At 64.3% G+C, this 56,586-nt stretch carries 52 protein-coding genes and 2 pseudogenes (1 of these 54 only partly in view); 23 read left to right on the top strand and 31 right to left on the bottom strand.

Annotation, left to right across the window (positions count from 1 at the left end; translation table 11 throughout):
* The 7 genes in view from AUR_RS00255 to AUR_RS00225 are tightly spaced (at most 54 nt apart) and all read right to left on the bottom strand, a layout consistent with a single transcriptional unit that may run on beyond the window.
* On the bottom strand, positions 1–1,006 hold the 5' portion of the coding sequence (locus AUR_RS00255) for a hydantoinase B/oxoprolinase family protein (protein ID WP_062096750.1). Its footprint begins 755 nt before the window's first position; the window shows 1,006 of its 1,761 coding nt (coding positions 1–1,006); it begins with the start codon at positions 1,004–1,006; the stop codon falls past the left edge of the window.
* A 2-nt stretch (positions 1,007–1,008) separates the two neighbouring features.
* Complete coding sequence (locus AUR_RS00250) at positions 1,009–3,099, bottom strand: hydantoinase/oxoprolinase family protein (RefSeq protein ID WP_062096748.1); 2,091 nt, start codon at positions 3,097–3,099, stop codon at positions 1,009–1,011.
* A gap of 32 nt (positions 3,100–3,131) precedes the next feature.
* A complete protein-coding gene (locus AUR_RS00245; protein WP_128397013.1) occupies positions 3,132–4,031 on the bottom strand; it encodes a fumarylacetoacetate hydrolase family protein in 900 nt (299 codons plus the stop codon).
* Positions 4,032–4,033: 2 nt separating this feature from the next.
* Positions 4,034–5,329 carry an aspartate aminotransferase family protein gene (locus AUR_RS00240; protein ID WP_206616209.1) on the bottom strand — a complete coding sequence of 432 codons (1,296 nt, stop codon included), beginning with the start codon at positions 5,327–5,329 and terminating at the stop codon, positions 4,034–4,036.
* A gap of 54 nt (positions 5,330–5,383) precedes the next feature.
* Positions 5,384–6,535: a C-terminal binding protein gene (locus AUR_RS00235; RefSeq protein ID WP_225740033.1), complete on the bottom strand. Its 1,152-nt coding sequence runs from the start codon at positions 6,533–6,535 to the stop codon at positions 5,384–5,386.
* A gap of 29 nt (positions 6,536–6,564) precedes the next feature.
* Positions 6,565–8,361 carry a sigma-54-dependent Fis family transcriptional regulator gene (locus AUR_RS00230; protein ID WP_062096744.1) on the bottom strand — a complete coding sequence of 599 codons (1,797 nt, stop codon included), beginning with the start codon at positions 8,359–8,361 and terminating at the stop codon, positions 6,565–6,567.
* A gap of 28 nt (positions 8,362–8,389) precedes the next feature.
* Positions 8,390–8,614: a hypothetical protein gene (locus AUR_RS00225; RefSeq protein ID WP_021472172.1), complete on the bottom strand. Its 225-nt coding sequence runs from the start codon at positions 8,612–8,614 to the stop codon at positions 8,390–8,392.
* 135 nt (positions 8,615–8,749) lie between these two features.
* Between AUR_RS00225 and AUR_RS00220 the strand changes: the two genes are divergently transcribed.
* Entirely contained in the window at positions 8,750–9,403 is a 654-nt protein-coding gene (locus AUR_RS00220; RefSeq protein ID WP_062096742.1) for a TetR/AcrR family transcriptional regulator, read from the top strand.
* A 20-nt stretch (positions 9,404–9,423) separates the two neighbouring features.
* On the opposite strand, the gene AUR_RS00215 is transcribed toward AUR_RS00220, so the two are convergent.
* The 3 genes from AUR_RS00215 to AUR_RS00205 form a co-directional block, all read right to left on the bottom strand.
* Complete coding sequence (locus AUR_RS00215; RefSeq protein ID WP_062096740.1) at positions 9,424–9,885, bottom strand: DUF1003 domain-containing protein; 462 nt, start codon at positions 9,883–9,885, stop codon at positions 9,424–9,426.
* A 66-nt stretch (positions 9,886–9,951) separates the two neighbouring features.
* Complete coding sequence (locus AUR_RS00210; protein WP_062096738.1) at positions 9,952–12,348, bottom strand: phosphoketolase family protein; 2,397 nt, start codon at positions 12,346–12,348, stop codon at positions 9,952–9,954.
* Between the two features lie 9 nt (positions 12,349–12,357).
* Entirely contained in the window at positions 12,358–13,509 is a 1,152-nt protein-coding gene (locus tag AUR_RS00205; protein ID WP_021472168.1) for an acetate/propionate family kinase, read from the bottom strand.
* A 125-nt stretch (positions 13,510–13,634) separates the two neighbouring features.
* On the opposite strand from AUR_RS00205, the gene AUR_RS00200 reads away from it, so the two are divergent.
* From AUR_RS00200 to AUR_RS00190, 3 genes and pseudogenes are all read left to right on the top strand, one after another.
* On the top strand, positions 13,635–14,456 hold the full coding sequence (locus AUR_RS00200; protein ID WP_225740035.1) for a universal stress protein: 822 nt from the start codon (positions 13,635–13,637) through the stop codon (positions 14,454–14,456).
* Positions 14,435–17,056, top strand: a pseudogene (locus tag AUR_RS00195) (cation-translocating P-type ATPase). The gene AUR_RS00200 and the pseudogene AUR_RS00195 overlap by 22 nt, the downstream one beginning before the upstream one ends.
* Before the next feature lie 32 nt (positions 17,057–17,088).
* Positions 17,089–17,550: a universal stress protein gene (locus tag AUR_RS00190; protein ID WP_062096736.1), complete on the top strand. Its 462-nt coding sequence runs from the start codon at positions 17,089–17,091 to the stop codon at positions 17,548–17,550.
* 16 nt (positions 17,551–17,566) lie between these two features.
* Here AUR_RS00190 and pta read toward each other — a convergent pair whose 3' ends face one another.
* A complete protein-coding gene (gene pta / locus AUR_RS00185; protein ID WP_062096734.1) occupies positions 17,567–19,636 on the bottom strand; it encodes a phosphate acetyltransferase in 2,070 nt (689 codons plus the stop codon).
* A 224-nt stretch (positions 19,637–19,860) separates the two neighbouring features.
* Here pta and AUR_RS00180 point away from each other — a divergent pair, with 224 nt between their 5' ends.
* On the top strand, positions 19,861–20,283 hold the full coding sequence (locus tag AUR_RS00180) for a pyridoxamine 5'-phosphate oxidase family protein (protein WP_031216469.1): 423 nt from the start codon (positions 19,861–19,863) through the stop codon (positions 20,281–20,283).
* On the opposite strand, the gene AUR_RS00175 is transcribed toward AUR_RS00180, so the two are convergent.
* From AUR_RS00175 to AUR_RS00160, 4 genes are all read right to left on the bottom strand, one after another.
* Complete coding sequence (locus tag AUR_RS00175; protein ID WP_062096731.1) at positions 20,228–22,153, bottom strand: heavy metal translocating P-type ATPase; 1,926 nt, start codon at positions 22,151–22,153, stop codon at positions 20,228–20,230. The genes AUR_RS00180 and AUR_RS00175 overlap by 56 nt on opposite strands.
* A complete protein-coding gene (locus AUR_RS00170; RefSeq protein WP_021472161.1) occupies positions 22,146–23,213 on the bottom strand; it encodes a zinc-dependent alcohol dehydrogenase family protein in 1,068 nt (355 codons plus the stop codon). Before AUR_RS00170 ends, AUR_RS00175 begins: the two co-directional genes overlap by 8 nt.
* A gap of 24 nt (positions 23,214–23,237) precedes the next feature.
* A complete protein-coding gene (locus tag AUR_RS00165) occupies positions 23,238–23,702 on the bottom strand; it encodes a pyridoxamine 5'-phosphate oxidase family protein (RefSeq protein ID WP_062096729.1) in 465 nt (154 codons plus the stop codon).
* A gap of 86 nt (positions 23,703–23,788) precedes the next feature.
* The gene (locus tag AUR_RS00160) at positions 23,789–24,256 is read right to left on the bottom strand and encodes a pyridoxamine 5'-phosphate oxidase family protein (protein ID WP_021472158.1); all 468 of its coding nucleotides are present in this window, start codon (positions 24,254–24,256) and stop codon (positions 23,789–23,791) included.
* 154 nt (positions 24,257–24,410) lie between these two features.
* On the opposite strand from AUR_RS00160, the gene AUR_RS00155 reads away from it, so the two are divergent.
* Positions 24,411–26,123, top strand: a complete 1,713-nt coding sequence (locus tag AUR_RS00155; RefSeq protein WP_062099169.1) for a GAF domain-containing sensor histidine kinase — start codon at positions 24,411–24,413, stop codon at positions 26,121–26,123.
* A 20-nt stretch (positions 26,124–26,143) separates the two neighbouring features.
* On the opposite strand, the gene AUR_RS00150 is transcribed toward AUR_RS00155, so the two are convergent.
* Complete coding sequence (locus AUR_RS00150) at positions 26,144–26,839, bottom strand: response regulator (protein WP_021472156.1); 696 nt, start codon at positions 26,837–26,839, stop codon at positions 26,144–26,146.
* A gap of 242 nt (positions 26,840–27,081) precedes the next feature.
* On the opposite strand from AUR_RS00150, the gene AUR_RS00145 reads away from it, so the two are divergent.
* The 3 genes from AUR_RS00145 (at position 27,082) to AUR_RS00135 (ending at position 29,879) form a co-directional block, all read left to right on the top strand.
* On the top strand, positions 27,082–27,444 hold the full coding sequence (locus tag AUR_RS00145) for an SPW repeat domain-containing protein (RefSeq protein WP_031216466.1): 363 nt from the start codon (positions 27,082–27,084) through the stop codon (positions 27,442–27,444).
* Between the two features lie 75 nt (positions 27,445–27,519).
* Positions 27,520–28,905: an MBL fold metallo-hydrolase RNA specificity domain-containing protein gene (locus AUR_RS00140; RefSeq protein ID WP_062096727.1), complete on the top strand. Its 1,386-nt coding sequence runs from the start codon at positions 27,520–27,522 to the stop codon at positions 28,903–28,905.
* 110 nt (positions 28,906–29,015) lie between these two features.
* The gene (locus AUR_RS00135; RefSeq protein WP_021472153.1) at positions 29,016–29,879 is read left to right on the top strand and encodes a universal stress protein; all 864 of its coding nucleotides are present in this window, start codon (positions 29,016–29,018) and stop codon (positions 29,877–29,879) included.
* A 147-nt stretch (positions 29,880–30,026) separates the two neighbouring features.
* On the opposite strand, the gene AUR_RS00130 is transcribed toward AUR_RS00135, so the two are convergent.
* Complete coding sequence (locus tag AUR_RS00130) at positions 30,027–30,464, bottom strand: pyridoxamine 5'-phosphate oxidase family protein (protein ID WP_241650825.1); 438 nt, start codon at positions 30,462–30,464, stop codon at positions 30,027–30,029.
* Complete coding sequence (locus AUR_RS00125; RefSeq protein WP_062096725.1) at positions 30,457–31,005, bottom strand: flavodoxin family protein; 549 nt, start codon at positions 31,003–31,005, stop codon at positions 30,457–30,459. The genes AUR_RS00130 and AUR_RS00125 overlap by 8 nt, the downstream gene beginning before the upstream one ends.
* A gap of 127 nt (positions 31,006–31,132) precedes the next feature.
* Between AUR_RS00125 and AUR_RS00120 the strand changes: the two genes are divergently transcribed.
* Positions 31,133–32,110 (top strand): IS481 family transposase, encoded by a 978-nt coding sequence (locus tag AUR_RS00120; protein WP_062096667.1) that lies wholly within the window; start codon positions 31,133–31,135, stop codon positions 32,108–32,110.
* On the opposite strand, the gene AUR_RS00115 is transcribed toward AUR_RS00120, so the two are convergent.
* The 9 genes and pseudogenes from AUR_RS00115 to AUR_RS20435 all read right to left on the bottom strand — a co-directional run bounded on the left by AUR_RS00115 (position 32,107) and on the right by AUR_RS20435 (position 39,575).
* Positions 32,107–32,556: a universal stress protein gene (locus AUR_RS00115; RefSeq protein ID WP_062096722.1), complete on the bottom strand. Its 450-nt coding sequence runs from the start codon at positions 32,554–32,556 to the stop codon at positions 32,107–32,109. The genes AUR_RS00120 and AUR_RS00115 overlap by 4 nt on opposite strands.
* 75 nt (positions 32,557–32,631) lie before the next feature.
* Positions 32,632–33,915, bottom strand: a complete 1,284-nt coding sequence (locus AUR_RS00110; RefSeq protein ID WP_082694478.1) for a GAF domain-containing protein — start codon at positions 33,913–33,915, stop codon at positions 32,632–32,634.
* Between the two features lie 275 nt (positions 33,916–34,190).
* The gene (locus AUR_RS00105) at positions 34,191–34,445 is read right to left on the bottom strand and encodes an acyl carrier protein (protein ID WP_062096717.1); all 255 of its coding nucleotides are present in this window, start codon (positions 34,443–34,445) and stop codon (positions 34,191–34,193) included.
* On the bottom strand, positions 34,442–35,794 hold the full coding sequence (locus tag AUR_RS00100; protein WP_021472148.1) for a dihydrolipoamide acetyltransferase family protein: 1,353 nt from the start codon (positions 35,792–35,794) through the stop codon (positions 34,442–34,444). The genes AUR_RS00105 and AUR_RS00100 overlap by 4 nt, the downstream gene beginning before the upstream one ends.
* Positions 35,787–36,763: pseudogene (locus AUR_RS00095) on the bottom strand (alpha-ketoacid dehydrogenase subunit beta). Before AUR_RS00095 ends, AUR_RS00100 begins: the two are co-directional and overlap by 8 nt.
* Entirely contained in the window at positions 36,744–37,760 is a 1,017-nt protein-coding gene (gene pdhA / locus AUR_RS00090; RefSeq protein ID WP_225740037.1) for a pyruvate dehydrogenase (acetyl-transferring) E1 component subunit alpha, read from the bottom strand. The pseudogene AUR_RS00095 and the gene pdhA overlap by 20 nt, the downstream one beginning before the upstream one ends.
* Positions 37,757–39,067 (bottom strand): AMP-binding protein, encoded by a 1,311-nt coding sequence (locus AUR_RS00085; RefSeq protein WP_277749639.1) that lies wholly within the window; start codon positions 39,065–39,067, stop codon positions 37,757–37,759. The genes pdhA and AUR_RS00085 overlap by 4 nt, the downstream gene beginning before the upstream one ends.
* The gene (locus AUR_RS20680) at positions 39,037–39,420 is read right to left on the bottom strand and encodes an AMP-binding protein (RefSeq protein ID WP_277749638.1); all 384 of its coding nucleotides are present in this window, start codon (positions 39,418–39,420) and stop codon (positions 39,037–39,039) included. Before AUR_RS20680 ends, AUR_RS00085 begins: the two co-directional genes overlap by 31 nt.
* Positions 39,421–39,422: 2 nt before the next feature.
* The gene (locus tag AUR_RS20435) at positions 39,423–39,575 is read right to left on the bottom strand and encodes a hypothetical protein (RefSeq protein ID WP_225740038.1); all 153 of its coding nucleotides are present in this window, start codon (positions 39,573–39,575) and stop codon (positions 39,423–39,425) included.
* A 201-nt stretch (positions 39,576–39,776) separates the two neighbouring features.
* On the opposite strand from AUR_RS20435, the gene AUR_RS00080 reads away from it, so the two are divergent.
* From AUR_RS00080 to AUR_RS00050, 8 genes are all read left to right on the top strand, one after another.
* Positions 39,777–40,523, top strand: coding sequence for a glucose 1-dehydrogenase (locus AUR_RS00080; protein WP_197521594.1), 747 nt, complete (start codon positions 39,777–39,779; stop codon positions 40,521–40,523).
* 14 nt (positions 40,524–40,537) lie between these two features.
* Positions 40,538–40,927, top strand: coding sequence for a VOC family protein (locus AUR_RS00075; RefSeq protein ID WP_062096714.1), 390 nt, complete (start codon positions 40,538–40,540; stop codon positions 40,925–40,927).
* Between the two features lie 29 nt (positions 40,928–40,956).
* The gene (locus AUR_RS20770; RefSeq protein WP_321171947.1) at positions 40,957–41,745 is read left to right on the top strand and encodes a phosphoribosyltransferase; all 789 of its coding nucleotides are present in this window, start codon (positions 40,957–40,959) and stop codon (positions 41,743–41,745) included.
* Positions 41,739–42,134, top strand: coding sequence for a hypothetical protein (locus AUR_RS20765; protein ID WP_321171946.1), 396 nt, complete (start codon positions 41,739–41,741; stop codon positions 42,132–42,134). The genes AUR_RS20770 and AUR_RS20765 overlap by 7 nt, the downstream gene beginning before the upstream one ends.
* Positions 42,135–42,194: 60 nt before the next feature.
* Positions 42,195–43,505 (top strand): erythromycin esterase family protein, encoded by a 1,311-nt coding sequence (locus AUR_RS00065; protein WP_062096712.1) that lies wholly within the window; start codon positions 42,195–42,197, stop codon positions 43,503–43,505.
* 195 nt (positions 43,506–43,700) lie between these two features.
* Positions 43,701–43,964, top strand: coding sequence for a YegP family protein (locus AUR_RS00060; RefSeq protein ID WP_079941137.1), 264 nt, complete (start codon positions 43,701–43,703; stop codon positions 43,962–43,964).
* 67 nt (positions 43,965–44,031) lie between these two features.
* Complete coding sequence (locus AUR_RS00055) at positions 44,032–46,446, top strand: HAD-IC family P-type ATPase (protein WP_082694477.1); 2,415 nt, start codon at positions 44,032–44,034, stop codon at positions 46,444–46,446.
* Positions 46,447–46,468: 22 nt separating this feature from the next.
* On the top strand, positions 46,469–47,467 hold the full coding sequence (locus AUR_RS00050; protein WP_062096709.1) for a zinc-dependent alcohol dehydrogenase family protein: 999 nt from the start codon (positions 46,469–46,471) through the stop codon (positions 47,465–47,467).
* A 77-nt stretch (positions 47,468–47,544) separates the two neighbouring features.
* Here the strand turns inward: AUR_RS00050 and AUR_RS00045 are convergent, their stop codons facing one another.
* Positions 47,545–47,751: a hypothetical protein gene (locus tag AUR_RS00045; RefSeq protein WP_062096706.1), complete on the bottom strand. Its 207-nt coding sequence runs from the start codon at positions 47,749–47,751 to the stop codon at positions 47,545–47,547.
* A 188-nt stretch (positions 47,752–47,939) separates the two neighbouring features.
* On the opposite strand from AUR_RS00045, the gene AUR_RS00040 reads away from it, so the two are divergent.
* Together AUR_RS00040 and AUR_RS00035 are read left to right on the top strand one after the other, a co-directional pair.
* Positions 47,940–48,362: an Hsp20/alpha crystallin family protein gene (locus tag AUR_RS00040; RefSeq protein ID WP_021472133.1), complete on the top strand. Its 423-nt coding sequence runs from the start codon at positions 47,940–47,942 to the stop codon at positions 48,360–48,362.
* 121 nt (positions 48,363–48,483) lie between these two features.
* Positions 48,484–48,741, top strand: coding sequence for a metal-sensitive transcriptional regulator (locus AUR_RS00035; protein ID WP_021472132.1), 258 nt, complete (start codon positions 48,484–48,486; stop codon positions 48,739–48,741).
* 35 nt (positions 48,742–48,776) lie between these two features.
* On the opposite strand, the gene AUR_RS00030 is transcribed toward AUR_RS00035, so the two are convergent.
* From AUR_RS00030 to ppsA, 3 genes are read right to left on the bottom strand one after another with little or no spacing between them, the layout of a single operon-like run.
* Positions 48,777–49,802: a 6-phosphofructokinase gene (locus AUR_RS00030; RefSeq protein WP_062096704.1), complete on the bottom strand. Its 1,026-nt coding sequence runs from the start codon at positions 49,800–49,802 to the stop codon at positions 48,777–48,779.
* The gene (locus AUR_RS00025; RefSeq protein ID WP_062096702.1) at positions 49,799–52,954 is read right to left on the bottom strand and encodes an HAD-IA family hydrolase; all 3,156 of its coding nucleotides are present in this window, start codon (positions 52,952–52,954) and stop codon (positions 49,799–49,801) included. Before AUR_RS00025 ends, AUR_RS00030 begins: the two co-directional genes overlap by 4 nt.
* A 6-nt stretch (positions 52,955–52,960) precedes the next feature.
* Positions 52,961–55,369: a phosphoenolpyruvate synthase gene (gene ppsA, locus AUR_RS00020; protein WP_062096700.1), complete on the bottom strand. Its 2,409-nt coding sequence runs from the start codon at positions 55,367–55,369 to the stop codon at positions 52,961–52,963.
* Positions 55,370–55,496: 127 nt separating this feature from the next.
* On the opposite strand from ppsA, the gene AUR_RS00015 reads away from it, so the two are divergent.
* From AUR_RS00015 to AUR_RS00005, 3 genes are all read left to right on the top strand, one after another.
* Complete coding sequence (locus AUR_RS00015) at positions 55,497–55,826, top strand: DUF3040 domain-containing protein (protein ID WP_062096697.1); 330 nt, start codon at positions 55,497–55,499, stop codon at positions 55,824–55,826.
* Complete coding sequence (locus tag AUR_RS00010) at positions 55,823–56,287, top strand: flavodoxin family protein (protein ID WP_062096694.1); 465 nt, start codon at positions 55,823–55,825, stop codon at positions 56,285–56,287. The genes AUR_RS00015 and AUR_RS00010 overlap by 4 nt, the downstream gene beginning before the upstream one ends.
* Positions 56,284–56,586, top strand: a 303-nt coding sequence (locus AUR_RS00005; RefSeq protein ID WP_128397012.1) for a universal stress protein, incomplete at its 3' end; no start/stop codon positions are given. The genes AUR_RS00010 and AUR_RS00005, both read left to right, overlap by 4 nt.

Here is a 56,586-nt window from a genome sequence, read left to right as displayed (position 1 = left end):
AGGAGTAGGGGTGCTTGGGAACTCCGACGGCGCAGCCGTCGCGCAGCAGCACCTCAACGCGGCGGAAAGTTCCGGCGTTGCTCGGCAGGTTTTCCGGGATGCCGGAAAGAATGCCGGCCAGTGCCGCACCGGTTGCCGTTGCCTTGGTCAGGTTCAGGCCGTTGGGCAGGTTGTCCGGGTTGTTGCGCAGGTCGATCACGACTTTGCCCTGCTTGGGCTTGACCTCCAGGGTTGCCTGGAGCTGCACACCGCCAGGGCCTGTGCCGGGGAAAGGATCGTGGGCGGAGGTGCCGTGGAGGATGTACTCGGGCAGCTTCTCGATCGCGCTGGCGGTCAGCCGCTCGGAGTAGTCGAACCAGGCATCCACGAAGTCCACCAGGTCATCCACGCCGAACTTCTCAGCGAGTTCGTGAATGCGGCGTTCGGCAATACGCGAGGCGCCGACGGACGCCAGGTAGTCGCCGTACCACTGGTCGGGAACACGGATGCGGGAGCGGCACATGCGGATGATGTCGTCGATGTCCGTGTAGTCGCGTTGGATCCGCACGCAGGGGAAGATCAACGCGCCTTCCTCGTACACGTCCCGCGCGGTGGCGAAGAACGTGGTGGGAAGCGAGTTGCCGCAGTCGGCCTGGTGGGCCTTGGTCACGGCGGTGAAGAGGTGGCGGCCCTGGATGAAGATGGGCACCAGGATCACGTGGTCGGCTGCGTGGGAGTTACCCATGTAGGGGTCGTTGTGCAGGAACGCGTCGCCTTCGCGGATGTCCTTGTGCAGTTCAACCATGTCCTCGCCCAGCGGGCCGGCACCGAAGACGTGCACCGGCACGCCTTCGGCTGCGGCGAGCAGCTGGTTGTCCGCGGTCAGCACGGCGCAGGAGAAGTCGCGGGCCGTGTTGATGACCGAAGAGCGGGCGGAGCGGAGCAGGCCGCTGGTCATCTCGCGGACAATGCCGTCGAATGCGTTGGCAAGGACCGAGAGCTTTACGGGATCGAATTCGCGGGTCACGGTTACGCCTCCTTACGGGTGAGGTAGATGTTGGATCGTTCATCGAGCGTCGCGTCCCATTCCGGCGGTACGACGATGGTGGTGGTGGGCTGGTCGATGACGGCCGGTCCCACGATCTTGTCGCGGGGAGCGAGTGTCACGCCGCGGTAGCGCTGGGTGCTGAAGGGTTCGCCGCCAAAGACGATGTCATCCGTACGGTGGATTTCCGCGGTGCGGCTGAGTTCGCCTTCGGACTTGGTGTGCTCCGGACGCGGGATTTCCACGCGGACGCCCCAGGTGATGATCTCCACGCGGCTGTCCGGATCGTGGGTGCCGTTGCGGCGGTCGTGCTCTTCGTGGAAGGCGCGCTCGATGATGCCTGCCGCATCGCCGGAGGTGTCCGGGGCGGCGTCGAGGTAGACGCGGAGGTCCCAGGCCTGGCCGGGGTACCGGGCATCCACGAAGTAGGTGACCTTGGGCGCTTCGCCTACGCCGTCGAAGCGCTTCACAAAGAGCTCAGCCTTGGCTGTCAGATCCTCCACAGCGCGGGAGGCCGAACCGGCGTCGAAACTGCGGGTGTCGTTGTGCAGCGGGGAGAGGAACTCGGTGGCGATCGGGGCGCGGTGGGCGCCGTAGGCGGCGAGGACGCCGGCGGTTGCCGGGACAAGGACGGTGCCCGCTTCCAGGAGCCTGCCGATGATCGCGGCGACCATGGCGCCTGCGCCACCGCCGGCAACAATGAGCGCACCACGGGGGTCAACGCCCTGTTCGAGGGCAGACTGCCGGATGGCTGTGGCCATGTGGTTGGCGGAGACATCAAGGATCGCTTGGGCGGCCTGCAGCGTGTCCATCTGCAATGGACCGGCGATGCGGGTGTCGATTGCCTTGATGGCAGCTTCACGGTCGAGGGTGAAGCCACCCTCGAAACCGTCGGCGTCGAGGTAGCCCAGTGCCACGCACGCATCGGTGACGGTCGGTTCTTCACCGCCGCGGCCGTAGGCTGCGGGGCCGGGCGTGCTTCGCGCGCTTTGCGGTCCTACGCGGAGGAGGCCGCCGCCGTCGATCCATGCGATGCTGCCGCCGCCGGCGCCGATGCTGGACACAGCAACGGACGACAGGCCTGTGAGGTGGCCGACGAAGGGTTCGCCCAGCCATGCCTCGCGGGTGTGGCGAACCACGCCTTCCTCCACCAGGGAGACGTCGAAGGTGGTGCCGCCCATGTCGCAAACCACCACGGTGTCGCGGTCCGGGGCCGCCGCGGCCCCCACCAGAGGCGCCATGGACGGGCCGGAGTTCAGCAGCAGGACCGGACGGTCAAGAACATCCGCGACGTCGAGGACAGCGCCCTCGGAGGTGACCACCAGCAGATCGCCTGCAAAACCGTATTCCTGCAGGTCTGCGCGCAACTTGCCCAAATGGTCGGCCATCAACGGTTTCAGGGAGGCGTCGATCGAGGCTGCCGAGGAGCGGCGGTATTCGCGGATGGTGGGGTTGGCCTCGTTGGAGAGCGTGTAGGGAACCCCGGGAAGGATCTCGTGGATCAGTTCGGCCACGCGCTTTTCGTGGACGTCGTTGATGATCGACCACAGGAAGGAGACGGCGACGGCCTCGATCCCTTGTTCCTTGAAGGAAGCGAGGGCCTCGCGGACCTGCTCCTCGTCCAAGGGCACCAGGACGTCGCCCTCGGCGGAGATTCGTTCGGTAATTTCGAAGGTCAGGTGGCGGGGAATGTACGGCGGCGGGTAGGCAGCCTTGGAATCGAAGGCATCACGACGGCCACCTTCGCGGAGCAACAGGGTGTCTGCGAAACCGTCCGTGGTCAGCAGCGCAGTCTTGGCGACCTTGCCGGTGAGCACTGCGTTGGTGGCGTGGGTGGTGCCGTAGACAATCACGTCTGCGTTGCGGAGCACATCGTCGCCGCTCCAGCCAACGGATTCCGCCGCCCGGCGAACCGAGGCTTCGAAGCCGGTGAACACGCGGTCGTAGGTGGTCAGCGCCTTGCCGACGGCCATGTCACCGCTGTTGGAACCGACAACCACGTCGGTAAAGGTACCGCCGGTGTCGACGGCGATCCGATACCTGGCCTCGCCTGGTTGTGTTTGTACATCACTCATGGTCTTCATAACTTTCGTAGAGTTTGCAGGGGTTAGGGCTGGGGCTTGCCGACGGTGTTTCGGAGCAGTCCCACGTTCTCGATGTCGATTTCCACCGTGTCTCCCGGTTCCAGCCAGACAGGCGGGTTCCGCTTGGCACCGATGCCCTGCGGAGTTCCCGTGGCAATGACGTCGCCCGGTTCCAGGGTGAGGAAACCAGAGAGATAGGAGACGATCCGCGCGATCGGGAAGATCTGGTAGCGGGTATTGGAGCGCTGCACTTCGATGCCGTTGACGCGGGTAGCGAGGTCCAGGTTTTGCGGATCGCCCACTTCGTCCAGGGTGACCAGTGCAGGACCCCACGGGGTTGACCCGTCAATGGCCTTGCCTGCCAGCCACTGCGTGCCGCGGTATTGCAGGTCCCGGGCGGTGACATCGTTCAGCGGGGCCACTGCGGCTACGTAGCCGAGTGCTTCTTCTTCGGAAACTTCGCTGGCCCTGCGACCGATCACCACGGCGAGCTCACCTTCAAAATCGAGGTTTTCGCTGACCCTGGCGCCGCCGATGTCGTCGTCGGGCCCCACCATGGTGGACGCGAACTTGGCGAAAACGTCCGGGTACTCGGGGAACGCACGGCCGGTCTCTGCGACGTGGTCCTTGTAGTTCAGTCCGATGCACAGCACCTTGGAGGGGTCCGGTACGGGTGTGGTCAGGCGTACATCGGCCCTGGCCCCCACATGGGCTTCCGGGTCGTGGCCGGCCAGGGCGCTGACTTCGGCTGACACGGCCTCGAGCCGGTCGCCATACAGTTCCAGAAATTCCCGGACGGACGTGGTGGCTCCGTGCACTGCCTGGCCGGAACCCTGCAGGAGCAGCTCCAGGTCGTAGACGGTGTCCTCGATCAGCACACCGCCGCGGATGCCGGATTCGTGTTCATAGGAAACGATCTTCATGGCTACTTGGCACCTTCCGTCGCGGGAGCCTGCGAGGCCACAGCCAGGACGGCGGCGGCCAGGCGGTCTGCGATGTCGGCCACCACTTTCTCGTCCATAGGCGTGGACAGGGACAGCAGGTTGGCCGGGGAACCGAGCAGTCCGCGCTCGTAGGAGGCCCACCACAGGCTGTGCTGGGTGTGTTCGTCCACCTTCTCCGCGCCGGCCGGAACCGCGCGGAGGAGTGAGCCACGGCCACGGATCTCCCAACCGGCGTCGGCCACACGGGAGTTCACCGTTTCGCGGGCGGTGTCGCCCAACTGGTTCAGGCGCTTGACTTCATCCTGGGTATAGAGGCGAAGGGCAACGGCACCGGCGGCCATGCTGACCGGGTTGCCGGAGAATGTACCTCCGTGCGGCAGGCTCCCGGGACGGGTCGGGTCAACCTCCGCCATGAGCCCGGCCTTGCCGCAAACAGCACCGACCGGGAAGCCTCCGCCGATGAGCTTTCCCGTGGTCAGCAAGTCCGGAGTAACCCCGTACTCGCCGCTGAAGCCGTTGTAGCCAAGGCGGAGGCTGATGACCTCGTCGATGATCAGGACGAGGCCGTAGCGGGTAGCCAGTTCCCGGGCGGTGCGGACGAATTCCTGGTTGATCGTCAGGAGCCCGGCCCGGTTCGGCAAGAGATCCAGGATGATGGCGGCGTATGCGTCCGGAGCGGATTCAACCGCCTGACGCAGGAATTCGACGTCGTTCAGCGGCACCGCAGTGACGTCGTCGATCACCCCGCGGGTGACACCGCGCTGGTAGGAAGGACCGCCGGGAACCAGGGCAACCTCGGAGGTGCCGTGGTAACCGCCCTTGGTAACGATGACCTTTTCGCGTCCGGTGCTGGCCCTAGCAATACGGATGGCCGACATGACGGCCTCGGTACCGGAGTTCGCGAACCGCACCTGGTCCAGTTCCGGCAGGCGGCCCAGCAACAGTTCCGCCAGTTCCCATTCGTAAAGGTTGGGGATCCCCCAGCTGGCGCCGCTGGAGAGGGCCTTGGTGGCGGCCTCGGTGATGTCGGGGTGGGCGTTGCCGTGGATCAGCGACGTGAAGTTGTTGTTTGCATCGATCAGCTCGCGGCCGCGGTCATCCCACACCCGGTAGCCCTCACCCTTGATCGCGTAGGGGCTCGGAGCGCCGGTGTAATAGGTTGAGCGCCCGTAACCGCCCGGCAAGAGCGGGAAGCCCCGCGGTCCCCGGCGCAGGTGCGGGTCCTCGACCGGGTTCTGCACCTCAAGCGTTTGTTCCAGATGGTTGGTGGTTGCCAATTCAGGTTTCTCCAGTCTTTTCAGTTCACAAGTCTTTTCAGCTCACGGGACATATCAGTTCACGAGGTCAATGAGGGGCTGGCCCGTCAGCGCAAGGCGGACCCGTTCCACGGCACCGTCCTGCAGGGCCCCCGTGGACCGGTTTGAACGCCAGGCGATGTGCGGCGTGAGGATAGCGTTGGGCGCAGAACGAAGCGGGTGGTCCGCGCCGAGGGGCTCCTGGGCGAACGTGTCGATGCCGGCGCCGGCGATATGCCCCGAGGACAACGCCCCGGCCAATGCGACTTCATCGATGAGGCCACCGCGGGACACGTTGACGATCACAGTGCCTTTGCGCATCGCGGCGAGGACGTCCGTGGAGATGAGGTTCGCGGTGTCCTCATTCAGCGGCAGATGGAGGGAGACGACGTCGGAATTCCCAAGGATGGTTTCCAGTCCGGCCATGTCCACGAAGCTGTCCGTAACGAACGGATCGTACGCGCGGACCCGGGCCCCTACAGCTGCGTACATGCGGGCAACGTGCTGCCCGATGCGGCCCATGCCCAGGACACCGACTTCAAGCTCGGACAGCACGGGGGTGTCGTATCCGATGGTGCCGGCCCAGCCGAGGTTGTTGATCGCCGCGTTCCCGGCTGGCAGGCGACGAGCCAGTGCCAGGCCCATGGCGAAGGCGTGGGAGGCAACTTCTTCCGAGGCCGTACCGGGGACGATGGAGACCGGGATGCCCGCCTCGGTTGCTGCGGCAACGTCGATGTTGTCGTAGCCGATTCCGTAGCGGATGACTGCCCGGCATTTGGTCATCGAAGGGAAGTCCGAGGCAGTGAGCTTGGCGTAGGGGGTGATCATCACGATGTCGGCTTCGGGCAGGGCCTCACGGAAGGCTTCGGTGTCTGCCGCCGGCTTGAGTGTGTAACCGAACTCCGCCGCGAGCGCTTGCTCGCGGTCCAGGTCCGGGAAATGGTGGGGGGCCACAAGAATGGTTCCCTGGGCATCGCGGGTCATAGTGTGTTCGTCCTGTTCGTCGTCGTACCCTCGGTCGCTGCCGGCCACTCCTTGGGGCGGCCGGCGTCGGGTGATTTCCAGTACAACGCGGGAACAAGGCGCCGATCCGTACCAGATCGAGACACCGCCGTGGGACACGTGTCCCAGGGCCAGGCTTCCGCACGTGCAGGAGCCGGCCATCGCGAGGATGGCCGGCCGGTTCAAGCAGGGCTGGTTGTTATCCCGTCCAGGGATCAGAGGTCGAAACCGCGGCTGCGGAAGTAGTCCATGCGGCGATAGAGGGTGGAGCGTCCGATCTGCAGGGTTTCGGCGGCAAGGCTGCGGTTGCCCTTTGCTTCCTGGAGCGCCGTTCGCAGTTCGCTGAGCTCCGCATCCTCAAGGCGGGAGAGCCGGCCCTTCGTCAGGATGCGGTGGAATCCCTGTGGCAGGTCGTCAGCTGTGACCTCGGCGCCTTCGGCCCGTTCAACGGCATTGGAGACGACGGCCCGCAGTTGATCGATGTTCCGGGGCCAGTCAGCATGCGTGAGGGTGGTGATCAGCCTGCGGGACAGCCGCCTCTCCCCCAGTTCCTCGGCGATGGCGTTGGCGAGGTGGGGGATGTCTTCGCGCCTGTTGCGCAGGGGCGCCACGGAGATCTCAAGAACGTCGAAGGCCTCCGAGAGCAGGAGCGTGGCATCCGTGGGACGCGTGATGGTGAAGATCAGTTTGGTGTTGGAGTTAGCCCGCAGATGGTGTGCAACCTCCGTTGCTTCGTTCTGCGACAGTTCATCGGCGTGCTCCACGATCAGCGTGGCCGGAAGTTCGGTAGCTACCCGGTGCAGGACGTCCCTCAGGTTGGGGTTCCTCAGGTCTCCGCCGCGGGCATCGACCACCATCTGGCCGCCGCGTAATGATGCGATGGCGTTGGCCAGGCGTAGTTTTCCGCTGCCCAGCTCACCGATCAGGACCACCGAACGGTCTTGGTCCACCGCTTTCCGGGCAAGGTTGAGCGTGCGCTTGAATTCCGTACTCGTGCCGTTAAGGTGCTTCAGGAGCCTTTCAGCTGTGGGCTGCGGCGGTGCTTCCAATGTCAGGGCGCCCCTCGCGGCGCCTGCCCGTTGTTCCTTGCCGGGTGCATGCGGGCGGACCACGACTATTGCTCCCACGTTGGCCGCGGACAGGGTCACGGGAGAGATCTCCAGGGTGGACACCCCAGGGCCTTGAAGCATCACTTCGCAGTTCATGTCACGTCCGGAGGACATGACTGCCTTGGCGTAGCCGGAAATAATCGAGAAATCGTTGTCTGCCAGGGTGGCGGTGGCGGCGGCATTCTGCAGGGAATTCTTGCCGTCGACTGCTATCACAGGCCGGTTCCCCCGGCGCCGTGAGACCCTCAGATACTCACTCAGGAGCGCCCTTTCCTTGGACGAGGTCCGCACTTCGATGTCCCGCTCGATCCGCGAGGCAACACCCTCAAGCATCAGCAGCGTAGAGGACGGCTCCAGGCTGGGTACCCGGTTGGCGGGGAGGGTGAGGCCTATGACTGCCCGTACACGGTTGTGGAAAGGATCCCGCACCAAGGAGGCGAAGCACCAGTTTCCGCGCATGTCCTCCCGGAAGTGTTCCTCCGGGGCCAACCAGACACCACGGCCCTCCTCCAAAGCCAGTCCTTCACCGTTGCTGCCGCAGCTTTCCTCCAGCAGGGAATAGCCGGCCGGGAAACCATCGTCACGCAGGAAGTCCGCTTTGACCAGGACCCCGTTGGGGGCCGTGATGTTGACGTAGCCGCCCAGATCGGCTGCCACTTCATCGAGTTTTTGCAGGTGCGGGCCCGCCGCCGCGATGGTGTACTCGTCAACGCGCCCTTCGTCATAGAACCCGCGGTCGGCAAAGGCATCCACTCCCGCAGCACGGCTGCGGTACCAGGACCGGGCCACGATCGGGCGGATGCCGCTCAGGTCGGCATGGGGTTGCATGAGGAACAGTTCACGGACTCGGTTCGTCTCGTGAGGGGTCTCCAACGGCCAAGGGGTCAAAAGTTCAGCAGACATCGGGGCAGATCTCTTTCAGGTAAGCGTGTCAGGGAGCCAGTGCCGGGCCGGACTCGCCGGGACTGGTCTTCCGCGGGCGCCATTTAGGCAGTTTCGGACGGAAGACGCGCTCCGCGCTCCAGTCCTCGTTCCGGTACGCCTCATCCTCGATCGCACGTGCGCCGATATACGCGGCAACCATGCCGGAAAGCCCGCTGCCGAACATGTTGGTGGTGTTGTGAGCGGCCCCCACGCTCGAGTTTTCAGTGACCATGGTTCGCTCCACTCCGCCGCTTTCACAGTAACGGGACATGTGTCCCGCGCCACTTTCAGCTTACCTAACTAACAGACGTTAGGGAACATCTTTTGATAAGATTTTGCTAACGAACGGATGTTAGGATTGCGCACCATGAGCGATACCTCCTACGAAGTAGCCTGTAAGGCCTTCAAGACCCGCCTGGAAGAGTGGAACTGGGCAGGCCAGAAAGCCGGGCGGCAGAACATTCTGGAAGCGTTCCTGAAACTCGCCATAGCCCACGGCTTCAATTCGGTGTCCATGCGGACCATCGCCAACGCCGTCAACGTCAAACCGCCCAGCCTCTACTCGCATTTCCCCGAAGGCAGGGACGAGATTGTTGCCGAGTCTCTCCGCTGGCATTTTCATCGCTTTGGCGTAGCACTACTCGAAGCCGTGGACCCCGCAAAAACAGCGGACGAATTCTGGGATGCCATGGTCAGCCTTCACTTCACGCGGCAGGTCAGGCTCCCCGAGAGCAATCTCTGGGACCTGCTGGTGGCAACCGACAGGATGGCGAATATCCTGCCCACGGAATTGCGCGCCCAGGTCGATGACTGGCTCTCACTCCATGAGGAGATGTATGTCGCCGCAGCACGCGACATGGGATGTGAGGACGCCGGGGAGCACGTGAGGGTGGTGATGACGTTGCTCGAAGGGGCCACCCGCTGGACACCTGCCGACTGCGGAGACGCCGAACTCGAAAAGATGGCGGACCGTGCCGTGACGTTGTCGCGGGCGATTCTCGCGGTCAAGTTTCCGGACTGACTTCGCCTCCCTTCCGCTGCCTAGCCGGTTTCGCGACCCTCACGTGGTTCATCCGCGGCGTCCGGCCCAATCCCTTGCGTCCTCTCCAACAAAGTCCTCACGCCCTGCAGCATCTCAAGCTGTTGGCGATTGAGGGCCATGAGCCGTTCTATCTCGATCTTGGCTTGGACATCCGTTTCGAAATCATGCAAGGCCATCGCGGCGGCTATGGCATCCTGGCGCTTGGCTGCGATCAGGAGGATGGCCCCTTGCAGGCCGGCCAGCATGGACAGGAACAGGTTGAGCAGGATGAAGGGGTAAGGATCCCATGCCCGGGTTGCGAGCAGGAAGGTGTTGACCGCGGCCCAGGCGGCCATGAACAGGATGAACAACCCAACGAACGTCCAGCTGCCCATACCGTTCCGGAGGATGTCTGCGGCCCGTTCGCCCCGGGTCAGTCCTGCTTTATGTTCCCCATGCCACGTGATCCGGTGATCAGTCATGCGCACAGCTTAGGCTTTGTGCCTGCAGCCTGGAACGATGACGGGGGCCCTGTCCCGCCGAACGCCCTAGTTGGCCGGATCGGTCCAGGCCCAGTCCTTCACCTCCGGCATGTCCTCGAAATGCTCCCGGATGTAGGTTGTGTGCGCCCGCAGCATGGACTCGCAGTACCCCAGCAAGTCCTCCGCCCCCGCAAGGTTCCGCGGTGTGCGGCGCAGCGCTTCCATCACCAGGTGGTACCGGCTGACTTTGTTCAACACCACCATGTCGAACGGCGTGGTGGTTGTTCCTTGTTCGTTGTAGCCGCGCACATGGAAACGTTCCGGCCGGGTTCGCCCGTGGAGCAGCTGATGCAGCGCCCGTGCATAGCCGTGCCACGCCATCACCACATCCACGTCCGAGGTAAACAGGTCTTCGAACGCATCCTGTGACAAACCGTGTGGATGGACATCCGGCGGAGTCAGCGCCATGGCATCAATGACATTGACCACCCGGAGGCGAAGCTCCGGAACATGGCGCCGGATCAGCCAGGCGGCTGCCAGCGCCTCTTGCGTGGGCACGTCACCGGCGCAGGCAAGTACGACGTCGGGACGGTGACCATCCGCGGCAGGCGTATCTGATTCGTTTCCCGCCCAGTCCCACACAGATGCACCAGCTGCCGCGTGCTTGCGGGCTTCCTCCAGGGACAGGTACTGCGGGTGCTCCTGTTTATCGATGACCACCAGGTTGACGTAGTCCTTGCTCTTGAGCACATGCTCACCAACGGCCAAGAGGCTGTTGGCGTCCGGGGGCAGGTACACGCGCACCACCGAGCCGGACAACGACAATACCGAGTCGATGAGCCCCGGCCCCTGATGGCTGAAACCGTTGTGGTCGTTCCGCCAGCACGTGGAGGTGAGCAGGATGTTGAGGCTGGGAACCGGCGCCCGCCACGGAAGGTCACGGGAGTGCTGAAGCCACTTGGCATGCTGGATGGTCATGGAGGCGCTGACCATCGCGAACGCCTCGTAACTGGCAAACAGGCCGTACCTGCCGGTCAGGAGGTACCCTTCCAGCCACCCTTGGCAGAGATGCTCCGAGAGGACTTCCATGACCCTCCCGTCCGCCGAGACGTGCTCCAGTGTCCCGGCCTCCTGTTCCGGCACCACAAGGCAACGGTCGGTGGCTTCGAACACTGCTCCGAGCCGGTTGCTGTTCGTCTCATCCGGGCAAAACAGCCGGAAGCGTGGATCATCGGCGGTCTGTAGATAGGTGTCCCGGAGTAACTCCCCGAACGGTGCGGTGCTGTGGACCTTCACCTGGCCACGGGGAATTGCGTCAACGGCGTACGGGCCCGCATCCGGCACCGGGAGTTCCCCGCCACCGATTCCCCGCGACGCCGGAAGCGCGCCCATCCGCAAAGGTGCATCAGGCAGCACTGCGGCGAGTTCGGCAACCAGCCTCCCGCCGTCGTCGAACAGCTTCTCCGGGCGGTAGGACCGCAACCAGGACTCCAGCTGGGCAAGGTGCCGGGGGTTTTCGCGAACGGTCGGGAGCGGTACCTGATGGGACCGGAAGGAGCCTTCGACTGGTTGGCCGTCCACTTCCCGCGGCCCTGTCCAGCCCTTGGGCGTCCGCAAGACGATCGCCGGCCAGCGCGCCGGGCCCGTCACCCCCTGTTCCCGGGCCTCGGCCTGGATCCCACGGATCCTTCCGTAGGCCCCGTCCATGGCCGCGGCCATCGAGCGGTGGACTGCGCCGGGATCGTCACCGGAGACCACCACCGGCTCCCACCCCTGGGCCCGAAGAAGCGCCGCGACCTCGGCATCCGTGCGGCAGCCGAGAACGGTGGGGCCTGAGATCTTGTATCCGTTCAGGTGGAGGATGGGCAGCACCGCCCCGTCCCTCGCCGCGTTCAGGAAGTTCGGCGCCTTCCACGAGGCCTCCAGGGGCCCGGTTTCCGCCTCGCCGTCTCCCACAACGCAGGCCGCAATCAGCTCCGGGTTGTCCATCACGGCGCCGGTGGCATGCATGAGCGAATATCCCAGCTCGCCGCCTTCGTGGATCGACCCCGGAGTAGCGGGACCAACGTGGCTTGAAATCCCGCCCGGGGTGGAAAACTGCCTCACCAGGCGCCGCAAGCCCTGAAGATCCTGCCCCACCTCCGGATAGACCTCGGAGTAGGTGCCCTCCAGATAGGTATTGGCCACGACGGCGGGACCTCCGTGACCGGGTCCGGTCACGAAAAGTACGTGGGCGCCGGTGCGCCGGATGACCCTGTTCAGGTGGGCGTAGATCAACGAGATCCCGGGACTGGTCCCCCAGTGGCCCAGCAGCCTGGGCTTGATGTGTCCGGGACGGAGCGGTTCGCGCAGGAGCGGGTTGTCCTGCAGGTAGATCTGGGCAACGGTGAGGTAGTTGGCCGCAGCCCAGTACCTGTTGAGCAGTTCCAAATCCTCTGCGGTATCCCTGGCGCTATCGACCATCTCATGACCTCATTTCTTATCGGATCCCAGCAGGGAAGCCGTCGACTCAGCGATGGCCCGTTCTTCGTCACTGGGTACGACCAGAACAGGAACAGCGGATGCGGTGGTACTGACGGTCCGGATACCTGTTCGATCGGACTGGTTGGCGTCCTCATCCCGGTTGGCGTCCTCATCCAGGGCGTAGCCCAGCGGCCGAAGCCACTCGAGGGTGGCTGCCCGGTACAGCGCCGAGTTCTCGCCGATTCCCCCCGTGAAAATGACCGCATCCGGGCCTCCGACCGCCATGGCGTACGCGGCAATGTACTTGGCAAGACGGTAGCTGGACGCCTGCACGGCAAGGACAGCTCCCGGGTCGCCTCGATGGAAGCCGGCCGCGATGGTGCGCATATCTGCTGTTCCCGCCAAGGACAAGAGCCCGGAACGATGGTTCAGGATGTCATCGACGTCGCTGGCTGTGGCTCCCTCACCAAGCATCAGGAGCACGAGTGCCGGATCCAGGTCTCCGCATCGCGTGCCCATCACCAGCCCTTCCAAGGGGGTCATGCCCATCGACGTGTCAACACTGCGTCCGGCCTTCACGGCAGTCACCGACGCGCCGTTGCCGATGTGGGCCACTACCGCATTCAAGGACCCGGTCTGTTTCGCCAGGAAGCCCTTGGCATCCCGGCAGGCCAGCTCCACGGAGATCCCATGAAAGCCGTACCGCCGTATGGGGTGCGCCATGTAGGCATTCTCAGGAACGGCGTACCTCGAAGCGAAATCGGGGATGGAACGGTGAAAGGACGTGTCGAAGACGGCCACCTGGGGCAACCCGGGCCACAGATCCGCAGCAGCTTCCATGCAATCGGCGCTTGACGCATTATGGAGCGGGGCCAACGTCCCAAGGCTCCGGATCATCGCGATGACATCGTTGGTGACGGAGACGGGTGAGGTGTAACTTTCCCCGCCGTGGACCACCCGGTGCCCGATCGCATCCGGTCGGCCAAAGTCCCGCTCGACCTCCTGCAGCACCCGGCGCAAGCTCCCGCCCCGGTCTTCCTGATCATCGGCCCACTCCAACTGCCCCGAGTGCAGGACAGCGTTGCCGGTAGGGGTACAGGCCGTATCCCGTAGGTGGTATTTCAAGGATGAGGAGCCCGGATTGAGGACAAGGACGCGCATGGGATCCTTCCACAGGGGCCTTGGGACAGGAAAGCACTCTCCGGGAGACCCTATCCCGGAAAGAGGCCCATGTCAGGACCTTAGGCCCCTTGCGGGCTGATTGCGGCCGGTCAATAGTGGTGATCATGACTTCGGAGATGCAAACGGCACCTTCCAACAGGCACGTGGTGGCTGCGCTCGACGGTTCCGTCGCCGGCAGCTTCGTGGCAGACTGGGCGGCCGCGCGGGCACACGCCATGGGCGATCGGCTCACCCTGGTTCACGTCGTTCTTCCCGTCTGGGTCTTCCAAGTGCCCGACGAGCACACCCTCGCCCTCAAACGGGCCGAAGACCTTCTCGGAAGCGAAGCCGGAAGGGTCCACCAGACGTATCCGGACCTGGAGGCAGCCACGACAATTGCCACCGGAGAACCTGCCGAGGCGCTCTCCGCGCTGTCCCTGAAGGCGGGACTGATGGTGGTCGGCACAGACCGCGGCCCCGGCACCGAAGGCGAAGGATTCGGATGCGTCAGTTTCCAAGTGGCCGTGACCAGCCGATGCCCGGTGGCTGTCATCCCCCACAACGCGCCGGGGCAATCTTCGGGCGTGGTGGTTGGCGTGGATGGATCACCGGATGCGGCCGGTGCCCTGGAATTGGCCGCCGGTGAGGCCCGCCGCCTCAACGAAGAGCTGATCATTGTCCACGCCGTGGATCCGCACGCCGCCGGCGGAGGTCCTGATGACGTGGCCGGGAAATCAGCGGAATGGGTGAACCGGAACTTCCCGGATATCAGCATGCGGATCCTTAGCGACCCGGTACACACCCCGGCGGAGGCCCTCACGGAGGCTTCCCGGGGTGCCCGACTGCTGGTGATCGGGCGTAAGGGCAAGGGCGGACTCTCCGTCCTGGTGGGTTCGGTCGCACAGCACATACTCCTGAATCTCCGATGCCCGACCATCCTGTCCTAACCGGCAAGGAGGGCCTCACCTCAACCGCAGCAGCTGAACTGCTGCGGGCAACCGGTCCGAACGTGCTGCCGACTGCCAGGAAGGTTCCACAGTGGCGGAGGCTGCTGGCCGAACTTACCCACTTCTTTGCCCTGATGCTGTGGGCCGCCGCAGCCCTGGCCTACATCGCAGGCATGCCGCAACTATGCATAGCAATCATCGTGGTGGTGATCGTCAACGGCCTCTTCGCCCACATCCAGCAAGAACGCGCGCAGCACGCCGCCGAACGGCTGCAACGGCTCCTCCCTGCCGAGGTCAGCGTTCGCCGCGACGGCACGATCCGGACCGTGCATGCCAGCGAACTCGTGCCCGGCGACGTCGTGGTTCTTGCGGCCGGGGACCGCCTTCCGGCAGATATCCGGTTCCTGGAAGCTGTCGGATGCACGGTGGATGAATCAATGCTCACCGGTGAGAGCGTGGTGATCCACAAAGCGGCAGGACAGGAGGGCTGGGGCGGAACGTTCACGGTGAACGGCGACGCCGAGGGTTTGGTGACCGCGACCGCCGGGCGCACCAAACTGGCCGCGATAGCGGCCCTCACCAGTGACACCAAATCCCCTCCCACTCCCCTGACACTGGAGCTGCGAAGGATCGTGCGGCTCATCGCCCTGGTTGCCCTGGCGGTTGCGGGGCTGTTCTTTGTGGTCTCCCTCCTGGTCGGGATCCAGTGGCGCGACTCCTTTCTTTTTGCCATTGGCGTGGCCGTGGCCCTCATACCCGAGGGACTCCTGCCCACCGTCACTCTCTCCCTGGCCATGGGCGCACAAAGAATGGCCGCGAAGCAGGCGCTGGTACGGAACCTCGAGGCCGTTGAGACACTGGGCTCCACGACGTTCATCTGCACCGACAAAACGGGCACCCTGACGCAAAACCGGATGAACGCCGTCGAGGTTTTCACACCGGCCGGAACCGTGAAGGTTGAAGGAGAGGGCTACGAACCGGAGGCGCAGGTCAGCGGCGAAGCCATCTCTGCGGCCGCCGAAGCTGCCTTCTGCGCGCGCACCGCATCGCAGGGCCGGGCCGTGCTGCACGATGGCCAATGGACCTCATCCGGAGACCCCATGGAAGCGGCACTGGATGTGCTGGCCCGCAGGCTTCCCGAGGCCGGGTCCCCTTCCGCGAAGGGATCCACGGACAGGCCGCCGGAAAAGAGGTTCCCGTTCGATGCTGCACGGCGCAGGGAGTCGGCCGTAATGGGCCCTGTCCTGTACGTGAAGGGAGCTCCCGAGTCCGTCCTTCCACTGTGCACCTCCGTGGATGCCGAGGCCTTGGCCGCCGAGGTCGAAGCCATGGCCTTGCGCGGGTTGCGGGTGATGGCAGCCGCCCGCAGGCAGCTTCCGGGCTCCCCCGCCGACTGGCTAGGACGGAGCGCAGCCGAAGCCGAGCAGGAGTTGGAGTTCCTTGGCCTGATCGGACTGCATGATCCGCCGCGGGCCGGAGTCGGCGACGTCATTGCCACGGCACGGCACGCAGGAATCCGCATTGCGATGATCACAGGCGACCACCCGGTGACCGCCGGCGCCATCGCAGCGGAAATCGGCCTGATGGGCAAGGACCGCCTGGTGGTCCAGGGCTCCGATCTTCCGGAGGACGAGCAGATGCTCGGTGCCCTGCTGGACCGGGATGGGGTGGTGGTCAGCCGGGTATCGCCCGAGCAAAAACTGCGCGTCGCCAAGGCGCTGCAATCCCGCGGCCATGTGGTTGCCATGACCGGCGACGGCGTCAACGACGGCCCGGCCCTGCGGCAGGCCGACATCGGGGTGGCCATGGGCCTCAGTGGCACCGACGTGGCCCGTGAAGCCGCGGACCTCGTCCTCCTGGACGACCACTTCGCCACCATTGTTGCCGCGATCGAGCAGGGCCGCGCTACGTATGCCAACATCCACCGGTTCCTGACGTACCACCTCACCGACAACGTGGCGGAACTGGCCCCGTTCGTGATCTGGGCGCTGTCAGGAGGGCAATTCCCCCTGGCCCTGGGCGTGCTTCAGATCCTGGCCCTGGACATCGGCACGGACCTCCTTCCCGCACTCGCGCTCGGTGCCGAGTCGCCGGGGAAGCGCGTGCTCCAGAGGCCGCCGGAAAAGAGGCACCTCATGGATCGCCAACTCATGCTCCGGGCATTCCTCATCATGGGGCCCACGGAGGCCTTCATCTCCATGGCGGCCTTCACCACCGTGCTGGTCTCCGGAGGCTGGTCCAGGAGTGAACCCCTGGACCCCGGCCTTCTCATGACCGCCTCCGGAGCCGCCTTTGCCGCGGTTGTCATCGGTCAGATGGCCACGGCATTCGCTTGCCGCAGCGCCACCACCCCGCCTTGGCAGCAAGGGTGATTCACGAACCGCCTGCTGCTGTGGGCGGTCGCTGGCGAAATCGTTGCCCTGGCCGTCTTCTTGTTCCTGGCTCCGGTGGCAGGCCTCCTTGGACAGGCGCCGCCCACACCAGCCGGATGGATCATCGCCATTCTCGCCTTCCCGGCGGTCCTTGCGGTCGACCTGCTGTACAAGAGGCTGAGGCACCCGGCCGGGCGGTCATTGGCGATGCATGCCATTAGGCCCTAGCGTGCACCGAAAACCGCAACAAAGCTTGTCCCATGAACTCACCAAACAGCCCCCGGAGAATCATCGTCGGCGTGGACGGGTCGGAATTCTCATCGAATACCTTGACCATGGCAGGGCGGGTTGCCCCGGTTTTTGGCGTGCCGCTCGAGGTGATCACCTGCATCGGCATGTCCGACTACTACCTGACCTCGCGCTTTGAGCAGGAACTGACCAAGTTCACCTCTGAGCTCGAGGAAACCGCCAGGCAGATGGCCGAAGAGGCCGTGGACCGTGCCTTCGCCGGAAACCGGCCTGCCGACCTGACTGCCACGGTCAAGTTCGGCGAGCCGGCCAAGGTCCTGGTGGAGGAAAGCAACGACGCCCTGATGTTGATCATTGGCCGGCACGGCGGCGGTGGCTTCCTGGGGCAGGCGATCGGTTCAGTCAGCAGGGCCTGCGCCGCCCATGCCCACTGTCCAGTGCTTCTGGTAGGGGCGGACGACGTGCTGCCCTAATGGGCCTTGGGCCCGGTCACCCTTGGGCCTGTACGACCGTGATGGCCACGGTGTTGATGATGTCCTCCACCGAGGACCCCCGGGAAAGATCGTTGATGGGCTTGCGCAGGCCTTGAAGAATAGGGCCGACGGCGATTGCGCCGGCCGAGTGCTCAACGGCCTTATACGTGTTGTTGCCTGTGTCCAGGTCAGGAAAGATGAAGACCGTCGCCTTCCCTGCCACTGTTGACGACGGCAGCTTGGTGCTCGCGATCCGGACGTCCACCGCAGCGTCATATTGGATGGGGCCCTCCACCGGGAGGCCCGGCCGGGAAGCCCTCACCAGGGCCGTTGCTTCACGGACTTTGTCCACGGACGTGCCGGCTCCGGACTCACCGGTGGAATAGGAGAGCATGGCGACTCTGGGCTCCACACCAAAGCGTTCCGCCGTTTCAGCTGAGGCAATCGCGATCCCGGCCAACTCCCCGGCTGTGGGGTCGGGGACCACTGCGCAATCGCCGTAAACAAGCACCCTGTCCGGGAACAGCATGAAGAACACCGATGACACCACTTCCTGCGGGTCTTCTCCCTTGATGAACTCCAAGGCGGGACGGATGGTGTTCGCCGTCGTGTGTGCCGCTCCGGACACCATGCCGTCCGCGCAGCCCAACCGGACCATCATCGTCCCGAAGTAGGCGGCGTCAAGCATGATTTCGCGGGCCCGTTCCATGATCATGCCCTTGTTGGCCCTGAGCTTGCAGTACTCCCGGGCAAAGCGCTCACGGTCAGGTGAGGTGGCGGGATCAATGACGGCAAGGTCCCCAAGTTCGATTCCTTGCGTGGCAGCCAGCTCGCTGACCACCTCCGGCCTGCCAAGCAGCGTCAGCCGGCAGACGTCGCGGCGCCGCAGGATATCGGCTGCCCGCAGGATCCGAACGTCCTCACCTTCGGCCAGGACAACATGGCTTGTCCGTTGCCGGGCACGTTCAATCAGGTCGTTGAAGAAGCGCAGCGGGGTGATGGTGGATGGGCGGGGCAGCGCCAGTTCTTTCAGCAGGTCCGCTTCAGGGATGTGGCGTGACCACAGGCCCAGGGCGGCGGCAACCTTGCGTTTCCCTCCTGTGTGGATTTCGCTGCGGACGCTCGCCGCACCCTGCGCCACGGAGTACAGGTCCCCACGCTCAAGGAAGACCGGAAACGGGGCCCGCTCCAGCAGCCGCTTCACATGCGGGGAAGGTTGCAGGCCATCCGTCAGAATCATCCCTCCAGGGCTCGGCAGATCCGGTGCCAATGCCGACGCCAAACAGGCAAGGATGATGTCCGTGCGGTCCCCCGAGGCCAGGACCATGTCGCCGGTCTGCACGGCGGGAAGGAAGTCGTCAGCGCCCATCCCTGCAACACGGATCCGGCGGATATCCCGGTCCCATTCCTTGCTGCCGGTACTTGGTACCAGCCGAAGTGACTCTGCGATGTCAGCGACGGTCGGCGTGGAGATTTCAGCTACCTCGGGGATGAGGTAGCAGGGAACGTCCGGGGCGGCTTCCCGGAGGGCTTGCTCCACCCGTTCTTCCGTGCCGGGTTCCACCCGGTTGACCACAACAGCCAGCACGGAACAACGCGCTGCCTTGAACTGCTTGAGGGCTGTGGCGACAGACTCCCCTATCCGTGCCGGCGGGACTCCCCGGCCACCGACCACTGCCAGGACGGGCAGTCCCAGGTTGCTGGCAAGGGCGGCGTTCAGTTCGAACTCGCCCGCCGCGTCGGGACTCCGAAGGTCGGAGCCATCCACCACGACGGCATCGCAACCACGGGACAAGCGGCTGTAGATCCCGATCATGCGTGACACCAGCTCGTCCTGCTGCCCTGACCTCGCTTCGGCCAAGGCGGCGGGCGTTGTTGTTCCAGCCTTGCTCCGCGAGGCACCCAGCTCGTACAGCCGCCGCAGCAACAGGACTACAGGATCATCGTCGACGGCGTCTCCGGCCACCAGCGGGCGGAAGAACCCCAGGCGCCCGGCGTGGCGATGAAGTGCGTCCACCATGCCCAGCACTGCCAGTGACTTTCCGGACCCGGGTCCCGCAGACGCAATGTAGAGTCCCTGCACCATGCGGTCTCCTTTCCTGGCATGCGGCCAATTCCTGCGTGTCCAGCATTTCCTGTGACTTCAAGGGTGACGGGCAGGCGGTGATAAAGCCAGAAAGAATCCCACCCCGTGGCAGCGTCGGGGACCTTGGACCCTGTTAGGCGTCGGCGCCTGTCCCTAGGATCGCAAGTACCCCAGGTGCAGGCCACCGGTCGCGCCGCCCCATCCCTTACAGGAGGACAATGCCCATGGAAACCGACGAGCGCCCAGGCAGGATCTTGTCCGACGATGAGTCATGGAGCGTCCTGCAAAGGAACCAGCACGGCCGCCTCGCGGTCAGCGTGTTGGGAGAGCCGGACATCTACCCGCTGAACTTCATCGCGGACCAGGGCAGGTTGCTGGTGCGCACCAACCCGGGAACCAAGCTCGCTGAGCTGACGGTCAACGAGAAAGTCGCCTTCGAAGTCGAGGAAATAGGCGACGGCGAGGCGTGGAGCGTTGTCATCAAAGGAACGGCACGCGTCATCGAGTCCCAGTCGGAAATCGACGAGGCGGACAAGCTCCCCCTGAAACCGTGGATTCCTACCCGGAAGTACACCTACGTGGAGATCCGTCCTACCCGCGTGCACGGCCGGCATTTTGAGCTGGGGGACGAACCCGAGCGCTACTAGGTCCCGCTCCCTCGGGGCGGGACCCCCGGGGCTGCTTCTTCCCCAACGCCCGCAGCGCATTGAGTATGGTGGCCAGGTCCACCAGTTCCTGCAGCAGCGCCCCTGCCACGGGCACAATGAAACCCCAGGAAGCGAACACCATCAGGACCAGGCTCAGCAGAATCCCCGTCCAGATGCTGGTGCGGGCAATGCGCAGGGTGTACTGTCCGACGTCGACCGCCACCGCCACCTTGGAGAGGTCATCGAGCAGGATCACCACGTCCGCTGACTCGCTCGCCGCGGTGGCGCCGCGCGCGCCCATGGCAATTCCGACGTCGGCCGCTGCCAGGACCGGGGCGTCGTTGACGCCATCCCCGACCATCATGACCGGGCGCGTCTTCAGCCCGGCGACCGCCCTGACTTTGTCCCCGGGGAGGCACTCGGCAAGCACCGTTTCCATTCCTGCCTGGGCGGCGATGCTCCGGGCGGTGCTCTCGGCGTCGCCGGTCAGCAACAAGGATTCCCGGACACCAAGGTCCCGAAGCTTCTCCAGGGTGTCCACGGCGTTGACCCGCAAGGGATCGCTCATGATGAGGGTCCCGGCATACCTTCCGTCGACGCCCACGTAGATGGCCAACTGGCCGCCGGCCAGTTCGGACTGTTCAAAACCCGTGGTCTGCTCGCGGACGAACGCAGCTTTTCCGACCACCACGTCGTGGTAGCCCACGCGGGCGGCGACGCCGTTGGTGGCGTGCTCGGTGGCCGCCGTCGAAGGCAACAGCGGCAGTCCGCGCTCGGCAGCCGACGCCATGACCGAGGTCGCAAACACGTGGGAGGAGAACCGTTCAGCCGAGGCAGCCAACTGCAGCAGCGTCTCTTCGCTCGGTGAATCCGACCCGGCACGCCTGACGGCCACGAGGGTGGGTTTGCCGGCCGTCAGCGTCCCGGTCTTATCAAAGACAGCCGTCCTGACCTTGCTGAGCTGCTCAAGGGTCCCTGCGTTCTTGATGATCACCCCGGCCTTGGCGGCCCTGCTGGTCCCGGCAAGGAAGGCTACCGGGGCGGCTATAAGGAGCGGGCAGGGAGTAGCGACAACCAGTACCTCAACAAATCGCACGGGATCGCCGCTGATGAACCAGGCAACGCCGGCCATGGCAAACGCCACCACTGTAAAAGGGATGGCGTACCTGTCAGCCAAACGGACTGTAGGGGCCCGGCTGGCAGCCGCTTCCTGGACCAAGGCGACAATTTGGCTGTACTGCGATTCCTTGGCGGTGGCAGTCGCTTTGATGCGCACGGCCGCGGGCCCGTTGACCGTGCCGCTCAGCACGGAACCGCCCCGGGACCGTTCGACGGGCAGGCTCTCGCCGGTCAGTGCTGATTCATCGAAACTGCCCGCCCCGGACAACAGTTCGCCGTCCACCGGAACGGTCTCTGCGGGCTTGACCAGCAATACGTCACCGGGGTTGACGTCCTCCACGGCGATGTCCACGAGGTCTCCTGAGGGCTCTACCCGGTGTGCGTTGCGCGGGGAGCGTTTCAACAGATCGGTGAGCTCCCGGGTAGCGCGGCCCTGGGCGTAGTCCTCCAGGGCTTCACCTCCGGTGAGCATGAGTACGATCACCAGAGCCGCGATGTACTCACCGACGACCACCGTTGCACCGATGGCCGTGATGGCCAGCAGGTCGATGCCCCACCTGCCGCGGAAAAGATCCTTGACCATGGAACCGGCGCGGTACAGCGCAACGGCCAGGGCAAAGATGGATGCGAAGCCCTGGGCCGCGGCGTCCTGGCCACTGAGGACCAGGACAGCGACCAGTAAGCCCACCAGGAGGATCGCGCCCACAAGGGGGTACCTGCGGGCAAGGGTGAAGAGCCTGACTTCACTCATGCGCGCCACGGGACAGGACGACTTTCAGAGCTTCCGTCTCGGAGGCCCGGGAGAAGGTGTCATAGGCGTCCATGATGTTCTCGAGCGAGAAATGGTGGGTCGCGAACTTTCCGGCGGGAAGCTTCCGCTGGGCAACCAGCCTCAGCAGCATGGGAGTGGTGTTGGTGTTCACCAGCCCCATGCTGATATTGATGTTGCGGATCCACAAGTCCTGCAGGGGCAACTCAACGGGCTTGCCGTGGACACCGATGTTCGCCACGTTCCCGCCGGGCCGGACCAGTTGGAGGCACATGCCGAACGTTTCCGGGATGCCTACGGCTTCGAGGGCGACGTCCACACCGGCACCGTCGGTGAGGGCCAGCGCCTGCGACAGCCAGTCAGCGCTTGTCGGGTTGATGGTGTGCGTGGCACCAAAGTCGACGGCGCGCGCCAGCCGGCTGTCGTTGGGGTCGATGGCGATGATGGTGGCGGCGCCGCAAAGCCCCGCCGTGGCCATGGCGGCCAAACCGATAGGGCCGGCTCCAACGACGGCGATGATGTCACCGGGGGCGACCCTGCCGTCGAGGACACCGATCTCGAAAGCCGTGGGCAGAATGTCCGAAAGCATCACTGCCTCATCATCACTGACGCCTTCGGGCAGTTTATGCAGGGAGTTATCGGCATAAGGCACCCGCACGAATTCTGCCTGCGTCCCGTCAATGAGGTGCCCGAAAATCCATCCCGTACCGGGCTGCCCTTCGTCCCCCAGGCAATGGGAGAACAGCTGCTTCCGGCAATTGCTGCAATGTCCGCACGATTTTATGCACGACACTATGACGCGGTCGCCGGGCTTGAGGCCGCTGACTGAGCTTCCCACTTCCGTCACCGTCCCCACTCCTTCGTGGCCGAGGATCCGCCCAGGCACTACGGCCGGCACATCACCTTTGAGGATGTGAAGATCCGTTCCACAGATGGTGGTGGTATCGATCCGGACTATGGCGTCGGTAGGGTGGGCAATCACCGGGTCCGGAACCTCTTTCCAGGCTTTGGCTCCGGGACCGTCGTAGACCAGCGCTTTCATCGCATTGCCTTTCCGTGGTGCCCGTCAGCGGAAGGATTCCCTGCGGGCGTCATTGAGTGGTGCTTTCCAGATATCCGGACGGGTAGTGGTGAAGCGCCTGCCAGTGATGGATTCCGGAATGATCCTGACGTAGTGGTTTTTACTTCCGGCCTGCCACGGCTCAAGGTCCAGCGCCTCAGCCTCCGCGAGTTCATGGCGTTCGAGGATGACTGCTGCCCGGCCTCTGGCCACGACGCTCCAAGCCTTTGACGCTCCGGCCTCGAATCCGTCGATCTCAAGGGCCGTTGGCGCTTTCATGGCGCTCCAGTACTTCGTTCCGGCGCCCGTGCGGAAGACGATTCCCTGACCGTCAAGGACGTAGTTCACGGGGAAGATGTCAGGATGCCCCTCCACCAGGACAGCCAGTCGGCCAACGTTCATTTGGCCAAGCAGCGCCCAGCATTCTTCAGGATCCAGGCGTTCGATGGCTGTGTGTGGGGTCGATTCCATGCCCTGACGCTAACCGTGCCGGGGCGCCCCCGTTAGGGCCGTAGGTCCCGGACCGCCCTTGGGTCCCGGACCGCCGGGCCGGGAAGTCACTCGAGGCCGGCGCGGGTGGCATCATCCAGGGGGCTCCACCAGGTCAACGGCTCGGTGATCTTGAAGCGACGCCCGGTCATCGACGTCGGCACAACCCGGATGAAGTGGTCCTTGCGCCCTGCCTGCCACGGGAAAAGCAGCAGCCCGACCGTGTCAAGGACGTCCTGGGTCAGCTTGATGCTTTCGGCCTTTCCCTTGAGCACCACGCTCCACGCCACCCCCGAAGCGGTGTCCACGCCGTCGGCCTCAACGGCTACAGGGGTGGCCCCCAAAACTGTGTGGAGTTTTGTCCCCTCACCCGTCCGGAAGACCAAGGTCCCGTGGTCCACCTTGTAGTTGATGGGGAAGATGTCCGGGTGGTCGCCGGCCCAGACGGCCAGCCGTCCCACCGACACGCTTCGAAGCAACTCCCAGCACTGCTTGACGTCGAGGTTTTCGATTTCGGGTACTGCACGCTTGTCCATGGCTAGACGGTAAACCCGGAAAGTGCGGTTGGACAGGGTAGAAAGGCCCGTCCCTCCCGTCCCGCGCGCAACAGTATCGCCAGCGCCGTCGGGTCCGGAGTAATCTTTGCACGACGGCGCCGCACTCCCTGGCCGGCACCGCGGAAAGACGATGATGAGCCACCCTTACCAGTCGTCACCGGACGAACCACCGGCGGCCGCCATTCCCCTTGAGGCACTCTTGCGGACCTTCATGTCCCGGGCGGACGAACTGCTCATGGCCGAGGAACGGACCCGGGGCTTGCTCGAAGCCGTGGTGACCGTTGCCGGAGAACTGAGCCTGGAAACGGTCCTGAAACGCGTGGTGGATTCGGCGTGCCACTTGCTTCATGCCCGCTACGGAGCGCTGGGCGTCATCGGCGAGGACAGCACCCTCAGCCACTTCGTCACCGTCGGTATCGACCAGGAACTCGCCGAGCGCATTGGTCCTCTTCCCACCGGCCACGGAGTACTGGGGCTCCTGATCACAGGGCCTGCACCCCTGCGCCTGCATGACCTGCGGCAACATCCCAAATCCTACGGATTTCCCGCACATCATCCGCCAATGAAAACGTTCCTCGGGGTACCCATCAGGGTCCGCGACGCCGTCTTCGGGAATCTTTACCTCACGGAAAAGGAAGGTGGAGAAGACTTCACGCCCGAGGACGAGGACCTGGCTGTGGCACTTGCCGCGGCCGCCGGCGTGGCGATTGAAAATGCCCGACTGTACGAGGACGCCCAACGGCGGGCATCCTGGCTGGAGGCCTGCATGGATGCCACCGGCTACCTGCTGGAGGACAGCAGGGAGGACCACACCGAGCACGCTGCTTTCCGCGTCGTCGCTGAGGCTGCGGCCCGCCCGACGGATGGCCTGGTGGCACTCGCACTGACTCCGGCAGACAGGAATGGTACTTACACTGTGGCCGCTGCCGTCGGCAAGGGTGCCGGCGATCTGAAGGGCCGGAAGCTGACAGTCGGTCCGACCGGGATGAAGGACATTGCTCTCACGGGGCGAAGCACCGCCGTGGATGACCCTTGGAACCTCCTTGGCCCGGGCGTGCCATCCAACCCCGCAAAATTACTGGCCGTGGACTTGAGCGCCCAAGGAACCCACTATGGCCTGCTGGTCTCGGTGCGGGACTCCGACTCCGAACCGTTCAGGCAAACGGATGTGGAAATGTCCGCTGTGTTCGGTTCGCACGTAGCCTTGGCCCTTGCCTTGGACAGAATCCGAAGGTACCGGGAAGAGTCGGTGGTCTCCACCGACAGGGACCGGATCGCACGGGACCTGCACGACCTCGTCATCCAAAGACTGTTCGCGGCAGGACTGAGCATCCAGAGCCTGCGGCGCTACACCACAGCCCCTGAAGCTCCGGACCGGATCGACGCCATCACTGATCAGCTCGATTCCAGCATCCGGGACCTGCGCAACACCATCTACTCGCTGCGGGCAGCTGCTGCCGGCCGCCAATTGGTCAGCAGCCGGATTGTCGAGACGGTGCAGTCGGCATCGGCCTCTCTCCCGTTCGCGCCCCACCTCACCCTGATCGGTGCCCTTGACGTGGTGGAGGACGAGATCGTCATCGAGCACTTGCTGGCAGTCATCTCCGAAGCCTTGAGCAACGCGGTGCGGCACTCGGACGCACAAACCATCAACGTCACCGTCGGCATGACGGCCGATGCCCTGACTGTGGAAGTCAGGGATGACGGCCGGGGCTTCCGCCATCCCGGTTCAGGAAACGGCTTGGCCAACATGGCAAAGAGGGCAGCCGACCTCAATGGTTCCTGTGCCGTCACCAGCACCCCGGGCGACGGCACATCGTTGACGTGGTCCGTTCCCCTGCGCTGACGGTCCAGTGCGCGGTCTACTCAGTGCGCGGGCCCGCCGTCGGCTTCGTCGGGGCTATGCGCCATGTAGACCGCCGCCTGCGTCCGGCGTTCGAATCCCAACTTGGCCAGCAGGGAGGACACGTAGTTCTTGACGGTCTTCTCTGCCAGCAGCATCTCTTCTCCGATTTGCCGGTTGGTCAGGCCTTCGCCGACGAACTTCAGGACCCTCCGCTCCTGGGGCGTCAGTGCCGCCAGCCTGGGATCGTCCCGTTTGGGTTCGGTGAGCCCCTGCACAACCCGGGCCTTGACCGCCTCGTCGAACAGGGATTCTCCGTGCGCCGCGCGGCGCAGAGCACCCAGCAGGTCGCTGCCGCCGATTTCCTTGAGTATGTAGCCGGCCGCGCCGGCGATGATCGCTCCCCTGAGGGCCTGCTCGTCGTCGTAACTGGTGAGAATAACGCAGTTCAGCGACGGATCGACCGACCGGACGTTGCGGCATACTTCAATGCCGGTGCCGTCCGGCAGGCGCGCGTCCAGGACCGAAATGTCCGGCCGCAACGCCGGGATCCTTCGGGCCGCCTCCTCTGCCGAACCCGACATCCCTACTACCAGGAAGCCTTCGTTTTCCAACAGCTCCTGCAGGCCCCGCCGTACCAATTCATGGTCGTCAAGGATGAAGACCCGCAAAACTCCGGGAGTGTGGTCGCCGCTCGTAGCGGGCGCGTCCGCGAACATGACCCTCCCGTCCGGCGCACAGCGTGCGCCTATAGCCTCAACCCATGTAGTGGATTCTGCACCTACGTGGTGCATTCCGATTCTTGTCTGCCCGCCTGATCCAAGCAAGGGACCAAAGGCCTACGCGGGCGGTGACTTTCGGCCCTGTTGCGCAGCCCGGTGGAAGGGGAATCTGGAACTACAGGATACCGGGGACGTAACGGTTGCTTCCGGTATCAAGGAAATGAAGGAGCATGATCCCCATGAAGAAGTGGACGCGATGGCAGGATTACGTTGTTGTCGCAGCAGGCGCCTACACGGCGCTGTCGGTCCTCTGGACCTCCCAAACAGGAATGTCGACGGCGATGATGGTCACCTTGGGTGTCCTGCTGGTCATCAGCGGAGCCATCAACCTCGCCCTCCCGGGAATGCCGGTTGTTGAGTGGGCACAAGCACTGGTGGCCGTAGTCCTGCTGCTGGCCCCCTGGCTGGGCAACTACGCCTCGGCTACCGGAGCAGCCTGGACGGCATGGATCGCCGGGGCAGTCGCCCTGGTTGTCACAGCCTTTGCCATCAGGCCAAGCACCGAGGAATACCGGCACCACCACGTTGCAGCGGCACCCTGAACCCAATAACACATCCGGCGCTGCGGACTCCGCTGCGCCGGATTTTTCCTGTCCAACGGAGGTCCGGGAGGAACAATGAAGAACAGCGACGTTGCCAGCCTCAGGTTCCTGGGGGCTACAGATACAGTGACAGGATCCAGGTACCTCCTCGACCATCAGGGCACCCGCGTGCTGGTGGACTGCGGTCTCTTCCAAGGGTACAAACGCCTCCGGGAACGCAACCGCAGGCCGTTCCCGGTAAGTCCGTCGTCGATCGACGCAGTCCTCCTGACCCATGCCCACCTTGACCACACCGGGTACCTTCCCCTGCTGGTCAGGGACGGCTTCCGCGGCCCGGTCTACAGCACGCAGGGGACGAGCCAACTCTCCAAGCTTCTGTTGATGGACAGCGGGCACCTCCAGGAAGAGGAAGCGAGGCACGCCGCGCATGCCGGTTCCTCCCAGCACGACCCCGTGCTGCCCCTGTACACCGCCTTGGATGCGACGCGGTCACTGCAGAGTTTCCGACCTGTCGACTTCGACACTCCATTGCAGATAGGAACCGGCTTCGAAGCGGTATTCGTACCAGCCGGCCATATCCTTGGCGCGGCCCAGATCCGGCTCCAGGCCGGAAACGCCTCGGTGCATTTCACCGGTGATCTTGGCCGCGCGGATGATCCCTTTATGTACCCACCCCGGGACCTGGAAGCCGTTGACGTGCTCGTCACCGAATCGACCTACGGGAACCGGCAGCACCCGCCGGGCGATGCGGAAAGCGAATTAGGTGATGTGGTGAGGCGCACGGTGAAACGGGGCGGCGTCGTTCTGATAGCTGCCTTCGCCGTCGGCAGGGCGGAAACGCTCCTGCTGCAGTTGGCGCGGCTCCGACTGAAAGGCGCTATACCCGAGGTCCCTATCTATCTCAACAGTCCGATGGCCATTGATGCGTCGTACATGTACCAACAGCACCCGGAGGAGCATCGCCTCAAGCCCGAAGAGTTCAATGCCATGTACCAGCTGGCCACCATGACCCGCACTGCCGATGATTCCAAGCTCCTGAACCTTCGGGGAGGGCCCATGATCATCATCTCTGCCAGCGGGATGCTCACGGGCGGCAGGGTCCTCCATCACATTGAGGCATACGGCGGGGATCCCAGGAACACGGTGGTCCTGAGCGGCTATCAGGCCGGCGGGACCCGGGGAGCCACCCTCGCGGCAGGAACACGCGACCTTCGCATCTACGGCCGGGACGTCCATATCCGGGCCGAAGTTGTGCAACTGGAAGGCTACAGCGCCCATGCCGACGCCGATGCCATCATCCGGTGGATGCGCACGGCACCGAAGGCCCCGCGGATGACGTACATCACGCACGGCGAGCCGGAAGCATCGGATGCTTTGCGGTTGCGCATCAAACACGAGCTGGGCTGGAAGGCCCGCGTCCCCGAATACCTGGAGACGATCAGCTTGAACGATCCGGCTTAGGCCCTGCTCCGGGACTTAGGGCCCTAACCATCACATCAGCGCTGGTCAAGACTGGAGTGACACGACCCGGCGTCGCGACCGGGCGACCTTCAAGAAGATGAGGATCAGTCATGAGTGAGGCCATTGTCGTCGGTGTCGGCGACTCTCCCAGCAGTGAAGCGGCAATGCGTTGGGCGATGCACCGGGCGGCCGCGCTGAAGTTGCCCGTCCTCCTCGTCCATGCCGTGGACGACAGGTGGGCTTATGACGCTGTTGGCTACAACGACTGGATCCGCAACTCCGGCGCTGCCCTCCTTTCAGATGCCAAGGACCGCGCCGCCAAGATGGAACCGACGGTCAGCCTCAGCACGGACCTGGTCCACGGCGCACCCGGTTACTCGCTGCGGAAAAAGTCCAAGAAGGCCTCCATGGTGGTGATCGGTTCCGGCCACAGTTGGGTTGGTGGTTCACTCACCGACCGTGCGCTCCAGGTCGCGGCGGTCGCGCAGTGCCCGGTGGCCGTGATCGGCGAACATGACCTCAGCACCCGCCAAGGCGTGCTGGTCGGGGCGGACGGATCCGAAGAATCCATCCAGGCGGTGGGCTTCGCCGCTGCCGAGGCCGACCGGACAGGGCAGGAACTGACCGTGCTGCACGCCTTCCGGCTCCCGGATCCATGGCTCAGCAGGGGGATGCCGGGCGGTGACTTCAACGGCATCATCGAGGAAGAAGAACGGGTGGTGCTCGCCGAGACGGTGGCCGGCCTGGCCGATACCTACCCTGACCTCACGGTCCACCAAGTGCTGCAGACAGACAGAAGCCCGGCAGAGGCGCTGCTGGGAGCTGCAAAGACCGCATCCTTGCTGGTTGTCGGCAGCCGCGGCCGCGGCAGCTTCAAACGCCTGATGCTTGGTTCCACCGCACATGCCGTTCTTGCGAAACTGCCGTGCCCGACCATCATCACCAGGGTGAAGCCGGTCAAGCACAAGGGCTGACCCCGGCGTCCCCACGCAGATCCGGCTGCCCCTTGCTGATCACCAGCAAGGGGCAGCCGGATTTTTGCGTGGGCTGGGAGTTTGGGTGGGTTGGGAGTTTGGGTGGCCTGGAGTCTGCGTGGGCCAGGAATTTGAGGGGCACTGATCCTAGCTCAGATGCACATGGCGTCCGGAAATGAGGTCCGCCTGGATGCGGATAAACAGAGTCCGTTCACCACCGGCCCAGGGTTCGGGCATCACTTTGCCCCACAGCTCCTTGATGGTTTCTTCTTCCAGGACGTGGGAGGACGGCCCGCTGACCAGTACCGACCAGCCTTCGCTCCGGTCCGGCCAGGTGTGGTCGACCTGGAAGGACGTCTGGAGCCGGGCCGACGGTTCTCCAATGAAACCGGAAGGCGCCGTCCGAAAATAGATGGCGTGGTCACGGACCAGGTAATGCACCGGAAGAATCATCACGCGGCCATGGTGTACAAAGCCCACCCGGCCTGTTTCTTCGGACCGCAGCAGCTCCCAGCAGCGCTCGGGGGATAATTCTTCGCTGACGTGGCGGGCTCCATCGAGTCGGGCAGGCTGCGTCTCATTCATCATTTTCTCCGGTCTGTTGTTCTACAAGTAATTGCGCCAGTTCAGCACCCCAACGGGAGGCCCGGTCAATTTCCTCCTGGTCCACTGCTGGTCCGGGACCTACTTCGAAGCTCTCACCATCTGCCAGGAGCTGGAATCCGGCTTTGCGCAGTCCTTCGCTGATACCCCGCGCCGCGCTGCCGGTGATGATTTCCAGGCCATGGTTCCGCGTATCGAAGGCCACTGCGTTCTGCCCGGGCACAGCCGCGCGGGTTGCCGCCAACCATTCGCGGACGCCTACGTTGATCTGCGTACTCACGTCGAGTTCCCCGGTGGCGGATCCGACGTCGGCTGCCCGTCGCCGGGTTGAGGGCCTGCTCATGCCGTGAACGTGGGTCGGGCCGCCAACGACCACAAGATCGCATCCGATGATCCGTCCCTCCTCAACATCACCGACCGGAACGACGCTGGCAGCAACTGCCCCACCCAGTCCGTCGGCAATGGCCTCCGCGACCCGCCGGGTGTTGCCGTACATCGACTCGTAGATCACCAAAGCTTCCATTGCTCCCCTGCTGCTCCCTAGTTGTAGTTCCCATGGAGGTTGTGAACAGCGTGGCGTGATGTAAAAGGCGAAAGCCTCCGGTATCGATTTGGGTTACCACACTCATCTCGACGCCAGGAGGCTCTCGTTGTCCTACGTTACCCATGCCAACGCCGATCTGACACCTAAGGCCAGGGCGAAGCTGGCCCGTTTGGTCGTTGAGGAGGGCTGGACGTTGCGCCGGGCCGCGGAACGTTTTCAATGCTCACCAGCGACGGCCAAGAAGTGGGTGGACCGCTACAGGGTCCGTGGTGAGGACGGCATGGCTGACGCGTCCTCCCGCCCGCGGCGGAGCCCGAAACGCACCCCCGTACGCACCGAACGCCGCATTGTGGGGTTGAGGTTCAATCGGCGGTGGGGACCGCACCGGATAGCGGCCCACCTGGGCTTGGCCCGCTCCACCGTCGGCAAGGTCCTGACCCGGTACCGGATGCCCCGGCTGGCCTGCCTGGATCAGGGCACCGGTCTGCCCGTTCGCACACCTGCACCGCAGCGCTACGAGCACGAGAACCCCGGAGACCTGATCCACGTGGACATCAAGAAGCTTGGGCGCATCCCCGACGGCGGCGGACACCGCGCCCTCGGACGCGCCAAGGGGCAGCGGAACCGCCGTGCCGGGACCGGTTATGCCTACCTGCATCATGCCGTCGATGACCACACCCGGCTCGCGTACTCCGAAATCCTCAACGACGAAAAGAAGGAAACGGCCGCCGCCTTCTGGCTGCGAGCCGCCGCATTCTTCGCCGCCCACGGCATCACCGTCAAAGCGGTGCTCACGGACAACGGGTCCTGCTACCGCTCCCGGACCTTCGCAGCAGCCCTGGGACCGCACCTCAAACACCGGCGCACCCGCCCCTACCGACCCCAAACCAACGGCAAGGTGGAACGCTTCAACCGCACCCTCGCCACCGAATGGGCCTACGCCCGGCCCTACACCTCAGAAACCGAGCGCGCCGCCACCTACCCGGCATGGCTCCACCATTACAATCATCACCGAACCCATACCGGCATCGGAGGCAAAACCCCCATCAGCCGCGTTCACAACCTCAGTGGGAATTACACCTAGTGGACGTCTGTTTCCGGCGCATGCACCACAAGGACAGGGCAATGGGCATGGGCAACACATGCCGAGCTGACCGACCCCAGCAGGAGGCCGCCAAAACCACCATGCCCCCGACGCCCCACCACCACCATGCCGGCGTTCCGGCTGGCCTCTATGAGCCCCTGCCGGGGATGGCCGCGTACCAGGCGGGTCACCGCATTGTCCGGGAGGGCCGGGCCGAAGGCCTTCTCCACCGACTGCTGCAATATCTCAGCCGCTGCATCTTCAAAGCGACCGATCCCCACGGCAACGTAGCCGTCAACTATTTGGGGATAGTCCCAGAACGCAGTGGCCTCCACAGTCTGCCCCGTGGCATCAGCAAGCCGGCGGGCCTCACGCAGCGCTGCGATGGACGCCTCGGATCCATCAACTCCCACGACGATCCCGCTGCCCGGGGTCTCCTGGTGCATCCTTGGCCTCCTGCTCGTCTCGCGCTCCGTCAGGTCAGGATCACCCGGCGGGATGGTAAGTAACAGGGCCGAAAGTCACTCCGTCTCTCCCGGCGGATCGGCGCGGAGCTCTTCAATGGTGGCCCGCAGGGCGTGGATGATGCCGTCGAGTTCCCGGGAGACGGCCTGCATCCGTTCATGTCCGGCCGGGTCGTCGACGAACCTCTTGAGGTTCTGGATCCCAAGCCCTGCGGCGAACAAACGCTGGATCACCAGGTCGTGCAGGTCACGGGCGATCCGCTCGCGATCTGACAACACTACGTTCTGTTCCCTCCGGGCACTGGCCCGGGCAAGATCCAGCGCCAAACCGATCCTGCTGCTGAACAAAGCGCTGGATTCAAGGTCTGAATGCGTGAAGGCAGGGGCTCCCGCGGCCCTTGCGAGCATCAGCACTCCGTTGTCCGTGCCACGGTGGCCCAGCGCAGACACAAGCACGGTGCCAAGCTTCTCCGACATGCCTACTCCCAATGCCGTGGAAGCATCATGGATAAGGCGTGACTGGCCGGATTCCTGCACGGCACCGCCTACCTCGGAACCCGGCAACTCCTGGCCCGCGTACATCCCTTGGACTCCCACGGCGGACCGGCAACGCAGGGTCCCCTCCGGGTCCGGAACAGCAATCACCGCCAAGACTGAGTCCGAAGCATGCACGGCAGCTTCCCCCACGCGATCAAGGTCCGTCTGGCCGCCGTCGGGCTCTCCGGCAATCAGCAGGCTGGCGAGCTCCATACCGGCCTCCAACCAGCGCCTCCGCCGATTGCTCTCATCGAAAAGCCGGGCATTTTGGATAGCGACGCCTGCTGCAGCAGCAAGCGCCACCGCCAGGTCCTCGTCAGCGCGCGTAAAGTCCTGGCCGTTTTTCTTCTCGGTGAGGTACAGGTTGCCGAACACCGTGTCACGCACCCGGATGGGTACGCCCAGGAAAGTCTTCATGGGCGGATGGTGCGGCGGAAAGCCAACCGCCATCGGATGCTTTCCAAGGTCATGAAGACGCAGGGGCGCAGGTTCCCTGATCAGGTGACCCAGTACCCCGTGCCCGGTGGGCAGGTCCCCGATCGACCTGATCCCTTCCTCATCGATACCAACGGTGATGAAGTGGCTGAGGCGCTGGTCCTCCCCTATCACCCCCAACGCCCCGAACCGCGCATCCAGCAGGAGGCAGGCAGAATTCACGACGCGGTCAAGGACTGCTTCAAGGCTCAAGTCCTCGGCAATGGACACGACGGCTGCCAGCAGGCCGTTCATCTGCTCCTGGGCATGGAGCAATTCGTCTGCACGGGCCACGAACTCCCTGAGCAGCAAGTCGACCCGGCCCTTCATAGGGGAAGTCCAGCCCTCTGTGCCTTGCATGTCCGGACCTCCTGAACCGGCTAACGTGCAAATCCAGCCGGTTTACGGTCCCCAAGATCAAGAACGCAACGATTCGTATCACGCAGCCGCAGAACCGGTCGGACAACAACCAAGTTCAGCTTCTGCCGTTAACCGGGCCGCCCCTCATCCGCAGGCGTATGCGGAATCGGGTACTTCAAGGCCATGCTAGCCATAACCGGATGACTCCGGAAGTCATGGGCTGGGGTGCCATAGCCCGCTCCGGACTAGCGGTCCCCTGCTCCGCCGGAGGCGAGATAGTCGATGAGTCCGTCCACGGTACCCACTTTGGGATAGTCGCTTTCCGGAATGTTGACGCCTGTCTGAACGTCCAAGGTTTCCACCAACCTCAGGAAATCGACGGAATCCAGCTCAAGATCCTGTCGAAGACGGGATCGGCCTTCGACCTCGTCCAGGTCTATGTCCGGAGCAACCACGCCCAGGGCGGCTTGGACGGCATCGCGTGCTTCATCGTGGGTCATAGCTCCTCCGGTTCCTGCAGCAGCTCATTCATGCGGTTCAGGAATCGCGCACCACGCAGGCCGTCGCTGACCCTGTGATCGGCGGACAGCGTGGCAACCGCCACGTGGCGGATCCCCACCATCCCGTTCCGCGCCCAAGCCTGTTCGCTCACCCGGCCGATTCCGATCATCGCCACCTGTGGCGGATAGATCACGCCATAGACGCTCTCCACGCCCAAATCGCCAAGGTTGGTCACAGTGACCGTGGGGTCGGCCATCTCCGCGCGCAGCAAACGACCCGACCGGGCACGGCTCACCAGGTCCTTGAGCCGTTTCATGAGTTCATCCAAGGACAAGGTGTCAGCGTCGTGGATGGCCGGCGCCACCAGTCCTCCGCGCCTCAGTGCCACTGCAACTCCCAAGTGAACCGACGACGCCGGCTGGAACCCGCCGTCCTGGAAGAATCCATTCACTTCAGGCACATCACGGGCCGCCACAGCGGCTGCTTTGAGCAACAGCACGGAGGCCACCAAACGCTCCGCCACGGCCCTCTGGGCGTTGGTTGCCGTCATCCACTGGACCGCGTGTTCAAGGTCCAGTGTCTCCGTCAAGTAGTAGTGCGGGATGGTTTTCTTCGACCGCTCCATCAGCGTCCCGATGGCGCGCCGCAAAGTATCGGCCCGTTCCGGCGTGTCGTGCAGAGCCGGCGGACCGGCCAGCGGACCGGCGGGCAGATTGTTTGGCGGTTGTCCCCCGCTTTCCGGGGGCCCGGCAGTCCCGGGTACGTCCCCTGGGTGGACTGTTGTGCCGCCGTCGGGTGATTGCAGGAGGTAGCGCCTGACGTCGGCCTCGGTCACGGCACCACCGGGACCGGTTCCGGTGACCAGTGCCATGTCCACCTTCGATTCGTGCGCCAGGCGCCTGGCCCGGGGCGAGGACTTTACCTCTTTCCGCGTTCCGGCGGTCACGGCATGTTCGACGTCCGCCCGGGTGACCCTGCCGTCCTTCCCGGTGCCGTGCACCTCCGAGGCTTCCACCCCCAGACGGTGGGCCAAGTGCCGCACTGGAGGGGTCGGCGCAGGCGTGCTTGATGGCTTCTGCGCCTTTACCCGCTGAACCGGTGCGGTTTCCGCAGGCGTGGGGGTGATCCTCGCCAGGGGCGTGCCAACCGGGACTGTCTCACCGATCCCGGTCAGGAGCTCGGAAACAACTCCCTCGTGAAAGGTCTCCACGTCCATGACTGTTTTGTCCGTATCGACCACAGCCACAATGTCGCCGCGGCGGACGTAGTCACCGGGCTTGACCAGCCATTCGACGATCTTTCCGTGGTCCATGTCCGCGCCGAGGGAAGGCATGAGGAAATCAACCATGGCCCATCGTTTCTTTCACGGCAGCTACTACCTTTTCCGCAGAAGGCAGGCAGCCAGCTCCAGATGCTTGGAGTAGGGAATGGGCACTTCCGCACTGCACACCCGGGCCACCGGAGCATCGAGCTCATAAAAGGCACGTTCCATGATGCGGGCGATGATCTCGGCAGAAATGCTCCCGCTGCGCCAGCCCTCGTCAACCACCACGGCCTTTCCGGTCCGGGACACGGTTTCCACTATCGCCGATTCGTCCAATGGCCTCAGGGACCGCAGATCCAGGACATCGGCTTCGATGCCCTCTGCTGCAAGCTGCCCTGCGGCGTCCAGGACCATCGGAAGGGTGCCGCCATAGGTAATGAGGGAGACGTCGCTGCCCCTGCGGCGCAGGGCGGCCGAGCTGATGTCAACCGGTCCGGCGTCGTCACTGAGTTCCCCCGCGACGTTGTACGGGGATCCGTGCTCAAAAATCAGCACAGGATCCGGGTCTTCCAGGGCGGTCCAGAGCATGCCCCTGGCATCCTCGAGAGTGGCCGGGGCCAGGATCTTCACGCCGGGGATGTGCGCGTACCAGCCTTCGAGGCTGTGTGAATGTTGGGCGCCAAGTTGCCGGCCCGCTCCCGTCGTCATCCGGATGACGAGGGGAACGTGGAACTGTCCACCGGACATGTGCAGCAGCGAAGCTGCGTTGTTGACGATCTGGTCCAGCGCCAGGAGGCTGAAGTTCACGGTCATGATCTCCACAATGGGACGCATCCCGCCCAGTGCCGCACCAATACCGCCACCGACGAAGGCCGACTCGGAAAGTGGCGTATCCCGGATGCGCTCAGGGCCGAACTCCTCCAGCAGGCCGAGGCTGACGGCAAATGAACCGCCGTAGGCACCCACGTCCTCCCCCATGAGGAACACCCTGTCATCGCGCTGCAGGGCATCACGGATACTTTCCCGGAGTGCCTCACGGTAGCTTGTTTTCACCGTCTCCCCCGTCGCTGTAGACAAAGCGCGTCAGTTGCTCCACCGGTTCCAAGGTCCCCTTTTCCGCGAACTCGACGGCGGCTGCCACCTCGGCGTCGACGGCGGATTCGAGCTCCTTCCAGGCTTCCTCGGAGAGGTCGCCGTTTGCTTCCAGGGCCGAGCGCAGCAACAGGACAGGGTCCCGTTCCTGCCACCTGGCGACTTCGGCCTTGTCCCTGTAACGCTCCGGGTCGAACATCGAATGCGCACGGAACCGGTATGTACGGAACTCCAGGAAGTGTGGCCCACCACCTGAACGCACCGCATCCACTGCTCGACGGGACGCCTCTTTGACCGCCCTTACATCCATTCCGTCCACCGCCCACGCCGGCATACCGTAGCCTGCGGCCTTGAGCGCGATGTCCGTCTGCGATTGCGAGCGCCCCAAAGCGGTGCCCATGGCGTAGAGGTTGTTTTCACAGCAGAACAGGACCGGCAGCTGCCACAACGCTGCCAGGTTCAGGCTCTCGTGGAATTCGCCCTCGGCTACTGCCCCCTCGCCGAAAAAGCAGACGCTGACGCCCTCCTTGCCCTGCAGTTTGTTGGCAAGTGCCAGGCCCACAGCCAGGGGAAGCCCGCCGGCAACAATCGCGTTGCCAGCGTAGAAATTCGTAGCGGCATCGAAGAGGTGCATGGAGCCGCCCCTTCCCCGGCAACAACCTTCGATGCACCCGTACATTTCCGCCAGGATGCGGCCTGCATCCACGCCGCGCAGCAGTGCGTGGCCGTGCTCGCGGTAGGTTGCAACAACGGCGTCCTCCGGGCCCAGCGTCTCCATCACCCCGGCAGCGACGGCTTCCTCGCCTATGTAGACGTGGAGGAAACCCCGGATCCGGGATGCACTGTACAGCTCTACGCATTGTTCCTCAAGCCTGCGTACGCGGAGCATCTGGCGAAGGAGTCGGAGCCCTTCTTCGCGATCCAGCCTGCCGGGCGGGGCCGACATGGGGTCCCTCATGAGGGCCTCCCTTGCCGGGCGTCCGTGCCGGAGGGCTCAAGCGTTGACGTATCGCCTTCCGGCAGTCCCAGGAACCGTGCCTTCAAAAGCCGCCTGAGAATCTTTCCGCTGCGCGTCTTCGGCAGGTCGGCGCTGAACTCAATGGACTTCGGAGCCACGGCCGGCCCCAGGCGCCTGCGGCTGAAAGCCACAATGTCCCCACGGACGTCCTCAGTCGGCTCGAAGCCGGATTTGAGCTCCACAAACCCCATGACGAGCTCACCGGCAACAGCGTCCGGGACACCAATCACCCCCGCTTCAGCCACTGCCTCATGCTCCAGCAGGCAGCTTTCCACCTCGAACGGGCCAATCAGGTGCCCCGAGGACTTGATGACGTCGTTGCCGCGGCCGACGAACCAGAAGTAGCCGTCTTCATCGCGCTTGGCCAGGTCCCCGGTGAGGTACCAGCCACCTGCGAAGCACTTGCGGTAGCGCTCTTCCTCGTTCAGGTACCCCCGGAACATTGACGGCCATCCGGGCTTCAGGGCCAGTTCGCCGATGGTGTCCGGCGTTTCTACGAGGATCGCTTCCCCATCGCAGAGAACCGGGCGGTCATCCTTGTCCCGCAGAACCAGCGCGGCATCGATTCCGGGCAGGGGCTTGCCCATGGAGCCAGGGCGGATGTCCATGGCAGCGTAGTTGGAGATCATGATTCCGCCGGTTTCGGTCTGCCACCAATTGTCGTGGATCGGCAGACCGAATGCTTCCCGGCCCCACATCACCACCTCCGGATTCAACGGCTCTCCGACGCTGGCGATGAACCGCAATGCTGACAGGTCGTAGTCCCTGGCACGGTCGGCACCGGCCTTCATGAGCATTCTCAAGGCAGTGGGGGCGGTGTACCAGACGGTTACCGATTCATCCTGCAATATCCGGTACCAACGGTCGATGTCCATTTCTTCCTGGTCCACAACCGTGGTCAGACCGTGCGCCAACGGTGAAATGATGCCGTAGGACGTTCCGGTCACCCACCCGGGGTCCGCCGTGCACCAATAGATATCGCCGGGGTGAAAATCCAGGGCATACTGTCCGGTCATGTAGTGCGCTGTGACGGCGTCGTGAACGTGTACGGCACCTTTGGGAGTGCCTGTGGTTCCGCTGGTGAAGTGCAGCAACGCCATATCCCCGGCCTGCGTGGGCCGGAGGGTGAAGTCCGCGGATGCCTCGCGCATCAGCACCGTGAGGTCTTCCGTGCCCGGATCCGGTGTGCCTTCGCAGTCTGTCAGCAACACGTGCCTCAGTTCGGGGAGGGCGTCCCGGATCGGCACGATCTTCTTGCGATAGAGCGCCCGGGTGGTGACAAGTACCTTCCCTTCGCCCAGAGCAGGCGCTGCTTTACGGGTTCCGGGCCGAACGCGAAGAACAGCGGACAGAAGACGCTCCCGTTCTTCAAGGTGCCCGCAACGGCTGTGTAGAGCTCGGGTGTCCGGCCGATCAGCGAGAATACACGATCACCCTTGGCCACGCCCAGGCTCTGAAGAACGTTGGCGAACCGGTTCGAAGACGCCGCCAGTTCTCCATAGCTCACGCTGAGGACTTCCCCGGTGCCTTGGACGAAGCGCAGCGCGTCCTGGTTGGCGAGGGGCCCTGCCGCATGCCGGTCCACTGCTTCAAGGGCCATGTTCACCCCGCCCCCGGGGTCCCGGTCAGCGCACTGCGGGCATCGTCCCAGGAAAAGGCGGCCCGTGTTCGCCCATAATCCAGCATGTTCGGCGGAACTTTCATGGTGGAAAGGTCCTTGCGGATCAGCGGCCATTGGCTTGTTCGGGCGCTCATGGATCAATGCCACTGCTCCCGCGGAGCCTCTGCCAGAGTCGAAAGTCCTGAGGCGCTGGTAAGGCCGGCCACGCCGCGGTCAGGCCGTGACTTTCGGCACTGTTGCCGGGACACGCTCCCATGGAGCATGAAATGGCAACTGCGATCATCGATGGCGACGCGCGGAAGCAACGCAGCCATCCGGCAATGGAGAACCCAATTATGGAACGTCTAATCGACAAAGTAGCGCTGATCAGTGGCGGCGCCCGGGGCATCGGTGCCGCTGTGGCCGCCCGCCTCCATGGCGAGGGGGCCAGGGTTGTGATCGGAGATGTGCTGGATGAGGAGGCGAAGGAAACAGCCGCGCGGATCGGGGCCGGGGCGGTAGCGGTGCGCCTGGATGTCACCCGTCCCGATGACTGGGAGTCGGCAGTGGCAACCGCAGTCAATGAATTCGGTGGACTGGATGTCCTGGTGAACAATGCCGGAATCGTCAATGCTGCCCCGATCGAGGATTACACCCTTGACCAATGGAACACCATCATTGCCGTGAACCTGACCGGTTGCTTCAACGGCATCAAGGCTGCGATACCGGCCCTGAAAAAGTCCAGGGGCGGCTCGATCATCAACGTTTCCTCCATTGCGGGTATTCGCGGTTACGAACAAATTCCCGGGTACACGGCATCGAAGTTCGGCGTGCGTGGACTCAGCAAGAGTGCCGCTTTGGATTTGGGACGCCACGGCATCCGCGTCAACTCAGTCCACCCCGGTGTCATCTCCACGCCCATGACCGCCGGAATGACCATCGACATGAGCCATGTGGCGATGGGGCGGGTGGGCCATCCCGGTGAGGTTGCCGACCTTGTTCTTTATCTCGCTTCAGACGAGGCATCATTTGTCACCGGAGCAGAGTTCGTCATCGACGGCGGCGATACTGCCGGAACGGTTACCGTTCCGGAGCGTGCTTGAGGGCATGGCCGACAATGGGCGGCGTCGTACATTTTGAGATCCCGGCCGATGATGAAGACCGGGCAAGGAATTTCTACCATTCCAATTTCGGCTGGTCATTTCAGGTGATACCTGAATCGGAATACAGCCTTGCGCAGACTTCCGGTCAGCAGCCCGGTTCCGCCGACGCACCTCCTACCTCCATCAATGGCGGGATTTACCGCAGGAACGCCGGGTTGAACTCGGTTGTGGTGACCATAGAAGTGGCCGATATCGATGCCGCCCTGCAAAGCATCAACGCCTCCGGAGGCAGCACGCTCCGGGGAAAGATGGAAGTTCCCGGCAGCGGCTGGAATGCCTATTTCACGGATCCCGAAGGAAATGTCATCGGCCTGTGGCAGAACGCAGGTCCGGGCGGTTCCTGAGGGCCGCCACCAGCGGAACAGAGTAAGTCATGATGCTTGAATACACGGACCGTGCGGACGCCGGCCGGCAACTTGCACAGCGAATCGCAGCACTGCGGTTCGATGACGTGGTGATCCTGGGGTTGCCCCGTGGGGGCGTGCCGGTTGCCTACGAAGTCGCAAAGACCCTGGGCGTTCCCCTTGACGTCATAGTGGTGCGCAAGCTTGGCGTGCCTTTCCACCCGGAGCTTGCCATGGGTGCAATCGGCGAAGGCAACATACGGTTCCTCGACCGGGAAACTGTTGCCAGGGCACGCCTTTCAGAAGTGGACGTGGCGGCGGTCGAGGAAAGGGAACGCCGGCTCCTCAACGAAAGGGTGGCCCGCTACCGCCAGGGCCGCCCGCGCGCGGACCTTCATGGGCGGACCGCGATTGTTGTGGACGATGGAATCGCCACTGGTTCCACGGCACGCGTGGCTTGCCGTGCGGCCAGGATGCTCGGCGCACAGAAAGTCATTATGGCTGTTCCGGTGGCACCGGCGGGTACGGCTGCCTCTTTCCTGGAGGCTGACGGGACGATCTGCCTGATGACGCCCCGGGACTTCCGTGCCGTGGGCTACCACTACCGCGACTTCTCTCCCGTGGAAGACGAGGAAGTGGTGCGGCTGCTGGACGCGGCGGCCAGCATGCTGCCCCCGCCGGCGGCCTCCGGCGCGGGCGACGGGAACGAACCCCGCGATGGGAGTGAAAACGGCGACGGAAATGAAGTAGGCATACCGGCCGGATCGGTGCGGCTGCAGGGCAACCTCCTGAGCCGCCAGGATGCCGGGCCGTGGTGATCTTCGCCCATGGCAGCGGCAGCAGCCGCCACAGCCCGCGCAACCGCTTCGTGGCACGCGCACTGAATGATGCCGGCCTGGGCACCCTCCTGCTGGACCTCCTCACCCCGGCCGAGGAACGCGACCGTTCCAATGTGTTCAACATTCCACTCCTCGCGGAGCGGCTTCACCACGCAACGCGGTGGATTGAGGCCCGCCATGCCGGCTCCCGGATCGGAATCGGCTACTTCGGGGCAAGCACGGGAGCCGGTGCAGCCTTGTGGGCGGCCGCCGGGCCGCAGGCGAACATCTCCGCCGTCGTTTGCCGTGCGATTGGACATCATCCCGGGGGCCACGCACCTGTTCGAAGAGGCCGGCACCCTGGACCAGGTGGCTGCGCTGGCTGCTGATTGGTTCACCCGATACCTGCTGCCCGCCGCAAACAAAAGCCAGGCGTCGGAGCTTCTGCCATGAACGCAGCCCACGCCCACGCAACGGAATCCGAAGAAATCAGGGCACTGGCACGTCCCCTTGAGGCCGCCGGGGACCTGGACGACCTGGTCACATTATGCGCACCTGCCCGTTTTGTTTGCCTCGGGGAAGCGTCCCACGGAACACAGGAGTACTACCACTGGCGTGCCGTCCTGAGCAGGCGCCTCATCGAGGAACACGGTTTCACCTGGATCGGAGTCGAAGGCGATTGGCCGGACTGCTGGCGCATCAACCAGTGGCTCCGCGGCCATGCCGAACAGGATCTTGACGCGGCGCAGGTCCTTGCTGCCTTTTCGCGCTGGCCAACGTGGATGTGGGCCAATGGGGAAGTAGCGCACTTCCTCGACTGGCTGCATCAATGGAACTTGGGCCGCCCTGAAGACCGGCGAACGGGGTTTTACGGGCTGGATGTCTATTCCCTGTGGGACTCCCTACGGGAAATCTTCAGCTGGCTTGAGTCCAATGCGCCGGAGTCGGTTCCCGCGGCGCTGCAGGCATGGCGTTGCTTCGTGCCATTCGGCGAGGACCCACAGCGATATGCCTCGGCTACCCGGATGGTTCCCCGCTCCTGCGAGGCGGACGTTGTGGGGCTGCTGGCTGAGGTCCACCGGCAGACCTTGGGCCGGGTGGAACAGGATCCCCTGGCTTTCGACGTCATGCAGAACGCAATAGTCGCCTCAAACGCAGAACATTATTACCGGACCATGGTCCGCGGTGACGAACAGTCCTGGAACATCCGGGATTACCACATGAGCGACACCATAGACCGGCTGTCCCGCCATCACGGAGCCGGTTCGAAGGGAATCATCTGGGCGCACAATACGCACATAGGGGATGCCCGGGCGACGGACATGGCAGCCGGCGGCATGGTCAACATCGGACAACTGATGCGCCGGCGCCACCACGGTTCCGTAGTGTTGGTCGGTTTCGCCTCATACAGTGGCTCAGTGACAGCTGCGCACTCCTGGGGTGCGCCCGGGCAGACCATGGACGTACCCAACGCAATTCAAGGAAGCCACGAGGACCTCCTCCACAGCGCACTGAATGGGCCGTCGGCTTTGGCCTACGGCGCCGGCCGGGCCGGACGGTGGCTCTCCACGTGGCGCGGGCACAGAGCCATCGGCGTCGTCTACAACCCTGCGCGTGAACGGGGCAACTACGTCCCCACCGTCATGGGGCAACGCTATGACGGCCTCGTCTGGTTGCCCACGACGACCGCCCTTCGGCCGCTGCACCGTGAACATCTTCCCGATGAACCGGAACTCGAAACCGAGCCCACAGGCTTCTGAGCAATGCCGGGCATCCGCCGCTGCGGACAAGGGCCGGTTTCCGCAACAGGGCCGTTCGTCCCTTATCCACTCGGCGGGAACCGTCAAGAATAGGTGGCACAAGACCCTTGGGACCCGGATGCCCACGACTTCCGACCACCAGCGCGCCCACGCCACCGGGGCAGGGGCGTTGACGTTCTAGTTGAGAGTTCCACCATGTCTGGACATTTCGAAGTTTTCGTCGATGCGTATTCCCACTTTCGGTTCCGCCTTGTTGGCCCCAGAGGAAACACCCTGCTCGAGTCAGGCCCCTACGACGACAAGCAGGCGATAGCCATCGCCATCTTCGACGTGCGCGAATGTGCAGGTACCGGCCTGGTGGAAGACCACAGCACCAAGCCCGCCCCGCGCTGGCCCCCGGCGTCGGGCCCGCACTCATCCCCGCGACGGCGGTCCACGCCAGTGGCGGCACCGCATTGAACTGTCACGCCATGGCGGGCACCATGCGTCCCGACACCATGACGCACAGGATCTAGGGCGCCGGGCCATGCAAGGACTCACCCGGGCGGACGTCGCGCTCCGCATCGACCATGGCCTGGACAACAGCGCACAACTACCAGCCAGTCGCAGCCTGCGCGCCATCATCAGGGCGAACGTCCTGACACTCTTCAATGGCCTGGTTTTTGCGGCCTTTGCGATGTTGCTCGTCCTGGGGCAATGGCAGGATGCACTCTTCGGGCTCGCCGCGATGGGAAACATCATTATCGGAGTGGTCCAGGAGTACCGGGCCAAACGGGCCCTGGACCGTTTGGCCATCCTGCACAGTGCGCCGGCAACTGTGCTCCGGGACGGGACGGAGCAAGTGATCCCGGGACGGGACCTCGTCAAGGACGACATTGTGGTTTTGGGCGCCGGGGACCAAGTGTCTGCCGACGCCGTCAGCCTTGGCGACGGCAGCCTCGACGTCGACGAATCACTTCTGACGGGAGAATCCGAACCCGTCCGGAAGAGTGCAGGCCAGGTCCTGCTGTCGGGTTCATTGGTGGTGTCCGGATCGGGGTTCGCCCGGATCACCACCGTGGGCCTTGAGACCTTCGCCCAACGCATCGCGACGGAAGCCAAACGCTTCTCGCTCGTGACCTCCGAGATCCGCTCCGGAATCAACAAGGTCCTGAAAGTCATTGCATGGCTGGTCCTTCCGTTGTCTGCACTGGTCCTCAATTCCCAAATGATCCAGCACGGCGGATGGAACGCGGCGCTCGCGTCCGGCGACTGGAAGGAAGGCGTGGTGCCGGCTGTGGCCAGCACCATCGCGATGATCCCCTTGGGCCTGGTCCTGCTGACCAGCGTGGCGTTCGCCGTCGGGGCGATCCGGCTGGCCAGGCTGCGGGTCATCGTCCAGGAACTGGCCGCCGTGGAGGTCTTGGCGAGGGTAGACGTCCTGTGCCTGGATAAGACCGGGACGCTGACGGACGGCCGGATGGTTTTCGACGCAGTTCATCTGCTCGGACCGGAAGAAGAATTTCCGGAGTGGCGGGATGCCCTGGAATGCTTCGGTGCCACCCAGCGTACAAACGCGACCGCCCGCGCCTTAAAGGCCGCCTTTCCTCCGCGAAGTGCACAACCTCCCCTGGCCTCGGTGCCTTTCGACCCTGCGCGGCGCTGGAGCTCCGTCACGCTCGCCGGCGCCTCAGGAGTGCCCCGGACGTGGCTCCTGGGTGCCCCCGGGGTTGTTCTTGGCACGGCTGAAGAGGCGCGTGGGCGCGCTTCCGCCTTGGCCTCCTCCGGTCTCCGAACCCTGGCTCTGGTACTGGCTACAGGAAACGACGCCGGGGGTACCGGCGGGATTCCTTCTCCCGCCGGCGCTTCACCGGTGCTGCTGGTCACGTTTCGGGAATCGATACGGGAGGACGCCTCAGCCACACTGGACTACTTCCGGGAACAGGGCGTACAGATCAAGATCTTTTCCGGCGACGATCCCCGGACAGTGGGACTGCTGGCCGGGAGGTTGGGACTGGGAGGCCGCCCTGCCTGTGACGCCACAACACTCCCCGCGGATCCTGAAGCCCTGGCATCCTGCGTCCAGGACAATGCTGTGTTCGGCCGGGTAGGCCCCCACCAGAAGAAGGACCTGATCCAGGCCCTTCAACGAAAAGGCCACACTGTTGCCATGACGGGCGACGGCGTCAATGACATTCCCGCGCTTAAGGTTGCCGACCTGGGCATCGCGATGGACACGGCCGCCCCGGCAACCAAGGCCGTGGCACGGCTGGTCCTGCTCGATGGACGCTTCAGCCGCCTGCCGGGCATTGTGGCCGAAGGGCGCAGGGCTATCAACAACATGGAACGGGTATCGATGCTCTTCCTCAGCAAGACCGCCTACGCCACGGTCCTGGCCGTGGCCTGCGGATTGTTGCTGCAGCCGTATCCTTTCCTCCCCCGCCAACTGTCCGCCGTCGATGGCTTGACCATTGGATTACCGGCGTTCTTCCTGGCACTCCTGCCCAGCAGTCGTCGCTACGTCCCGGGCTTTCTGAAGCGTTCCCTGTCCTTCGCGATACCGGCAGGAGTCATCACGGCCACAGCCATTCTTGGGGTCAACACCTATGCGTCCCTCAGCGGCGATCACAGGGTCCTGACAAGCCGCTCGGCCACCACCATCACCTTGACCATCATCGGATCGTGGATCCTGGCTGTGACTGCCCGGCCCCTGAACGCAACGAAGGTACTGGTCCTGGCGGGATGCTACGTGGGGATGGCAGCGGTGATGGGCCTTGATTTCCTCCGCGGGTTCTTCCTGCTCGAATGGCCTCCGCCTGACCTGCTGCTGGTCTCGGTGCTGACGGCACTGGCGGCAAGTACCGCCGTCGAGCTGGTGGGACGGTACGTCACGCGTGGCAACCACGGTGCAGACGTGACTTTCGCCTCTGGAAGGCGGGAAGGGTCCGTGCGAGCCTCCTGATATCCGACGACGAGGAAGAGTCATGCGTGCATGGTGGGTTGATGTGCCGGGGAAGATAGCGGACAAGCCTTTGAGGATGGGCGAACGCGAGGACCCGCGGCCCGGGCCGGGCGAGGTACTCCTGCGAGTGGATGTGTGCGGTGTCTGCCGCACCGACCTCCATCTCGCCGAGGGCGACCTTCCGCCCCGCCACGCCGGGGTGATCCCCGGCCACGAGGCCGTAGGGACGGTCATGGAAAGTTTCAGCGGGGGCCGCTTCTCCCGCGGGGACAGAATCGGTGTCGCTTGGCTCGGCCAGACCTGTGGCCACTGCCCCCACTGCCGGCGCGGCCAGGAGAATCTCTGCCTGGCGCCCCGATTCACGGGGTGGGACCGTGACGGCGGCTTTGCCGACCACATGACGGTGAATGAGGACTTCGCTTATGCCTTGCCTGCGCGCTTCACCAACGAACAAGCGGCACCGCTCCTGTGCTCGGGGATCATTGGCTACAGGGCCCTGGAACGGGCTGCGCTACCGCCGGGAGGGAGGCTGGGCATCTATGGCTTCGGCGGGTCCGCCCACTTGACGGCCCAAATCGCCATCAGCCAAGGCGCGTCGGTTTACGTCATGACCCGTTCGGCACAAGCCCGGGACCTGGCCCTCAGCCTCGGAGCGGTTTATGCCGGCGACGCCTACGATGCTCCGCCGGTCCCCCTGGACTCAGCCATTCTTTTTGCTCCCGTGGGCGATCTGGTTCCGGCCGCCCTGCGGGCGTTGGATCGCGGCGGAACCCTGGCCATTGCCGGCATCCACCTCACGGACATCCCGTCCCTCAATTACGAAAATGAACTCTTCTATGAACGGCAGATCCGCAGCGTCACCGCCAATACCCGGGCCGACGGCACCGCTTTCCTGGCCCTGGCCGCGGAGATCGGCCTGGCCCCTACCGTCACCACTTACGACTTCACGGAAGCGGACCGTGCGCTGGAGGATCTGGCCAACGACCGCGTCACCGGCGCTGCGGTTCTGAAGATGCGGTGACAGACCCACCGAGGCGACGCCGTTTCCGGTCCGGCGTGTTGGGCTGGCGGCCGCCGGGTGGGGGACCCGGGGCAACGTCAGCTATGAGTCTCCGTGTCATCTCCACCCAGCCGGCGCTCCAGCTTTTCTTCCGCGGCCTCCCGGCGTTTGCCGATGCGGAGCAGCCTTTGGACCAAGGGGCTGCCTTGGAGCGGGAGACCCGTCAGCCTCTTGCGGGAACGCCCTTTTCCCTGGCCGTCGTTGGGCCGTTGGGGCTCCGACTCCGGGTTGACCCGTCCACCCATCACTGACTCCTCCCTGCACCCGGCAATTCCGCGGGCATGTCCCCATCCTGCAGCAGTCCCCGGCGCAGGGTAAGGGCCGGAAGACCCCGGCGCGGGCGGGGACTTTGGACTCTGGAAGCCGCGTTGCCAAGGCGAAAAGCTGGTACTGCCGGGAAAGGTTCCGCGGCTGATAAGAGATGGAGGCTGGCATGACCGAGCTGACGAAATGGCTTGATGCGCGTCGCTCACCGATGGAGCTTATCGAGAGATTGTTCGACGGCGACAGCAGCGCCGGGGGGATCAAAGTCGAGGAAGTGGTTGACGGGAATACGTTGGTGATCCGTGCCGAACTTCCCGGCATCGACCCGGAAAAGGACGCGGAAATCACCGTCTCCGACGGCGGCCTGACCATCCGGGCCGAACGCCAGGAAAAGAAGGAGCACAAGGAAAAGGACAGCTACCGCTCGGAGTTCCGGTATGGCTCCTTTGTCCGCCGCATACCTTTGCCGGACGGCGTGAAGGAAGGCGACGTGACCGCTTCCTACAAGGACGGCGTCCTCGAAGTACGGGCACCCATCCCGGAAAAGACAGCGGCAGTTTCGCCCTCGAAGGTTCCCATCACCAGGAGTTGAGAACGTGCTGCGGGCAGGTGCGAATGGAACGGCACCTGCCCGGCCTGTCGCCAGCCGCCGCTATCAGTACACCCACGGGGGTATACCATGGAGGGCAGCAACCCACCGATGGAGCACCCTCATGGAACTGAACCCCACCGAACTCACGCCTGTGATCAACCGCCTCAAGCGCGCACAGGGGCAGCTCGCCGCCGTCACCCGCATGTTGGAAGAAGGCCGTGACTGCAAAGACGTTGTCACCCAGCTCGCCGCAGTTTCGAAGGCGCTGGACCGGGCCGGCTTCGCCATCATCGCCACGGGCCTGGAGCAGTGCATCATCCAGGAGGACCAAACGATGGACAGGAAAGAGCTGGAGAAGCTGTTCCTCTCCCTCGCCTGACGCCCGACAGTAGGGCAGCAGGGCAGCAGGGCAGGTCACCCAAACAGCATTTCGGCCTCCAAATACCAGTCTTCCGGGACCGTGTGCAACTCACCAATCGCGGCAGCAAGGGCAACAGTGGTGATGTCCGTGCCCCGCGAGGAAACCATCACGCCCCACTCCCCCTTGGATGCTGCACGGACGGCAGCCATTCCCAACCGCGTTGCCAGGACCCTGTCGAATGCCGTGGGCGCCCCACCCCGCTGGATGTGACCCAGGACCGTGGCCCTGCATTCGATTCCCGTCAGTTCCTGGAGCTGTTCCTCCAAGAGGTATCCGATGCCGCCCAGGCGCGGACGGCCAAAGGTATCGAGTCCGCGCGGGAAGTAGGGAGCATCCTGGCCTGCTGGAACGTAGGCCTCTGCCACCACCACCAGTGGCGCCCTGCCCCGGTTCCGGGCTGACAGGACCCACGCCGCTGCCTGCTCCAGGCTCGCCCGGCGTTCCGGGATCAAGATGGCGTGCGCTCCGGCGGCCATGCCTGCATGAAGGGCAATCCAACCGGCGTTGCGCCCCATGACCTCGGCAATCATGCACCTGTGGTGGGATTCGCCGGTGGTGCGCAGCCGATCGATCGCTTCGGTGGCCGTTTGCACGGCGGTGTCGAACCCGAAGGTGTAGTCCGTTGCGCTGAGGTCGTTGTCGATGGTCTTGGGGACGCCGATGACCTTGATGCCCGATTCGCCCAGGATCCGGGCAGCAGCGAGGCTGCCTTCTCCCCCCACTGCAATCAACCCATCAACGTGGTCGCGCTCCATGGATGCGATGACTGCCGGGGCTCCGCCGGACGTGATGGGGTTGGTCCGGGAGGTTCCCAGTATTGTTCCGCCCAGGCGCGAAAGGCCCCTGACCGATTCAAGGGTCAGGGGTACGGAGTTGTTGCTGAGCACGCCGCTCCAACCGTCCAGGTAGCCCACGAAGTCATACTGCCCGGTACGGACCCCGGCCAGGACTGCTCCCCGGACGACGGCATTGACGCCCGGGCAGTCGCCGCCGCTCGTCAGGATCCCCAACCTTTTCATCGCGATCCCGCCTGCAGCCTGAAACTCCGGCTCTCCCCTGCCGGCAGCATCAGTATTTGGTCGCGGACCTGGATCCGGAGCGGAGGAGCGCTGCCGGGAGAGGACGTGACCCGGATCCGTTCCGTGGTCAGTTCGATGTCCAGCCAGTGCCCCTGGGTCTTCACCGTGAAGGAAACGGCGTTGAGCCCGTGCGGCAAATTGGGGGTGAAGGTGATTCCTGAACGGTCCATCCGCAGCCCCGCGAAACTTCTTTGGATGACGTCCACCGTGCCCGCCATCGCACCCAGGTGGATACCGGCTTTGGTCGTGCCGTGCTGGGTGTCATCCAAGTCCGCGTCGAGTGCTTCGCGGTAGCTTTCCCAGGCACGGTCAGGGTCCACGGCAGCCAGGACGGAAGCGTGCGCCACCCTGCTGAGTGTCGAGCCGTGTGCTGTCCTGGCGAGGTAGTACTCAACGGTCCGCGCCAGCTGTGCCTCGGTCATGCGGTAATCCAGTTGGTGGAGCATCGCGATGAGGCCGGAACCACCCAGCAAGTACGGCAACATGAGGACGTCCGCCTGCTTGGCGAGCTTGTATCGGTTGACGTCATCGCCTTCCGCCCCCAGGATCAGGTCCAGCCGCTCTATGTTGTCGTACTCTTGCCTGTAGCCATCCCAGTCCAGCTCCCGCAAAAGATCGTACCCTTCGAACTGGCTGATCAGGCCGTCTTTGTTGAACGGCACATACATGGCCCGGGAGAGCCTGCGCCAGTGCGCCCGCTCGCGTTTGCCGACACCCAGCCGTTCCAGCAGTTCCTCCTGTTCGTGGCCCGGGAACATTGAAGTGACGTCGGCGGCCTTGCCACAAACCCACGCCGCCATGACGTTCGTGTAAGCGTTGTCGTCCAGGCCGGGAACATCCCGCCCGGGCAACCAGGTGTGGTATTCATCCGGGCCAGCCACTCCGCGGATGTGGTACCGGCGATGACCGGGATCGTGGACGGCCAGGGAGGCAAAACAGCGTGCCACGTCTATGAGCAGCTCTGCGCCGTGTCCCAGCAACCACGGGACGTCGTTGGTGGATTCGAAGTACTGCCAGGCGTTGAACGCCACTGCGAGTCCGGCGTGGACCTGCAGGTGCGAATAATCCGGCACCCACTGCCCTGAGCGCGGGTTGAAAAGCCAATCCGGTGTTTCTTCCGTGCCGTCGCTGCCGCTCTGCCACGGAAACAGCGCACCGGACAAGCCCTTTGCGACGGCGGCCCGACGGGCGGCGGGCAGCCGCCGCCAACGGTAGTCCAAGAGGGCTTTGGAAACCTCGGGCATGCGCGGGTTCAGGACCGGGAGGACAAACAGCTCGTCCCAAAACACGTGGCCGCGGTATCCCTCGCCGTGCAGTCCACGGGCGGGAACACCGACGTCGAGTTCGGCCGTGTGCGGAGTCAAGGTCTGCAGGAGGTGGAACAAGTGCAGGTTCAGCACCAGCTGAACCTGCACGGGCGCATCAAGCTCCACCTTGAACGGCCGAAGGACACGCCGCCAGGACGCTTTGTGCCGGCGCAACAGTTCTTCGAAGTCGCCCCCGGAACCTGCCAACGCAGCGGCAGCGGACGTAGCTGCCGACGAGGCTGCCCGGTCCCTGGACGTCGAGATCGCAATGATCCGGTCCACTGTGACGGGGTTTTCCTCCGAGGACCGGACCTGGAAGCTCCGGAAGTGGAAACCCGCCCGGCTTTCGGTCACTCCGGTGGACCCGGAGACGTCAACTGCCGCCGCAATGGCCACGCGCACCTGGCTTTGGGTGGTCTCCACCTCCGCGGCCAGGACCGGGCCGGCGTCGCGGGATGGCGGTATGGTCCTGTCGATCAGATGGACCTGGGAACTCAGCGGGGGCTCGGGAAGGTTGCTGTTGCGGACCAGGCAATTGACCCCGGTGGTGATATCCAGGAGCCCGCTCCAGTCGCGGGGTGTGAGCCGTGTCCGGATAGCCAGGATGTGCCGGGTGTCCATGGACACGAACCTCGTTTCTTCCAGGTGGAGATGCCTCCCGTCCGGCGCTTCCAGCAGGAGATGCCGGGTCAGGACCGCCTTTTCCATATTGAGGACGCGGCGTTCATGGAGGATCTCCAGGCCGCCCCCGGACCACCACGGGGTGCCTTCCAGGCGCAGGTCCAGGGGCAGGCAGTCGGGCAGGTTGACCATGTGCTCTTCCGCGACGGTTCCCTCGCCAATCGTGGACCAAACCCTGTTATACACACCGGCCAGATACGTTCCGGCATAGCGGCCGGGCCTGCGGTTTTCGCTGACGGCTCCCCGTATCCCCATGTATCCGTTGCCGAGGGTGGTCAGGGCTTCGCGGTGGCCCTCATGCTCAGGATCCATGCCTTCGTAGATCAGCAGCCACGGATCCCGCATCACGAGGCCCAGATCCAGTTCGGCGAGGTTGTTGATCACCACGTCGGCACCGGCAGCTTCCAGGTCCGCCCGGTTGCCGTGCCGGTCAACGCCCACCACCAGGCCGAATCCGCCCCGGCTTGCGGCCAGCACCCCGGCGACGGCGTCTTCCACCACTACGGCGCGCCGCACGCTCACGTCCAGCCTGCGGACGGCCTCCAGGAATGTATCGGGGGCCGGTTTGCCGGCCAGGCCGTGCGACGCTGCCACGCGGCCATCGATGACCACCGAGAACGAGTCCAGCAGGTTGGCGGCGGCAAGGACGGGGGTCGCGTTGCGGCTGGAGGTTACCAACGCGGTGGCGACACCGGCGTCCTTCAAGTTCTCCAGGAACCGGCCGGTGCCCGGAAAGATCTGCACGCCTCCTTCCTGCAGCCGTCTCAGGTAGGCCTTGTTCTTCCAGGCCCCAAGCCCGACGGCGGTCCAGTCGCCGCCGGCGTCCTGCGGGGTTCCCGGCGGGATGTCCACTCCCCTGGATGCCATGAGCCCGATCAGCCCTTGTTCCCGGGGCTTGCCGTCCACCAAGGCGTAGTAGTCATCCGGTGTGAAGGGGGCCCGGCTTCCATCCTTCGGGTAGCGGGGATCATTAATGATGGCTTCGTACGCCTCCTTCCACGCCGCGAGGTGAACGAGGGCCGTATTTGTCACCACTCCATCCAGGTCAAGAATGACCGCGTCGTAAGGAGCTGCAGCTGCTGTTGCGGTGGGCGACTTTTTCATTGACCGCTACAGCCATCGGAACTCGGCGTCGGCGATCAATGGCAGAGTGCGGAGGAAGGTGTCGGGGTTGAGCGAGATCGAGTCGATGCCTTCACCCACCAGGAACTCAGCGAAGTCCGGGTGGTTGCTGGGCCCTTGGCCGCAGAGTCCGATCTTGATGCCCGCCTTGTGGGCTTCCCGGATCGCCTGGGAGATCATGGCCGTCACGGCCGGGTCCCGTTCATCAAAGAGTCCGGAGAGCTGCTCGGAATCCCTGTCAACGCCCAGGACCAGTTGGGTAAGGTCGTTGGATCCAATGGAGAAGCCGTCGAAGTACGTGGCGAACCGGGCGGCGAGGACCACGTTGGAGGGTATCTCGCACATCATGTAGACTTGCAGGCCGTCCTGCCCACGGACCAAGCCGTTGCTTGCCATGGCGTCCAGCACGGTGCGCGCTTCCTGGACGGTTCGGCAGAACGGCACCATCACAATGACGTTCCTGAAGCTTGCCTTCTCCCGGACCCGTTTCAACGCACGGCATTCCAAAGCAAAGGCCTCCCGGTATTCGTCGCTGTAATAGCGGGACGCGCCGCGGAAGCCCAGCATGGGATTTTCCTCGGGACGCTCAAAGAACGTCCCGCCAATGAGGTGGCCGTATTCGTTGCTTTTGAAGTCGGAGAGTCGCACAATCACCGGCTTGGGGTGGAACGGGGCCGCAATTTTCGCGATGCCGGTGGCCAGGACGTCAACGAAGTACTCCTCGGGATCCGCGTGGTTTGCCCACAGGGACTTGATGGTTTCAGCTTCGGCACCGTCAGTGACCCTTTCCGGGTGGACCAGGGCCATCGGGTGGACGCGGATCAGGTTGTTGATGATGAATTCCATGCGGGCCAGTCCGACGCCGGCGGCCGGCAGCCGCCACCACCGCATCGCTGCTGCCGGGCTGGCCATGTTGATCATGAGTTGGGTCCTAATGGCGGGCAGCGTCCCGGTGTCTACCTCCTCGACGTCGAACTTCAACGTCCCTTCGTAGACGCGGCCCTGTTCACCTTCGGCGCAGGAGAGGGTCACCGGGGCGCCCTGCTCCAGGGCCAGGGTTGCGTTTCCCGTACCAACCACCGCCGGCACGCCGAGTTCCCTGCTGACGATGGCCGCGTGGCTGGTGGGACCGCCATGATCGGTGACAATGCCGGCAGCCCGTTTCATGATGGGCACCCAGTCGGGATCCGTCACGCGGGTCACCAGGATGGAACCGTCAATGAAATCCTCAAGGTCCCGGGCGTCCAGGATCCGCGACACTTTACCGGTGGTGATGGCATCTCCCACGGCCGCGCCGCGTGCCAGGACAGTTCCGCTTTCCTCGAGTTTGTACATCCGGAAGGACGTCAGCGGGCGTTGGGCCTGGACGGTCTCGGGCCGGGCCTGGACCATGAACAGTTCGCCCGTGATTCCGTCCTTGGCCCACTCCATGTCCATCGGCCGTCCGTAATGTTCTTCCACAGCGACAGCCCAGCGGGCCAGGAGGAGCACTTCAGCATCACTGAGGACCAACGCTTTCCGCTCCGCCTCGCTCGTGTCCACCATTTGCGTTCCGGTGTCCCCGTCCTGGCCGTAAATGAGTTTGCGCTCCTTGGTCCCGACCTCCCGCTGGATGATCGGAACAAGGTCAGGATCGGCGAGCAAAGGCTTGAAGACCTGGTACTTGTCCGGGTTGATGGTTCCCTGGACCACGGTCTCTCCGAGTCCCCAGGCCGCGCTGATCACAGCACAACGCGGAAAGCCCGACTCAGTGTCGATGGAGAACATCACCCCGGATGCGCCCAGGTCCGAGCGCACCATGCGCTGGACGCCCACTGACAAAGCGACATCCAGATGCTCAAACCCCTTGATTTCCCGGTAGCTGATGGCCCGGTCGGTGTAGAGGGAAGCAAAGCAGCGCTTGCAGGCGTCCAGGACCGCTGCGGATCCCGAGACGTTCAGGTAGGTTTCCTGCTGTCCGGCGAAACTGGCATCGGGAAGATCCTCCGCCGTCGCACTGCTTCGTACTGCCACGGCCACGTCCTGCCCGCCGCCACGACGGCAAAGTTCAGCGTAGCCGGCACTGATGGCTGCAGCGGTTTCAGGCGGGAACTCTGCCCCCAGGATGGCATTCCGAATGCGGCTTCCGGCTTCCCTCAACGATGTCTTCCGCAGGCGGTAGTCGTTGATGCAACCGGCAATCAAGGGCTCCAGGCCATTGACGGCCAGGAACCGGCGGTAGGCATCCGCCGTCGTTGCGAAGCCTTCGGGGATCCGGACGCCGGCAGCCTGCAAAGACCGGGTCAACTCGCCAAGGGAGGCGTTCTTTCCCCCGATCCTTGGAATGTCGGCAAGACCGGCAGCGTCGAACCACAGGACATGGGTGTTGGCCAAGGCAGCCTTCGGTGCTGAATCCATGATTGGATTCTGCGCCGGCCCGCCACGATGCGGGAGGGTCTTTGTACCCGCCGCCTGAGGTGACTTTCGGCCCTGTTTTGGTTGTGCCCCCATTGAGCATGCTGGAGGCACAAGCAGGAGGCCGACCATGGAACTTTCACATTTCGAGAAACAGGAACTGGACAAGATCGCGCGCGGGCTGGAAGAAGAGGATCCACGACTTGCCACCCTCATGAGCCTTCAGGACCTCCGGGGACACCGCTGGAAGCGGACCCAACGAGGCTTGCTGGTGGCCTTGGGCGGCCTGGGGATCCTGTTGGTCAGCCTCCCTTTGGGCAGTCCCCCGCTCGGGGTGCTGGGTTTCATGATGATGGGCGGCGGCACCTACTGGGCAACACTGCTCATGGACGACAGCACTCTCCGACGCGCCCCGAAGAATGCGGGGAAACTCCCTAACACCCACGAGGAAATGCCATGAAAGCTGTGATCATGTACGACTCGGCCTACGGGAACACAAAGTCCGTGGCTGAAGCTATAGCAGCGGGGTTGGAGAACAGCCGGACTGTCCCGGTGTCGCAATTCCGCAGCAGCGACGTCTCAGTCGGGGACCTGCTGGTGGTCGGCAGTCCGATCAACGGCTGGCGCCCTACCGAAGCCGTCACCAAGGCCCTGGATGCAGCCGGAGCTGACGGCCTGGCCGGCGTGCTGGCCGCGGCCTTCGATACCAGGGTCAAATTGTTCATCCATGGCGATGCCGCCAAGAAGATCTCCCACGGACTGCAGAAAGCCGGGGCCACGCTCGTGGCCCAGCCCATGCCCTTCTACGTCAAAGGCACCGAAGGGCCGCTGTTGGAGGGCGAAATCAAACGGGCCTTCTCCTGGAGCCATGAACTGGCGGCCTCGGTGAAAGCCCTCGCGTCCAGGAAGGGCACATCATGAGCAGCCGTCTTGATCCCAGCAAAATCATCGTCGGCGTCGACGGTTCCGCCGCGTCCAAGCAGGCCCTTCGCGAAGGGCAACGCCTGGCGCTCGCGCTCAACGCCCCGCTCGAAGCGTGGGGCTGCTGGGAACTTCCCTTGGGCTACGAAGGCTACCTTGCGATGGGAATTGACGGATTTGCCCACACGGCAGAGGAAAACGTCAAAGAAACCCTCAAGGAAGTGTTTGGTCCGGAGTTGCCCAAGAATGTCAGTACGCGGCTGGTCCAAGGCTCCCCCCGGGCGGCCCTGGTGGAAGGC

Source organism: Paenarthrobacter ureafaciens, assembly GCF_004028095.1.
In the GTDB taxonomy this organism is placed as follows: Bacteria; Actinomycetota; Actinomycetes; order Actinomycetales; family Micrococcaceae; genus Arthrobacter; species Arthrobacter ureafaciens.
This window is presented reverse-complemented; position numbering and strand designations above follow the sequence as displayed.

Coding starts and splice junctions, on each gene's coding strand:
- AUR_RS00250 (WP_062096748.1), bottom strand. CDS start 3,099: ATGAGTGATGTACAAACACAACCAGGCGAGGCCAGGTATCGGATCGCC.
- AUR_RS00245 (WP_128397013.1), bottom strand. CDS start 4,031: ATGAAGATCGTTTCCTATGAACACGAATCCGGCATCCGCGGCGGTGTG.
- AUR_RS00230 (WP_062096744.1), bottom strand. CDS start 8,361: ATGTCTGCTGAACTTTTGACCCCTTGGCCGTTGGAGACCCCTCACGAG.
- AUR_RS00225 (WP_021472172.1), bottom strand. CDS start 8,614: ATGGTCACTGAAAACTCGAGCGTGGGGGCCGCTCACAACACCACCAAC.
- AUR_RS00220 (WP_062096742.1), top strand. CDS start 8,750: ATGAGCGATACCTCCTACGAAGTAGCCTGTAAGGCCTTCAAGACCCGC.
- AUR_RS00215 (WP_062096740.1), bottom strand. CDS start 9,885: ATGACTGATCACCGGATCACGTGGCATGGGGAACATAAAGCAGGACTG.
- AUR_RS00210 (WP_062096738.1), bottom strand. CDS start 12,348: ATGGTCGATAGCGCCAGGGATACCGCAGAGGATTTGGAACTGCTCAAC.
- AUR_RS00205 (WP_021472168.1), bottom strand. CDS start 13,509: ATGCGCGTCCTTGTCCTCAATCCGGGCTCCTCATCCTTGAAATACCAC.
- AUR_RS00200 (WP_225740035.1), top strand. CDS start 13,635: ATGACTTCGGAGATGCAAACGGCACCTTCCAACAGGCACGTGGTGGCT.
- AUR_RS00190 (WP_062096736.1), top strand. CDS start 17,089: ATGAACTCACCAAACAGCCCCCGGAGAATCATCGTCGGCGTGGACGGG.
- pta (WP_062096734.1), bottom strand. CDS start 19,636: ATGGTGCAGGGACTCTACATTGCGTCTGCGGGACCCGGGTCCGGAAAG.
- AUR_RS00180 (WP_031216469.1), top strand. CDS start 19,861: ATGGAAACCGACGAGCGCCCAGGCAGGATCTTGTCCGACGATGAGTCA.
- AUR_RS00175 (WP_062096731.1), bottom strand. CDS start 22,153: ATGAGTGAAGTCAGGCTCTTCACCCTTGCCCGCAGGTACCCCCTTGTG.
- AUR_RS00170 (WP_021472161.1), bottom strand. CDS start 23,213: ATGAAAGCGCTGGTCTACGACGGTCCCGGAGCCAAAGCCTGGAAAGAG.
- AUR_RS00165 (WP_062096729.1), bottom strand. CDS start 23,702: ATGGAATCGACCCCACACACAGCCATCGAACGCCTGGATCCTGAAGAA.
- AUR_RS00160 (WP_021472158.1), bottom strand. CDS start 24,256: ATGGACAAGCGTGCAGTACCCGAAATCGAAAACCTCGACGTCAAGCAG.
- AUR_RS00155 (WP_062099169.1), top strand. CDS start 24,411: ATGAGCCACCCTTACCAGTCGTCACCGGACGAACCACCGGCGGCCGCC.
- AUR_RS00150 (WP_021472156.1), bottom strand. CDS start 26,839: ATGTTCGCGGACGCGCCCGCTACGAGCGGCGACCACACTCCCGGAGTT.
- AUR_RS00145 (WP_031216466.1), top strand. CDS start 27,082: ATGAAGAAGTGGACGCGATGGCAGGATTACGTTGTTGTCGCAGCAGGC.
- AUR_RS00140 (WP_062096727.1), top strand. CDS start 27,520: ATGAAGAACAGCGACGTTGCCAGCCTCAGGTTCCTGGGGGCTACAGAT.
- AUR_RS00135 (WP_021472153.1), top strand. CDS start 29,016: ATGAGTGAGGCCATTGTCGTCGGTGTCGGCGACTCTCCCAGCAGTGAA.
- AUR_RS00130 (WP_241650825.1), bottom strand. CDS start 30,464: ATGAATGAGACGCAGCCTGCCCGACTCGATGGAGCCCGCCACGTCAGC.
- AUR_RS00125 (WP_062096725.1), bottom strand. CDS start 31,005: ATGGAAGCTTTGGTGATCTACGAGTCGATGTACGGCAACACCCGGCGG.
- AUR_RS00115 (WP_062096722.1), bottom strand. CDS start 32,556: ATGCACCAGGAGACCCCGGGCAGCGGGATCGTCGTGGGAGTTGATGGA.
- AUR_RS00110 (WP_082694478.1), bottom strand. CDS start 33,915: ATGAAGGGCCGGGTCGACTTGCTGCTCAGGGAGTTCGTGGCCCGTGCA.
- AUR_RS00105 (WP_062096717.1), bottom strand. CDS start 34,445: ATGACCCACGATGAAGCACGCGATGCCGTCCAAGCCGCCCTGGGCGTG.
- AUR_RS00100 (WP_021472148.1), bottom strand. CDS start 35,794: ATGGTTGATTTCCTCATGCCTTCCCTCGGCGCGGACATGGACCACGGA.
- pdhA (WP_225740037.1), bottom strand. CDS start 37,760: ATGAGGGACCCCATGTCGGCCCCGCCCGGCAGGCTGGATCGCGAAGAA.
- AUR_RS20680 (WP_277749638.1), bottom strand. CDS start 39,420: ATGGCCCTTGAAGCAGTGGACCGGCATGCGGCAGGGCCCCTCGCCAAC.
- AUR_RS20435 (WP_225740038.1), bottom strand. CDS start 39,575: ATGAGCGCCCGAACAAGCCAATGGCCGCTGATCCGCAAGGACCTTTCC.
- AUR_RS00080 (WP_197521594.1), top strand. CDS start 39,777: ATGGAACGTCTAATCGACAAAGTAGCGCTGATCAGTGGCGGCGCCCGG.
- AUR_RS00075 (WP_062096714.1), top strand. CDS start 40,538: ATGGGCGGCGTCGTACATTTTGAGATCCCGGCCGATGATGAAGACCGG.
- AUR_RS20770 (WP_321171947.1), top strand. CDS start 40,957: ATGATGCTTGAATACACGGACCGTGCGGACGCCGGCCGGCAACTTGCA.
- AUR_RS00065 (WP_062096712.1), top strand. CDS start 42,195: ATGAACGCAGCCCACGCCCACGCAACGGAATCCGAAGAAATCAGGGCA.
- AUR_RS00060 (WP_079941137.1), top strand. CDS start 43,701: ATGTCTGGACATTTCGAAGTTTTCGTCGATGCGTATTCCCACTTTCGG.
- AUR_RS00055 (WP_082694477.1), top strand. CDS start 44,032: ATGCAAGGACTCACCCGGGCGGACGTCGCGCTCCGCATCGACCATGGC.
- AUR_RS00050 (WP_062096709.1), top strand. CDS start 46,469: ATGCGTGCATGGTGGGTTGATGTGCCGGGGAAGATAGCGGACAAGCCT.
- AUR_RS00045 (WP_062096706.1), bottom strand. CDS start 47,751: ATGGGTGGACGGGTCAACCCGGAGTCGGAGCCCCAACGGCCCAACGAC.
- AUR_RS00040 (WP_021472133.1), top strand. CDS start 47,940: ATGACCGAGCTGACGAAATGGCTTGATGCGCGTCGCTCACCGATGGAG.
- AUR_RS00035 (WP_021472132.1), top strand. CDS start 48,484: ATGGAACTGAACCCCACCGAACTCACGCCTGTGATCAACCGCCTCAAG.
- AUR_RS00030 (WP_062096704.1), bottom strand. CDS start 49,802: ATGAAAAGGTTGGGGATCCTGACGAGCGGCGGCGACTGCCCGGGCGTC.
- AUR_RS00025 (WP_062096702.1), bottom strand. CDS start 52,954: ATGAAAAAGTCGCCCACCGCAACAGCAGCTGCAGCTCCTTACGACGCG.
- ppsA (WP_062096700.1), bottom strand. CDS start 55,369: ATGGATTCAGCACCGAAGGCTGCCTTGGCCAACACCCATGTCCTGTGG.
- AUR_RS00015 (WP_062096697.1), top strand. CDS start 55,497: ATGGAACTTTCACATTTCGAGAAACAGGAACTGGACAAGATCGCGCGC.
- AUR_RS00010 (WP_062096694.1), top strand. CDS start 55,823: ATGAAAGCTGTGATCATGTACGACTCGGCCTACGGGAACACAAAGTCC.